At 60.1% G+C, this 47,484-nt stretch carries 44 protein-coding genes and 1 other RNA gene (1 of these 45 only partly in view); 25 read left to right on the plus strand and 20 right to left on the minus strand.

The annotated features are described in order from the left end of the window. Positions 1-227, minus strand: the beginning of a protein-coding gene (locus AC07XF_RS12440) for a DedA family protein (RefSeq protein WP_495026711.1). 406 nt of this gene lie to the left of the window's left edge; the window shows 227 of its 633 coding nt (coding positions 1-227); its start codon is at positions 225-227; the stop codon falls past the left edge of the window. Between the two features lie 207 nt (positions 228-434). Between AC07XF_RS12440 and hemB the strand changes: the two genes are divergently transcribed. Continuing rightward, positions 435-1,448, plus strand: a complete 1,014-nt coding sequence (gene hemB / locus AC07XF_RS12445; RefSeq protein ID WP_007982864.1) for a porphobilinogen synthase — start codon at positions 435-437, stop codon at positions 1,446-1,448. 18 nt (positions 1,449-1,466) lie between these two features. After that, a complete protein-coding gene (gene ppk1 / locus AC07XF_RS12450) occupies positions 1,467-3,689 on the plus strand; it encodes a polyphosphate kinase 1 (RefSeq protein ID WP_495026712.1) in 2,223 nt (740 codons plus the stop codon). A 146-nt stretch (positions 3,690-3,835) separates the two neighbouring features. Here the strand turns inward: ppk1 and ppx are convergent, their stop codons facing one another. The 5 genes from ppx to AC07XF_RS12475 all read right to left on the minus strand — a co-directional run bounded on the left by ppx (position 3,836) and on the right by AC07XF_RS12475 (position 8,411). Next, positions 3,836-5,338 carry an exopolyphosphatase gene (gene ppx / locus AC07XF_RS12455; protein ID WP_495026713.1) on the minus strand — a complete coding sequence of 501 codons (1,503 nt, stop codon included), beginning with the start codon at positions 5,336-5,338 and terminating at the stop codon, positions 3,836-3,838. Positions 5,339-5,563: 225 nt separating this feature from the next. Further along, positions 5,564-6,301: an amino acid ABC transporter ATP-binding protein gene (locus tag AC07XF_RS12460; protein WP_495026714.1), complete on the minus strand. Its 738-nt coding sequence runs from the start codon at positions 6,299-6,301 to the stop codon at positions 5,564-5,566. Beyond that, positions 6,288-6,938 (minus strand): amino acid ABC transporter permease, encoded by a 651-nt coding sequence (locus AC07XF_RS12465; protein ID WP_495026715.1) that lies wholly within the window; start codon positions 6,936-6,938, stop codon positions 6,288-6,290. The genes AC07XF_RS12460 and AC07XF_RS12465 overlap by 14 nt, the downstream gene beginning before the upstream one ends. Next, entirely contained in the window at positions 6,935-7,603 is a 669-nt protein-coding gene (locus AC07XF_RS12470; protein WP_495026716.1) for an amino acid ABC transporter permease, read from the minus strand. The genes AC07XF_RS12465 and AC07XF_RS12470 overlap by 4 nt, the downstream gene beginning before the upstream one ends. Positions 7,604-7,625: 22 nt before the next feature. Continuing rightward, positions 7,626-8,411, minus strand: a complete 786-nt coding sequence (locus AC07XF_RS12475; RefSeq protein ID WP_495026717.1) for a transporter substrate-binding domain-containing protein — start codon at positions 8,409-8,411, stop codon at positions 7,626-7,628. A gap of 256 nt (positions 8,412-8,667) precedes the next feature. On the opposite strand from AC07XF_RS12475, the gene AC07XF_RS12480 reads away from it, so the two are divergent. The 6 genes from AC07XF_RS12480 to AC07XF_RS12505 all read left to right on the plus strand — a co-directional run bounded on the left by AC07XF_RS12480 (position 8,668) and on the right by AC07XF_RS12505 (position 14,884). Next, positions 8,668-9,375, plus strand: coding sequence for a FadR/GntR family transcriptional regulator (locus AC07XF_RS12480; protein WP_495026718.1), 708 nt, complete (start codon positions 8,668-8,670; stop codon positions 9,373-9,375). A gap of 120 nt (positions 9,376-9,495) precedes the next feature. Further along, on the plus strand, positions 9,496-9,825 hold the full coding sequence (gene trxA, locus AC07XF_RS12485) for a thioredoxin TrxA (protein WP_003206727.1): 330 nt from the start codon (positions 9,496-9,498) through the stop codon (positions 9,823-9,825). A gap of 247 nt (positions 9,826-10,072) precedes the next feature. Continuing rightward, positions 10,073-11,332 (plus strand): transcription termination factor Rho, encoded by a 1,260-nt coding sequence (gene rho / locus AC07XF_RS12490; protein ID WP_003206716.1) that lies wholly within the window; start codon positions 10,073-10,075, stop codon positions 11,330-11,332. Between the two features lie 141 nt (positions 11,333-11,473). Next, positions 11,474-12,940, plus strand: a complete 1,467-nt coding sequence (ubiD, locus tag AC07XF_RS12495) for a 4-hydroxy-3-polyprenylbenzoate decarboxylase (RefSeq protein ID WP_495026719.1) — start codon at positions 11,474-11,476, stop codon at positions 12,938-12,940. Beyond that, positions 12,940-13,908: a CDP-6-deoxy-delta-3,4-glucoseen reductase gene (locus AC07XF_RS12500; RefSeq protein WP_495026720.1), complete on the plus strand. Its 969-nt coding sequence runs from the start codon at positions 12,940-12,942 to the stop codon at positions 13,906-13,908. Before ubiD ends, AC07XF_RS12500 begins: the two co-directional genes overlap by 1 nt. A gap of 307 nt (positions 13,909-14,215) precedes the next feature. Next, positions 14,216-14,884: a gamma-glutamylcyclotransferase gene (locus AC07XF_RS12505; protein ID WP_495026721.1), complete on the plus strand. Its 669-nt coding sequence runs from the start codon at positions 14,216-14,218 to the stop codon at positions 14,882-14,884. 56 nt (positions 14,885-14,940) lie between these two features. On the opposite strand, the gene AC07XF_RS12510 is transcribed toward AC07XF_RS12505, so the two are convergent. Then, positions 14,941-15,918, minus strand: a complete 978-nt coding sequence (locus tag AC07XF_RS12510; RefSeq protein WP_495026722.1) for an NADPH:quinone oxidoreductase family protein — start codon at positions 15,916-15,918, stop codon at positions 14,941-14,943. Positions 15,919-16,068: 150 nt separating this feature from the next. Between AC07XF_RS12510 and AC07XF_RS12515 the strand changes: the two genes are divergently transcribed. After that, on the plus strand, positions 16,069-16,476 hold the full coding sequence (locus AC07XF_RS12515; RefSeq protein ID WP_495026723.1) for a flagellar basal body-associated protein FliL: 408 nt from the start codon (positions 16,069-16,071) through the stop codon (positions 16,474-16,476). A gap of 71 nt (positions 16,477-16,547) precedes the next feature. Here AC07XF_RS12515 and AC07XF_RS12520 read toward each other — a convergent pair whose 3' ends face one another. Continuing rightward, complete coding sequence (locus tag AC07XF_RS12520) at positions 16,548-16,997, minus strand: EVE domain-containing protein (protein WP_495026724.1); 450 nt, start codon at positions 16,995-16,997, stop codon at positions 16,548-16,550. A gap of 196 nt (positions 16,998-17,193) precedes the next feature. Here AC07XF_RS12520 and AC07XF_RS12525 point away from each other — a divergent pair, with 196 nt between their 5' ends. Continuing rightward, entirely contained in the window at positions 17,194-17,349 is a 156-nt protein-coding gene (locus tag AC07XF_RS12525; RefSeq protein WP_007982896.1) for a hypothetical protein, read from the plus strand. 35 nt (positions 17,350-17,384) lie between these two features. Here AC07XF_RS12525 and AC07XF_RS12530 read toward each other — a convergent pair whose 3' ends face one another. From AC07XF_RS12530 to AC07XF_RS12545, 4 genes are all read right to left on the minus strand, one after another. Continuing rightward, positions 17,385-17,990 carry a 5-formyltetrahydrofolate cyclo-ligase gene (locus AC07XF_RS12530; protein ID WP_495026725.1) on the minus strand — a complete coding sequence of 202 codons (606 nt, stop codon included), beginning with the start codon at positions 17,988-17,990 and terminating at the stop codon, positions 17,385-17,387. 115 nt (positions 17,991-18,105) lie between these two features. Continuing rightward, positions 18,106-18,284, minus strand: a non-coding RNA gene (ssrS, locus tag AC07XF_RS12535) — 6S RNA. Between the two features lie 30 nt (positions 18,285-18,314). Then, positions 18,315-18,632 (minus strand): cell division protein ZapA, encoded by a 318-nt coding sequence (locus tag AC07XF_RS12540; protein WP_057712821.1) that lies wholly within the window; start codon positions 18,630-18,632, stop codon positions 18,315-18,317. Beyond that, positions 18,629-18,838 (minus strand): TIGR02449 family protein, encoded by a 210-nt coding sequence (locus AC07XF_RS12545; RefSeq protein ID WP_007982902.1) that lies wholly within the window; start codon positions 18,836-18,838, stop codon positions 18,629-18,631. The genes AC07XF_RS12540 and AC07XF_RS12545 overlap by 4 nt, the downstream gene beginning before the upstream one ends. 195 nt (positions 18,839-19,033) lie before the next feature. Between AC07XF_RS12545 and AC07XF_RS12550 the strand changes: the two genes are divergently transcribed. The 8 genes from AC07XF_RS12550 (at position 19,034) to gcvH (ending at position 28,283) form a co-directional block, all read left to right on the plus strand. Next, entirely contained in the window at positions 19,034-19,591 is a 558-nt protein-coding gene (locus tag AC07XF_RS12550; RefSeq protein WP_495026726.1) for a YecA/YgfB family protein, read from the plus strand. Between the two features lie 27 nt (positions 19,592-19,618). After that, positions 19,619-20,953, plus strand: coding sequence for a Xaa-Pro aminopeptidase (gene pepP, locus AC07XF_RS12555; protein WP_495026727.1), 1,335 nt, complete (start codon positions 19,619-19,621; stop codon positions 20,951-20,953). After that, positions 20,950-22,137, plus strand: a complete 1,188-nt coding sequence (gene ubiH, locus AC07XF_RS12560) for a 2-octaprenyl-6-methoxyphenyl hydroxylase (RefSeq protein ID WP_495026728.1) — start codon at positions 20,950-20,952, stop codon at positions 22,135-22,137. Before pepP ends, ubiH begins: the two co-directional genes overlap by 4 nt. 156 nt (positions 22,138-22,293) lie before the next feature. Beyond that, positions 22,294-23,511 carry a 2-octaprenyl-3-methyl-6-methoxy-1,4-benzoquinol hydroxylase gene (locus AC07XF_RS12565; RefSeq protein WP_495026747.1) on the plus strand — a complete coding sequence of 406 codons (1,218 nt, stop codon included), beginning with the start codon at positions 22,294-22,296 and terminating at the stop codon, positions 23,509-23,511. A 237-nt stretch (positions 23,512-23,748) separates the two neighbouring features. Continuing rightward, positions 23,749-24,753, plus strand: coding sequence for an extracellular solute-binding protein (locus AC07XF_RS12570; RefSeq protein ID WP_495026729.1), 1,005 nt, complete (start codon positions 23,749-23,751; stop codon positions 24,751-24,753). Positions 24,754-24,994: 241 nt separating this feature from the next. Beyond that, positions 24,995-26,611: an ABC transporter permease gene (locus tag AC07XF_RS12575; RefSeq protein WP_495026730.1), complete on the plus strand. Its 1,617-nt coding sequence runs from the start codon at positions 24,995-24,997 to the stop codon at positions 26,609-26,611. A gap of 156 nt (positions 26,612-26,767) precedes the next feature. Beyond that, positions 26,768-27,850 carry a glycine cleavage system aminomethyltransferase GcvT gene (gcvT, locus tag AC07XF_RS12580; protein WP_495026731.1) on the plus strand — a complete coding sequence of 361 codons (1,083 nt, stop codon included), beginning with the start codon at positions 26,768-26,770 and terminating at the stop codon, positions 27,848-27,850. Between the two features lie 49 nt (positions 27,851-27,899). Next, the gene (gene gcvH / locus AC07XF_RS12585) at positions 27,900-28,283 is read left to right on the plus strand and encodes a glycine cleavage system protein GcvH (protein ID WP_495026732.1); all 384 of its coding nucleotides are present in this window, start codon (positions 27,900-27,902) and stop codon (positions 28,281-28,283) included. An 84-nt stretch (positions 28,284-28,367) separates the two neighbouring features. On the opposite strand, the gene AC07XF_RS12590 is transcribed toward gcvH, so the two are convergent. After that, a complete protein-coding gene (locus AC07XF_RS12590) occupies positions 28,368-29,507 on the minus strand; it encodes a DegT/DnrJ/EryC1/StrS family aminotransferase (RefSeq protein WP_495026733.1) in 1,140 nt (379 codons plus the stop codon). Positions 29,508-29,661: 154 nt separating this feature from the next. Between AC07XF_RS12590 and gcvP the strand changes: the two genes are divergently transcribed. Beyond that, the gene (gcvP, locus tag AC07XF_RS12595) at positions 29,662-32,535 is read left to right on the plus strand and encodes an aminomethyl-transferring glycine dehydrogenase (protein ID WP_495026734.1); all 2,874 of its coding nucleotides are present in this window, start codon (positions 29,662-29,664) and stop codon (positions 32,533-32,535) included. Between the two features lie 194 nt (positions 32,536-32,729). On the opposite strand, the gene AC07XF_RS12600 is transcribed toward gcvP, so the two are convergent. The 5 genes from AC07XF_RS12600 to AC07XF_RS12620 all read right to left on the minus strand — a co-directional run bounded on the left by AC07XF_RS12600 (position 32,730) and on the right by AC07XF_RS12620 (position 36,786). Beyond that, complete coding sequence (locus AC07XF_RS12600) at positions 32,730-33,047, minus strand: DUF2388 domain-containing protein (protein ID WP_495026735.1); 318 nt, start codon at positions 33,045-33,047, stop codon at positions 32,730-32,732. 68 nt (positions 33,048-33,115) lie between these two features. Continuing rightward, positions 33,116-33,565, minus strand: coding sequence for an NfeD family protein (locus tag AC07XF_RS12605; RefSeq protein WP_495026736.1), 450 nt, complete (start codon positions 33,563-33,565; stop codon positions 33,116-33,118). An 8-nt stretch (positions 33,566-33,573) separates the two neighbouring features. Then, complete coding sequence (locus tag AC07XF_RS12610; RefSeq protein WP_495026737.1) at positions 33,574-34,494, minus strand: SPFH domain-containing protein; 921 nt, start codon at positions 34,492-34,494, stop codon at positions 33,574-33,576. A 78-nt stretch (positions 34,495-34,572) separates the two neighbouring features. Then, positions 34,573-36,357: a type IV pilus assembly ATPase TfpB gene (gene tfpB / locus AC07XF_RS12615; protein WP_495026738.1), complete on the minus strand. Its 1,785-nt coding sequence runs from the start codon at positions 36,355-36,357 to the stop codon at positions 34,573-34,575. Between the two features lie 90 nt (positions 36,358-36,447). Then, complete coding sequence (locus AC07XF_RS12620) at positions 36,448-36,786, minus strand: ACT-like domain-containing protein (protein ID WP_495026739.1); 339 nt, start codon at positions 36,784-36,786, stop codon at positions 36,448-36,450. Positions 36,787-36,912: 126 nt separating this feature from the next. Here AC07XF_RS12620 and AC07XF_RS12625 point away from each other — a divergent pair, with 126 nt between their 5' ends. Further along, entirely contained in the window at positions 36,913-37,377 is a 465-nt protein-coding gene (locus AC07XF_RS12625; RefSeq protein WP_495026740.1) for an Lrp/AsnC family transcriptional regulator, read from the plus strand. A gap of 97 nt (positions 37,378-37,474) precedes the next feature. Here AC07XF_RS12625 and AC07XF_RS12630 read toward each other — a convergent pair whose 3' ends face one another. Continuing rightward, complete coding sequence (locus AC07XF_RS12630; protein WP_310056006.1) at positions 37,475-38,842, minus strand: CYTH domain-containing protein; 1,368 nt, start codon at positions 38,840-38,842, stop codon at positions 37,475-37,477. Positions 38,843-38,999: 157 nt separating this feature from the next. Between AC07XF_RS12630 and argE the strand changes: the two genes are divergently transcribed. Together argE and argA are read left to right on the plus strand one after the other, a co-directional pair. After that, positions 39,000-40,163 (plus strand): acetylornithine deacetylase, encoded by a 1,164-nt coding sequence (gene argE, locus AC07XF_RS12635; protein WP_495026741.1) that lies wholly within the window; start codon positions 39,000-39,002, stop codon positions 40,161-40,163. A 261-nt stretch (positions 40,164-40,424) separates the two neighbouring features. Then, the gene (gene argA, locus AC07XF_RS12640) at positions 40,425-41,723 is read left to right on the plus strand and encodes an amino-acid N-acetyltransferase (protein WP_495026742.1); all 1,299 of its coding nucleotides are present in this window, start codon (positions 40,425-40,427) and stop codon (positions 41,721-41,723) included. Between the two features lie 128 nt (positions 41,724-41,851). Here argA and tauA read toward each other — a convergent pair whose 3' ends face one another. Continuing rightward, positions 41,852-42,841, minus strand: coding sequence for a taurine ABC transporter substrate-binding protein (gene tauA, locus AC07XF_RS12645; protein ID WP_495026743.1), 990 nt, complete (start codon positions 42,839-42,841; stop codon positions 41,852-41,854). A gap of 364 nt (positions 42,842-43,205) precedes the next feature. On the opposite strand from tauA, the gene AC07XF_RS12650 reads away from it, so the two are divergent. The 3 genes from AC07XF_RS12650 (at position 43,206) to AC07XF_RS12660 (ending at position 47,397) form a co-directional block, all read left to right on the plus strand. Then, a complete protein-coding gene (locus tag AC07XF_RS12650) occupies positions 43,206-44,546 on the plus strand; it encodes an OprD family outer membrane porin (RefSeq protein ID WP_495026744.1) in 1,341 nt (446 codons plus the stop codon). Positions 44,547-45,126: 580 nt separating this feature from the next. Then, the gene (locus AC07XF_RS12655) at positions 45,127-46,467 is read left to right on the plus strand and encodes an OprD family porin (RefSeq protein ID WP_495026745.1); all 1,341 of its coding nucleotides are present in this window, start codon (positions 45,127-45,129) and stop codon (positions 46,465-46,467) included. Positions 46,468-46,758: 291 nt separating this feature from the next. Further along, on the plus strand, positions 46,759-47,397 hold the full coding sequence (locus AC07XF_RS12660) for a peroxiredoxin (protein WP_007993146.1): 639 nt from the start codon (positions 46,759-46,761) through the stop codon (positions 47,395-47,397). The last annotated feature ends 87 nt before the right edge of the window (positions 47,398-47,484 follow it).

The following is a 47,484-nucleotide window of genomic DNA, read 5'->3' on the forward strand; positions in this document are numbered from 1 at the left end:
CAACGGGGTTTGCGCGCCAGCAGTTTGCGGCCGTGTTTGCGTCCCAGGAAATACCACAGCTGGTCGCCGGCATAACTGCCGAAGAAGGCCACGACCACCACCAGGTTGATGTCCATGTATCCACGGAACGCGAGGAAGCCCGCGAGTACCAGAATGGTTTCGCCTTCGAAGAACGTGCCTAGAAAGAGGGCAAAGTAGCCGAAGTCATGCAGAAATTGTTGGAGCATTGTCTGGGTGCTGGCGAAATGAACGCGCAGCCTAACCCTTCGGGCACATTCAGGAAAGTGTCCAAATGTGTCTCGACGTGAACATTTCCTACAAGGACAATGGAATGCGGCTACCTGTCGCAGCGTGCACATAACTGTAATACGTTCGTCATAATGGCCGCTTATAACTGTCACGCTCGCCCGTAAGCGCGGGCTCAGGAGTCTGCCGTGAGCTTTACCCCCGCCAACCGTTTGTTCCCCGCAACCCGCCTGCGCCGCAACCGTCGTGACGACTTCTCGCGTCGTCTGGTCCGTGAAAACGTCCTGACCGTCGATGACCTGATCCTGCCGGTATTCGTGCTGGATGGTGAAAACCGTCGCGAAGCGGTGGCCTCGATGCCGGGCGTCGAACGCCTGACCATTGATCTGTTGCTGGAAGAGGCGGCCAAGTGGGTCGAGCTGGGGATTCCGGCGCTGGCGCTGTTCCCGGTGACGCCAGCGGAACTCAAGTCGCTGGACGCCGCCGAAGCGTGGAACCCGCAAGGTATTGCCCAGCGCGCGACCCGCGCATTGCGTGCGCAATTCCCTGAGCTGGGCGTGATCACCGACGTCGCCCTGGACCCGTTCACTACCCACGGCCAGGACGGCATTCTTGATGAAGAAGGCTACGTGCAGAACGACATCACTGTCGACGCACTGGTCAGGCAAGCCCTGTCCCACGCCGAGGCCGGCGCTCAGGTCGTGGCGCCATCGGACATGATGGATGGTCGCATTCAGGCGATCCGCGAAGCCCTCGAAGTGGCCGGTCACGTCAATGTGCGGATCATGGCCTACTCGGCGAAGTACGCCAGCGCCTATTACGGCCCGTTCCGCGATGCAGTCGGCTCGGCGCTGAACCTGGGCAAGGCCAACAAGGCCTCCTATCAGATGGACCCGGCCAACAGCAATGAAGCCCTGCACGAAGTGGCGGCGGACTTGTCAGAAGGTGCAGACATGGTCATGGTCAAGCCAGGCATGCCGTACCTGGATATCCTGTGCCGGGTAAAAGAAGAGTTCAAAGTGCCGACTTTTGTTTATCAAGTCAGCGGCGAATACGCCATGCACATGGCGGCGATCCAGAATGGCTGGTTGAGCGAAGGGGTTATCCTCGAGTCGCTGACCGCTTTCAAACGTGCAGGCGCCGATGGCATCCTGACGTACTTTGCCGTTCGTGCCGCTCAATTGTTACGAGAGCAAAAATAGCCCTCCCAGGAACATTCGATGAATACCGAAGTGCTCACTGAAGTTGCCGTAAAAGACGCTCAACCTGTGGTGGAGCAAGTCGACGAGACCCCGCCAGAGCTGGAGCCGGCTCCGCCTGCGGCGGTCGTCGAAACCGCTGCGCCAGTGCCGGCGGTGGCCATTCCCGGCCTCGATGACAGCAGCCTGTACATCCATCGCGAGCTCTCGCAACTGCAGTTCAACATCCGCGTGCTGGAGCAGGCGCTGGATGAGTCCTATCCGTTGCTGGAGCGGCTGAAGTTTCTGCTGATCTTCTCCAGCAACCTGGACGAGTTCTTCGAGATTCGCGTCGCCGGCCTCAAGAAGCAGATCACCTTCGCCCGTGAACAGGCCGGCGCCGATGGCCTGCAACCGCACCAGGCCCTGGCCCGCATCAGCGAACTGGTCCACGGTCACGTCGATCGCCAGTACGCGATCCTCAACGACATTCTGTTGCCGGAACTGGAAAAACATCAGGTCCGTTTCATCCGTCGCCGCTACTGGACGACCAAGCTCAAAACCTGGGTCCGCCGTTATTTCCGTGACGAGATCGCGCCGATCATCACCCCGATCGGCCTCGACCCGACGCACCCGTTCCCGTTGCTGGTGAACAAGAGCCTGAACTTCATCGTCGAACTCGAAGGCATCGATGCGTTCGGTCGCGATTCCGGTCTGGCGATCATTCCGGCACCGCGCCTGCTGCCGCGGGTGATCAAGGTTCCGGAAGAGGTCGGTGGCCCAGGTGACAACTACGTGTTCCTGTCGTCGATGATCCACGCTCACGCCGATGACTTGTTCCAGGGCATGAAGGTCAAGGGCTGCTACCAATTCCGCCTGACCCGTAACGCCGACCTGGCGCTGGATTCCGAGGACGTCGAAGACCTGGCCCGCGCCTTGCGCGGCGAATTGTTCTCCCGTCGTTACGGTGACGCGGTACGTCTTGAAGTCGCCGATACGTGCCCGAAACACCTGTCCGACTACCTGCTCAAGCAGTTCAACCTGAGCGAGAGCGAGTTGTATCAGGTCAACGGTCCGGTGAACCTGACGCGGCTGTTCAGCATCACCGGCCTGGACAGCCAGCGCGAGCTGCAATACCTGCCGTTCACCCCGCAGATCCCGAAACTGCTGCAGAACAGCGAGAACATTTTCAGCGTGATCAGCAAGCAGGACATCCTGCTGCTGCACCCGTTCGAGTCGTTCACCCCGGTGGTCGACCTGCTGCGCCAGGCCGCCAAGGATCCACATGTGCTGGCGGTGCGCCAGACCCTGTACCGTTCCGGCGCCAACTCGGAAATCGTCGATGCGCTGGTGGATGCAGCGCGTAACGGCAAGGAAGTCACGGCGGTGATCGAACTGCGTGCGCGGTTCGACGAAGAATCCAACCTGCAACTGGCCAGCCGACTGCAAGCGGCCGGTGCGGTGGTGATTTATGGTGTGGTCGGCTTCAAGACCCACGCCAAGATGATGCTGATCCTGCGTCGCGAGGCGGGTGAAATCGTACGTTACGCGCACCTCGGTACGGGTAACTATCACGCCGGCAACGCCCGCCTGTACACCGACTACAGCCTGCTGACCTCCGACGATGCCTTGTGCGAAGACGTTGGCAAACTGTTCAGTCAGTTGATCGGCATGGGTAAGACGTTGCGCATGAAGAAGTTGCTGCACGCACCGTTTACCCTGAAAAAGGGCATGCTCGACATGATTGCCCGCGAAACCCAGTTCGCCCTCGACGGCAAACCGGCGCACATCATCGCCAAGTTCAACTCGCTGACCGATCCGAAGATCATCCGCGCGCTGTACAAGGCCAGCCAGTCGGGCGTGCGCATCGACCTTGTGGTGCGTGGCATGTGCTGCCTGCGGCCTGGCATTGCCGGGGTCTCGCATAACATCCACGTGCGTTCGATCATCGGCCGCTTCCTGGAACACACCCGGGTCTTCTACTTCCTCAACGGTGGCGACGAGCAAATGTTCCTCTCCAGTGCCGACTGGATGGAACGCAACCTCGACAAGCGCGTCGAGACTTGCTTCCCGGTGGAAGGCAAGAAGCTGATCATGCGGGTCAAGAAAGAGCTGGAGTTGTATCTCACCGATAACACCCACAGCTGGAGCCTGCAGTCGGACGGCCGTTACATCCGTAACACACCGACCGGCAACCAGAACCCGCGCAGCGCCCAGGCGACATTGCTGGAGCGTTTGGGCAGTCCGATCCTGGCTGTCCGGTAACGCGGAACCTGTGGGAGCGGGCTTGCTCGCGAAGGCGGCCGAACAGCCAACATTGATGTTGGATGTGATGACCTCTTCGCGAGCAAGCCCGCTCCCACATGGGTTGTGAACAAAAAAAGGCCTTCCGAAGAAGGCCTTTTTCAATTTCAGCGAACGCTCAGCACAATGTCGACCCGGGTCAGCCATTGCGCTTCAATTTCAAAGTCGGCCTGGGTCAGCTGGTTTTCATCCAGCCAGTTTTCCGGGAACACCACTTCCAGGCAGTTGCCACTGGCGTTCAGTTCCACCTGAGGCATTTGCTGGGTGCCACGGATGTGGTGGAACAGGATCGCAAAGCGCAGCAGCACGCACAGGCGAATCAGCTTGGTGCCGTCGTCACCGAACTCGGCGAACTTGTCCTTGGGAATGTTGCGTCGGTGGCCGCGTACCAGCAGCGCGAGCATCAACTGGTCTTCGCGGGAGAACCCGGCGAGGTCCGAGTGCTCGATCAGGTAAGCGCCGTGCTTGTGGTACTGGTAGTGAGCGATGTCCAGGCCCACTTCATGGACCTTGGCTGCCCAGCCGAGCAGTTCGCGCCAGACGCCGTCTTCCAGATCCCAGTCCTCGGCCACCTGATCGAACGCATGCAGCGCCTTGCGCTCGACCCGTGCCGCCTGTTCCTGATCGACGTGGTAGCGCTCCATCAGCGAAGTGAGGGTACGTTCGCGCACGTCTTCGTGATGATGGCGGCCCAACAGGTCATAGAGCACGCCTTCGCGCAGGGCGCCTTCGCAGTGATCCATGCGTTGCAGTTCGAGGGAGTCGAAGATCGCTTCGAGAATCGCCAGGCCGGCCGGGAAAATCGCCCGGCGATCCGGCTTGATACCTTCGAAATCGATTTTCTCGACGTCGCCCATCTTGATCAGTTTGCGCTTGAGCCAGGCCAGACCCTCGGCATTGACCTCGCCCGAGCCTTGACCGCCGGCCTTCAGCGCCAGGCCGATGGCACGGATGGTGCCCGAGGAACCGATGGCTTCATCCCAGGTCAGGCGGTGCAGGGCGTGCTCGATGCTCATGATCTCCAGCCGCGCCGCGGTGTACGCCTGGGCGTAACGGGCCGGGGTGATCTTGCCGTCCTTGAAATAGCGCTGGGTGTAGCTGACGCAACCCATCTGCAGGCTTTCACGCAGCAGTGGTTCGAAGCGCTGGCCAATGATGAATTCGGTACTGCCGCCGCCGATGTCGGCCACCAGGCGCTTGCCCGGGGTGTCGGCGAGGGTGTGGGAGACGCCGAGGTAGATCAGGCGCGCTTCTTCACGACCGGAAATGACTTCCACCGGGTGGCCGAGAATTTCTTCGGCGCGATGGATGAATTCGGCGCGGTTGCGGGCTTCACGCAAGGCGTTGGTGCCGACAATGCGAACGGCGCCGGTGGGCATACCGCTGATCAGTTGGGCGAAGCGCTTGAGGCAATCGAGCCCGCGCTGCATGGATTCTTCGTTGAGGTGGCGCTCTTCGTCGATGCCGGCGGCCAGCTGAACCTTCTCCCCGAGACGCTCGAGAATTCGGATCTCGCCGTTCTGGGCCTTGGCCACGACCATGTGAAAGCTGTTGGAGCCCAGGTCGATTGCGGCGATCAGGGACAGATTCTTGGCTTGGGATTGCGGCATGGTCAGGGGATCTCGGTCGATTACCTCGACATCGTGCCACGATCAAAGGCTGCCGCCAACGCGTAGGAGCTGCCGAAGGCTGCGATCTTCTGCCGCGGAAAGTTTTGTGGTGCTACGGATGGCCTCTTCGCGAGCAAGCCCGCTCCCACATTAACCAGTAACAACACGGTCAACTGTGGGAGCGGGCTTGCTCGCGAAGAGGGCCTTCCAGTCAACAAAAATCTATCAACCCGCCACTTCAACCGTCCCGATGAAATTCGCCAGCTCCGCCGTCTGCGGAATGGCGAACAACACTTTCGGATCGCCTGTTTCATGCACCTTGCCCTGGTGCATGAACACCAGTTTGTCCCCAACCTCCCGGGCGAAGCGCATTTCGTGGGTGACCATGATCAGTGTCATACCTTCCCTGGCCAGTTGCCGGACCACGCTCAGCACTTCATTGACCAGTTCCGGGTCCAGGGCCGAGGTGATTTCATCGCACAGCAACACTTTCGGCGACATCGCCAGGGCGCGGGCAATCGCCACCCGCTGTTGCTGGCCGCCGGACAGTCGATCCGGAAAGGCATCAAACTTTTCACCCAGCCCGACCCGTTCCAGCATCTGTCGCGCCAGTTCGGCGGCCTTGGCTTTCGGTACTTTTTGCACCACCTGTGGCGCGAGCATGACGTTCTCGCCGACGGTCAGGTGCGGGAACAGATTGAACTGTTGGAACACCATGCCGACTTTCTGCCGCAGACTGCGCAGGTCGGCGCGGGCGGCGTCGAGGTATTCGCCGTCGACCTCGATCACACCGTCGTTGATCGACTCCAGGCCATTGAGGGTGCGCAGCAAGGTCGATTTGCCCGAGCCGCTGCGCCCGATGATTGCGACCACCTGGCCTTCCTCGACGCTCAGGTCGATGCCTTTGAGCACATGGTGATCGCCGTAGTATTTATGCAGGGCGGAAATTCTAAGCAGAGGCATGCAGTCTCCTTTCCAGATAGCGCGCACTGAGGGACAGGGGGTAGCAGAGGAGGAAATAGCCGAGGGCGACGAGGCCGTAGACCATGAAGGGTTCGAAGGTTGCATTGGCGAGCATGCCGCCGGTTTTGGTCAGTTCGGTGAAGCCGATGATCGAGGTGACGGCGGTGCCTTTGACCACTTGCACCGAGAAGCCCACGGTCGGTGCCACGGCTATGCGCAACGCCTGGGGCAGGATCACATGGCGCAGTTGCTCCAGCGGATTCAGCGCCAGGCTCGACGAGGCTTCCCACTGGCCGTGGGGGATAGACTCGACGCAACCGCGCCAGATCTCCGCCAGGTAAGCGCTGGTGAACAATGTCAGCGCAATCGCCGCCGCCATCCACGGTGAAATCTCCACACCGGCCAGGGCCACGCCGAAAAACACCAGGAACAGCTGCATCAACAGCGGCGTGCCCTGGAACAGTTCGATGTAGGTACGGGCGAAGCTGCGCGGCAGGGATTTATCCGAGATGCGCATGACCATGATCAGCAAGCCAATGACGCCTCCGCCGATAAACGCCACCAGCGACAGCGCCAGCGTCCATTGCAGTCCGGTGAGCAGGTTGCGCACGATGTCCCAGAAGGTGAAATCACTCATCGGCTGCTCCTTGCGATGAATCGCTGGCCGATCCAGTTCAGCAACTGGCGGATCAGCAGTGCCATGCACAGGTACAGCAGCGTGGTCAGGGCGTAGGTTTCAAAGGCGCGGAAGTTACGCGATTGAATGAAATTGGCGGCGAAGCTCAGCTCCTCGGTGGCGATCTGCGAACACACCGCCGAGCCGAGCATGACGATGATGATCTGACTGCTCAGGGCCGGCCAGACTTTGCCCAGTGCCGGCAGCAGAACGACATGGCGGAATGCTTCGAGGCGGGTCATCGCCAGTGCCGCCGCGGCTTCCAGCTGACCCCGGGGAGTCGCCTGGATGCCGGCGCGGATGATCTCGGTCGAATAGGCGCCGAGGTTGATCACCATCGCCAGCACCGCTGCCTGCCATTCGGAGATCTGCACGCCCAGTGACGGCAAGCCGAAGAAGATGAAAAATAGCTGCACCAGAAATGGCGTGTTGCGGATCAACTCGACGTAGACCGCGAAAATCCCCGCGAAAGGCCGGATGTTCCACGCCCGCACCAGCGCCCCGACGATGCCCAGCCCCACGCCGAGCACAGCGCCGATGGCGGTCAGCTCAAGAGTGAACAACGCACCGCGCAGCAACAGATCGGTGTTGTTCACCACCGGCAAGAAATCGAACTGATAAGCCATAAAACGTCTCCTGCGCGCCGAATCAGAGATCGGCCGGCAACGGCTCTTTCAGCCAGGTCAGGGCGTTCTTTTCCAGCGCACCGTCGCTCCTGGCGGTCACGAGGATCTGGTTGACCTTGTCCAGCAGCGCCGGCTCGTTCTTGTTAACGCCGACGTAGACCGGCGAGTCCTTGAGCTTCACTTTCAGCGCCGGCACGCGTTTCGGGCTCTTCTCGCTGATCGCGACCATTACCACATTGCCGCTGGCGATCAGGTCGACTTGCCCGGCCAGGTACGCGGCGATGGTCGAGTTGTTGTCTTCGAAACGCTTGATGGTCACGCCTTCGGGGGCGACCTTGGTCAGCTCGATGTCTTCGATGGCGCCACGGGTGACGCTGATGGTTTTGCCCTTGAGATCGTCCAGACCTTTGATGTCGGCGTCTGGCGGACCGAACACGGCGAGGTAGAACGGCGCGTAGGCGCGGGAGAAGTCGATGACTTTTTCGCGCTCCGGGTTCTTGCCGAGGCTGGAAATCACCAGGTCGACCTTGCCGGTGGTCAGGAACGGAATGCGGTTGGTGCTGTTGACCGGGGTCAGTTCGAGCTTGACCTTGAGCTGGTCGGCCAGCAGTTTGGCGGTGTCAATGTCGAGGCCACGGGGCTTCATATCCGGCCCGACTGAGCCGAAGGGCGGGAAGTCCTGGGGCACGGCAACCTTGAGGACGCCGCGTTTGATCACATCTTCCAGGCCGTCGGCGTGGGCGGGTGCCTGGGTCAGCATCAGGCTGGCAAACAGGGCAGCGAGGAGGGCGCGGTAACGCTGGGTCATGGCAAATCTCCGAATCGGCAAGAGGTGATTTCTGCGGATCGACAGAGCATGGGCCATGCCAACATGGGGTTTTGAGGGCGCCAGAGCGCGGTTTTACTGGTGTCGCACGGTCTTACTGGTCTGAACAGTCAGGTTGCATTTCGCACCTCGATAGCGCAGCCAGGAAAATCACCGAACCCCCATGGGGCACGACTTGCCGGGCGTCGCGAATAGCTTTACAACTGAGCGCACATTGGCCTGGTTCGTCTGGAAAACCATGAATTCGATCTCCCGCGCCGTACCTGAAGTGGCGCTGCAAGCCATCCGCAAACTGATTACCGAGCAGGGCTTCGGGCCAGGGGATGCCTTGCCCTCGCAACGGGACCTGGCGGTACAACTGGGCGTAAGCCGGGCCTCTTTGCGCGAGGCGTTGTCATCCCTGAGTGCGCTGGGCGTCATCAACATCCAGCCGGGCAAAGGCGTGTTCGTGCAGGCGCCGGTGGAACTGCCGCGAGGCGAGGCTGCGCCGGGCTGGCCGTTCGCGGCACAGGCTTCGCCGCTGGATATCTTCCAGTTGCGCTATGCACTGGAAGGTTTTGCTGCGGGGTTGGCGGCCGTAACCTTGAGCACCGAGGAACTCGATGTGCTGGAAGACAATGTCGCCGCCATGCGCAACGAACTGAAGTCCGGCGACTTCGAAGCCGCGGCCCGCCTGGATTTCGAATTCCACCGCCGCATCCTGCTGGCCAGCGGCAATCAGGCGATGCTGAGCATCCTGACCGCCAGCGCCGACATCTTCCTGGAGAGCCAGAAGCTACCGTTCATCCGGGTCGAGCGGGCCATGGAAACCTGGCAGGAACACCGCAAAATCCTTCGTGCGCTGGCTCGCCGAGCGTCTGGCGCCGCGCAAAAGGCCATGCAAGAGCACGTACGCAATGCGGCGTTGCGCACCGGAATCGCGTTCATCGCTCCCGTCACTTCATGACCTGAGCTATACCCAAACTCATGAATCACCATAGCGAGACTCAATCATCTGCACCTTCCTGAACGAGGGAAGGGCAGCTATGATGGGCCACGTTTTTTTGCTTACAACCTGGAGAACTCCATGAGCAGCGATCTTATCAAACACGTTAGCGACGCTAGCTTCGAGGCCGACGTACTCAAGGCCGAAGGCGCTGTACTGGTCGACTACTGGGCTGAATGGTGCGGCCCTTGCAAAATGATCGCTCCGGTTCTGGACGAAATTGCCGAGACTTACAAAGGCAAGCTGACCGTTGCCAAGCTGAACATCGACGAAAACCAGGAAACCCCGGCCAAGCACGGCGTGCGCGGTATCCCGACTTTGATGCTGTTCAAGAACGGCAACGTTGAAGCGACCAAGGTCGGCGCGCTGTCGAAGTCGCAACTGGCTGCTTTCCTCGACGCCAACATCTAAGCGTCGCTGCAAAGTGTCCTGAAAAAGCCTCGCAAATAGCGGGGCTTTTTGCGTATTCAGGGCTAGACGCTCCCAAACTCAGGTGTTACATTCGGCCCCGCACTGGTTTCTCCATTGCCCCCTGCTAGCCGTCGCCGACGCACTCCTTTTCGAATAAGTACGCGATCCTGTCGCCTTCTCTGCGGCGCGGCCTCATTAAGCCAAAAGCTTAATTTCCCCCCTCCATAAATGATTACGTCATTCCTATATGAATCTGACTGAACTCAAGCAAAAGCCGATTACCGAACTGCTCGAATTGGCCGAACAGATGGGCATAGAAAATATGGCCCGTTCGCGCAAGCAGGACGTGATTTTCTCCCTGCTCAAGAAGCACGCGAAAAGCGGTGAGGAAATCTCCGGTGATGGCGTGCTGGAGATTCTCCAGGACGGCTTCGGCTTCCTGCGCTCCGCTGACGCTTCCTATCTCGCCGGTCCAGACGATATCTACGTCTCGCCGAGCCAGATCCGTCGTTTCAACTTGCGCACCGGTGACACCATCGTTGGCAAGATCCGCCCTCCAAAGGAAGGCGAGCGTTATTTCGCGCTGCTCAAGGTCGACACGATCAACTTCGACCGTCCGGAAAACGCGAAAAACAAGATTCTCTTCGAGAACCTGACCCCGCTGTTCCCGACTGTGCGCATGAAGATGGAAGCCGGTAACGGTTCCACCGAAGACTTGACCGGTCGTGTCATCGACCTGTGCGCCCCGATCGGCAAAGGCCAGCGCGGTCTGATCGTTGCACCGCCGAAAGCCGGCAAGACGATCATGCTGCAGAACATTGCCGCGAACATCGCGCGCAACAACCCTGAAGTTCATCTGATCGTGCTGCTGATCGACGAACGTCCGGAAGAAGTAACCGAAATGCAGCGCACCGTGCGCGGCGAAGTGGTTGCCTCGACGTTCGACGAGCCGCCAACCCGCCACGTGCAGGTTGCCGAAATGGTCATCGAGAAGGCCAAGCGTCTGGTCGAACACAAGAAGGACGTGGTGATCCTGCTCGACTCCATCACCCGTCTGGCCCGTGCCTACAACACCGTGATCCCGAGCTCCGGCAAGGTACTGACCGGTGGTGTCGATGCTCACGCCCTGGAGAAACCGAAGCGTTTCTTCGGCGCCGCGCGAAACATCGAAGAAGGCGGCTCGCTGACCATCATCGCCACCGCGCTGGTTGAAACCGGCTCGAAGATGGACGAAGTGATCTACGAGGAATTCAAAGGCACCGGCAACATGGAACTGCCGCTGGATCGTCGTATCGCTGAAAAGCGTGTCTTCCCGGCCATCAACATCAACCGTTCCGGCACCCGCCGCGAAGAGTTGCTGACCGCCGACGACGAGCTGCAGCGCATGTGGATTCTGCGCAAGCTGCTGCACCCGATGGACGAAGTGGCTGCCATCGAGTTCCTGGTCGACAAGCTGAAAACGACCAAGACCAACGATGAGTTCTTCCTGTCGATGAAACGCAAGTAAGTCGAGCAGGCACAAAAAGCCGGGGAAACCCGGCTTTTTGCTATCCGATTTTTGATCAGGTGGCAGTTCGTGGTTCTGAACCGAAGGGTTCGGCGCTAAACTGCCTGCCCCCGAACGCCACGGCCAAAACGAGGCTCACGCATGCAGTATCGCGACTTGCGCGACTTTATCAGCGGCCTGGAACAGCGCGGTGAACTCAAGCGCATCCAGGTTCCGGTGTCCCCAGTGCTGGAAATGACCGAGGTTTGCGATCGCACCTTGCGCGCCAAAGGCCCGGCCCTGCTTTTCGAAAAGCCCACGGGTTTTGACATTCCGGTGCTCGGCAACCTGTTCGGTACGCCTGAGCGCGTAGCACTGGGCATGGGCGCGGAAGCGGTCAGCGAGCTGCGCGAGATTGGCAAATTGCTGGCGTTCCTCAAGGAACCCGAGCCGCCGAAGGGTCTGAAAGATGCCTGGTCCAAGCTGCCGATCTTCCGCAAGATCATTTCGATGGCGCCCAAGGTCGTCAAGGACGCCGTGTGCCAGGAAGTGGTCATCGAGGGCGACGACGTCGACCTGGCCATGCTGCCGGTACAGACCTGCTGGCCTGGCGACGTCGGTCCGCTGATCACCTGGGGCCTGACCGTCACCAAAGGCCCGAACAAAGATCGCCAGAACCTCGGTATCTATCGTCAGCAAGTGATCGGCCGCAACAAGGTCATCATGCGCTGGCTGAGCCATCGCGGCGGCGCGCTGGATTTCCGCGAATGGTGCGAGAAGCATCCTGGCCAGCCGTTCCCGGTATCAGTCGCGCTGGGCGCTGACCCGGCGACCATCCTCGGTGCCGTGACTCCGGTGCCCGACAGCCTTTCCGAATACGCCTTCGCCGGCCTGTTGCGCGGTAATCGCACCGAACTGGTGAAGTGCCGCGGCAACGATCTGCAAGTGCCGGCCACCGCCGAAATCATCCTTGAAGGCGTGATCCATCCGGGCGAGATGGCCGATGAAGGCCCGTACGGTGACCACACCGGTTACTACAATGAAGTCGACAGCTTCCCGGTATTCACCGTCGAGCGCATCACCCACCGGATCAAACCGATTTACCACAGCACCTACACCGGTCGTCCACCGGATGAGCCGGCGATCCTCGGCGTGGCGTTGAACGAAGTGTTCGTGCCGATCCTGCAGAAGCAGTTCCCGGAGATCACCGATTTCTACCTGCCGCCCGAAGGTTGCTCGTACCGCATGGCCATCGTGACCATGAAAAAGTCGTACCCGGGCCACGCCAAGCGGGTAATGCTGGGTGTCTGGTCGTTTTTGCGACAGTTCATGTACACCAAGTTCGTTATCGTCACCGACGACGATATCAACGCCCGGGACTGGAACGACGTGATCTGGGCCATCACCACGCGCATGGACCCCAAGCGCGACACGGTGATGATCGACAACACGCCGATCGACTACCTGGATTTCGCTTCGCCGGTGTCCGGCCTGGGTTCGAAAATGGGCCTCGATGCCACGCATAAATGGCCGGGCGAAACCACCCGCGAGTGGGGGCGGGTCATCGTCAAGGACGATGCCGTGACCCAGCGGATCGATGCCATCTGGAATCAGTTAGGAATAGATTGATGCGTGTAACCTTGCAGCCCTCCGGAGCAGTGCTTGAGATATTGCCCGGCGAGCGGATTCTCGATGGCGCACGGCGTTTGGGCTACGAATGCCCGCAAAGCTGCCGCAATGGCAATTGCCACGTGTGCGCGGCGCTGCTGGTAGAAGGCCGGGTCGAGCAGGCCGGCAATGTGCGTGACCATGGCGAGTTCTACACTTGCATAGCGGAGCCGCTGGAAGACTGCATCGTGCTGTGGGATGGCGTGCTCGCGCTGGGAGAACTGCCGGTGCGCAGCTTGTCGTGTCAGGTCATTGAGTGCAAGGACGTGGGCGGCGACACCTGGCGCGTGCGTCTGCGGGCTCCGGCCGGCAAACCGCCGCGCTACCACGCCGGTCAGTACCTGATGATCGAACGTGAGAACGGCGAAAAATCCGCATTCTCCCTCGCCTCGGCACCGCATGCGGGGCGCGACCTGGAAATCCACGTACTGGCGCGCGAATCCAGTGCGCTGAGCCTGATCGAACAGCTCCGGCGCAACAGCATGGTGCGGGTCGAGTTGCCGTTTGGCGATACCCACCTGGAAGAGTTGCCGGACGGTCCACTCGTGCTGATCGCCGCCGGCACCGGCATGGGCCAGATCCACGGCCTGATCGAGCATTGCCGGGCCTCGGGCTTCAAGCATCCGGTGCATTTGTATTGGGGCGTGCGTCGTCCAGAAGACTTTTATCAAGTCGAGCATTGGAACGAATGGCTGAAATTGCCCAACCTGTTCCTGCACAAGGTCGTCAGCGACCAATGCGGCTGGGAAGGGCGCTGCGGCATGTTGCATGAAGCGGTCTGTGAGGATTTCCCGGACCTCAAGCCGCTGCACGTTTATGCCAGTGGTTCTCCGGCCATGGTCTACGGCACGCTGGATGCGCTGGTGGAAGCGGGGATGGACGCCCATCAGATGCGCGCCGACGTATTTGCTTACGCACCTAGATCCTGATGCTGCCCCCCCTGTAGGAGCGAGCTTGCTCGCGATGGACTCAAGAACACTGCGGGTAGCCTGACCTCCCGCGTAATCGTTAACGACCATCGCGAGCAAGCTCGCTCCTACAGGTATATAACTCTCTATATAGCCTATCGGTATTTATAAAAACTTATAAATGCCGGTAGGTTATATTCCATTCAGGCAATTAATTGAGAGCCATGCCATGGCATTTAAATTGCCTTAAAACTTATGTGCCTTATTGTTACAGCGGTGCGTTCTATTAAGTAATTCTTCACCCGCGGGGAGCTGAACGCTATTCGCCATGAGCGCCATCGAATCTGCTTTTTTGAACCTGGCTTACCCTCCGCGGCTCGATCTGGGGCCGCAGCTCACACACGAACAATTGCTCAGTTCGATGCAGTCGACCATGGCCCGTCACAAGGGTGGGCCGGTGTGGCTGTTTGCCTACGGGTCGCTGATCTGGCGGCCTGAATGCACGGCGGTCGAGCGGGTTCGCGGCCGGGTGCATGGCTACCATCGCGGGTTGTATCTGTGGTCCCACGAGCATCGTGGCACGCCGGAAATGCCCGGCCTGGTGTTTGGCCTGGATCGAGGTGGTTCTTGCAGCGGTTTCGCCTATCGCTTGCCCGAAGAGCAACTCGATGCCTCGCTGTACGCACTTTGGCAGCGCGAGATGCCGTTCCCTTCCTACCGTCCGCACTGGCTCAATTGCCGTCTCGAAGATGGCAGCCAGGTACAGGCCCTGGGCTTTGTGCTGGAGCGGCACCTGCCCAGTTATGCCGGCAACCTGCCGGACCACGTACTGAGCCATGTGTTCGAAAACGCCTGCGGACGCTACGGCACCACGCGTGATTATGTCGAGCAGACCGCGCACGCCCTGCGTAGCCACGCCATGCCAGACCGGAATCTGGAGGCGCGGCTCAAGCGCTGCAAATCAAAGTCCGACCAGGCAACTGCTTCACGGCCCTGACAGGCGACTTGGTTTGTGCCGCAGTGTTATTCATCTGAGCTGAAATCTCTCTCGGCTCAGCGAACCTGCACCACCACTTTCCCGACCGCTTTACGCTGGCCAAGATCATTGATGGCTTGCGCCGCATTGCTCAATGGATACACCTGCGACACCAGCGGCTTCAGCTTGCCTTCAGCGAACCAGCCAAACAATTGCTGGAAGTTCGTCGTGTTGTCCTGCGGCTGGCGTTGGGCAAACGCCCCCCAGAACACGCCGAGTACTGCGGCGCCCTTGAGTAGCGCGAGGTTTACCGGCAGTTCGGGGATGCGGCCGCTGGCGAAGCCGACCACCAGCAGACGGCCATTCCAGGCAATGGCGCGGATGGCCTGGTCGAACAGGTCGCCGCCCACCGGGTCGTAGATTACGTCGGCGCCCTGGCCGTCGGTCAGGCGTTTGATTTCGTCCTTGAGGCTGGTTTCGCTGTAGTTGATCAGTTCATCGGCACCGGCGGCCTTGGCCACGGCGAGTTTCTCTGCGCTGCTGGCCGCGGCGATGACCCGGGCACCCATGGCCTTGCCGATTTCCACCGCGGCCAGGCCGACACCGCCGGAGGCGCCGAGGACCAGCAGGGTTTCACCCGGTTGCAGGTTGCCACGCTGCTTGAGGGCGTGCATCGAGGTGCCGTAGGTCATGCTGAAAGCGGCGGCGGTGTTGAAGTCCATGGATGGCGGAATTGGCAACACGTTGTAGCCCGGCACGGCGACCTGCTCGGCAAAACTGCCCCAACCGGTCAGGGCCATGACCCGGTCACCGACTTTCAAGTGTCCGACTTTCTCGCCCACGGCACTGACCACGCCGGCCGCTTCGCCACCTGGAGAAAACGGGAAGGGCGGCTTGAACTGGTATTTGCCCTCGATGATCAACGTGTCGGGGAAATTCACCCCGGCGGCGTGCACCTCCAGCAGGATTTCATTCTTCTTCGCGACAGGACTGGCGACGTCTTCCAGCACCAGCGATTCGGCAGGGCCGAAGGCTTTGCACAGCACGGCTTTCATCAGGGCTATTCCTTTGGGAGTGATGGCCGATAAGTGTAGGTGTGTGGGTCGATGGGTCAACGAGCATGCCCGACCCTGATAGTCAGCCATAAGCTTGTGCTTGTGTGGCGGGTCGTTATGCTAGGCCGCAAACCGGATAAGGAGCGAATTGTGAAAGCGTGGATCATGTTGTTGCTGGCCCTGTCTCTGCCTGTGGCAGCGGTGGCCGAAGAAGCCAAAGAAGATACAGCTCCGAAGGTCAGCTACATCACCCTGAGCCCGCCGTTCGTGGGTAATTACGGGTTGGATGGCACGCCGAAACTCAAGGTCTACAAGGCCGATGTGGCGTTGCGGGTGACCGGTGACGAGGCTGCCAAGGCGGTGAAGGCCAATGAGCCGTTGATTCGCAATCAACTGGTCGCACTGTTCGCCCAGCAGACCACCGAGACGATGAACAACGTCGAGGCCAAGGAAAAGCTGCGTCAGGAAGCCCTGAAACAGACCCAGCAGGTGATGAACGATGAAACCGGCAAACCGGTGATTGAGGATTTGTTGTTTAACAACCTGATTATCCAGTAATGCTGGATCCTGTAGGAGCTGGCTTGCCAGCGATAGCGCCCTCACGAACGCCATCGCCAGCAAGCCGGCTCCTACAAAAGTGCCCGGACCGTTGCCCACTGCTCCGGCGTCACCGGCATCACCGAAAGCCGCGAGCCTTTCTGCACCAGCGGCATCTCGGCCAGCGAAGCCTGCTGCTTCAGGTAATCCAGCTTCAGCACCCGGGCAAACGTCTCGACATGCGCGACATCGATCGCGCTCCAGGCGTTTTTGTCCGCAGTTGCCTTCGGGTCGTAGTAATGGCTTTCCGGCTCCAGTGCCGTCGGGTCCGGATACGCGGCTTCGACAATCTTGCCGATGCCGGCGATGCCCGGCTCCGGGCAGCTGGAATGATAGAAAAAGAACTCATCCCCCACGGCCATGGCCCGCAGGAAATTGCGTGCCTGATAGTTGCGAACCCCGTCCCAGCGCGCTTTGCCGAGCTTTTCCAGCCCCTTGATCGAGAGCTCGTCGGGCTCGGATTTCATCAGCCAATAGGCCATGTCTTTTGCTCCTTGCGTGGTGATTGAGCAGCTTGTCGGCGATTTTATGACAAACCGACAGTCGGTTGACGTCAGCATTTGCGCCGCAGTTCACGTTGTCGCAAAATGCCGGCCTTTAAAGCTTGACGCTGCTGCACGGCCAACAAAACGGAAACCGCTGCTGTCATCGTGTTGATATGCCTTTGGGGGGCAATCGATGAAACGCAAACCGGATTTACTATGGATTCTGGTCATTTTATTTGGCCTTGGCGTCGTAACCACTGGCTACGCCCAAAGCCTGTGGGCCAACAAGACCGATGCGCCGGTCGAGCTCGCGCAATTGCAGCAACAGTCGACAGCCTTCAAGCGCTGATCCTGTTGTCTCCGCGCCGCTGATTGAAGTGGCGCCTAGCCGGCGTAATACCAGGCCTTGTCCGTCACCGTTCCTTGCAGCGGCACATCCCAGCTCGCTTGAGCCAATCGCTCCACTTTCTGACATTCATGGGCCAGCCCCAACAACGTCGGCTTGCGCCAGTCGTTTCGTCGCGCCAGATAGGCCAGGCTCCGATCGTAGAAACCACCCCCCATCCCCAGGCGCCCGCCAACATCGTCAAAACCCACCAATGGCAACAGCACCAGATCCAGCGCCCAAATCTTGCGCTGCCGTGCGATGTTTGCCCGTGGTTCAAGAATACGGAAGCGGTTGGGTTTGAGTTTCTCCCCGGGACGGATGCGCTGGAACACCATTTTGGTTCGCGGCCAGGCACTCAGCACCGGTAGATAGGTGGCCTTGCCCCGGCGCTGTGCGGCACGCAGCAACAAGCGCGGATCGATTTCACCGTCGGTCGGCAGGTAGAGCGAGATGTGTCTGGCGCGGCGGAACAGCGGTTGCTGGGCCAATTGCCTATACAGCCCGCGAGCAGCCCGGCGCTGCTGACTGGGTGTCAGTGCGCGGCGGGCCTTGCGCAGCATGCGTCGAAGTTGCGGGCGGGGAAGCAGCGCAGGTTCGGTCATGGATTCGGGCTTCGCTGGTCAGGTACATGAAGCGTAACTGTAAAAAGCGGATCTATAAAAAGCGGATCTATAAAAACGCCGATGCCGGTATTTAAACCGGCATCGGACTGGAATCAGGCTCCCCGAATGTGTCGCTGTCGACTTAGCCCTTGAACCCGAAAGTTCAAGGTGGAAGATGCAGTAAGCTTTAAGGCTTTCCGTCTAGCGGACATGCACACCAGCTCAACGTGCAACTTCCAGGGTATAGCAAATCGGCTCAGGGACATCGCCAACTGGCAAACACCCCAGGGAGTGAAGGCAGTATACCGCAAGCGGTGACGCGAATCAGCCTTTGGTGACGTCCGGATCAGTGGCGAGCGCCAGATCGACGCGATCGAGCAGGTCGCGCACCTGTTCGCGGGTCGAGCCGCTGGCCTGGATATCCGGGCGCTCTTCCTTGTGCAGCAGGTCATGGGTGATGTTCAGCGCAGCCATCACGGCGATGCGGTCGGCGCCAATGACTTTGCCGCTGCTGCGGATCTCGCGCATCTTGCCGTCCAGATAACGGGCGGCGCTGATCAGGTTGCTGCGCTCTTCCTGAGGGCAGATGATCGAATACTCTTTGTCGAGGATCTGCACGGTGACGCTATTGCTTGAACTCATGAGTCTTGCTCCAGGGCCTTGAGGCGCGAAATCATCGATTCGACCTTACGCCGGGCGATTTCGTTTTTTTCAATGAGGTGCGCGCGTTCCTCGCGCCAGGTCTTTTCCTGAGCTAGTAAGAGTCCGTTTTGACTCTTAAGTTGCTCGACTCGGGTAATCAGCAGTTCGAGTCTGGCCATCAGCGCTTGCAGATCGGTGTCTTCCATTGTGTTCACTGTCTGATGGGGGGGCGGACTGTAGGAGCGAGCTTGCTCGCGATGAACCCGAGAACGCCGCGGAGTGTCAGGGACCCAGTGTTATCGTTAGCGACCATCGCGAGCAAGCTCGCTCCTACAGGGGTAGTCGATGTAGGATACAAGGCCTTCATTCTAGACATAGCGCCGTCTGGCGCCTAGCTGCCCATGACCATTCAGAATTCCCCGTACCAAGCCTTCGCCACCCTGCTGACTTCCAGCGGTCACAACGTCTCGCCTGCCGAACTGCACGGCCTGTTGCTCGGTCGCAGCTGCGCCGGCGCCGGTTTCGATGCCGAAGGCTGGCTGATCGACGCCGCCGAACTGCTCGAAAGCGAGCCACAGGACAATGTTCGCAGCGCCCTGATCGGCCTGCAAGAGATGGTAAAAGGCGAGCTCACCGGCGATGACGTGACCGTCGTTCTGCTGCTGCCGACTGACGAAGCTCCACTCACCGAGCGTGCGATTGCGCTGGGCCAATGGTGCCAGGGCTTCCTTAGCGGTTTCGGCCTGAATTGCCGCGATAGCAGTACCCTGAGCACTGAGGCCACCGAAGTGCTGCAGGACCTGGCGGCCATTTCCCAGGTGCAAGACGCGCTGGAAGAGTCCGACGACGGTGAAAACGACTACATGGAAGTCATGGAGTACCTGCGCGTCGCACCGCTGCTGCTGTTCTCCGAGACCAAAAAAGACGTGCCGGCCGCCGCCAAACCGTCGCTGCACTAATCGTTTGCCAGGGAACGCCATCTGCCCATGATCCACATCCCGAAATCGGAATACAGCCGTCGCCGCAAGGCCCTGATGGCGCAGATGGAACCCAACAGCATCGCCATCCTGCCCGCCGCCGCGGTGGCCATTCGTAACCGCGACGTCGAGCACGTTTACCGTCAGGACAGCGACTTCCAGTACCTCAGCGGTTTTCCCGAGCCTCAGGCGGTGTTGGTGTTGATACCGGGGCGGGTGCATGGCGAATACATTCTGTTCTGCCGTGAACGCAACGCCGAGCGCGAGTTGTGGGATGGCTTGCGTGCGGGGCAGGAAGGCGCGATCCGCGATTTCGGTGCCGACGACGCGTTTCCGATCACCGATATCGACGACATCCTGCCGGGCTTGATCGAAGGCCGTGACCGGGTGTACTCGGCCATGGGCAGCAATCCCGAATTCGACCGCCACCTGATGGACTGGATCAACGTGATCCGCTCCAAGGCCAACCTCGGTGCCCAGCCGCCGAACGAATTCGTTGCCCTGGATCATCTGCTTCACGACATGCGCCTGTATAAATCGGCGGCAGAAGTGAAAGTGATGCGCGAGGCAGCGCGGATTTCCGCCCAGGCACACGTGCGGGCGATGCAAGCCTGTCGCGCCGGGTTGCACGAATTCAGCCTGGAAGCCGAGCTCGATTACGAGTTCCGCAAGGGTGGGGCGAAGATGCCGGCCTACGGGTCGATCGTCGCGGCGGGTCGCAACAGCTGCATCCTGCATTACCAGCAGAATGACGCGGCGCTCAAGGACGGTGACCTGGTGTTGATCGACGCCGGTTGCGAGATCGACTGCTACGCCAGCGATATCACCCGGACCTTTCCGGTCAGCGGCAAGTATTCAGCGGAACAGAAGGCGATTTACGAATTGGTGCTGGCATCCCAGGAAGCCGCCTTTGCCGAAATCGCCCCGAACAAAAACTGGAACCAGGCGCACGAAGCGACGGTCCGGGTCATAACGACCGGTCTGGTCAAGCTCGGGCTGCTCCAGGGCGACGTTGACGAACTGATCACCAGCGAAGCCTACAAAGCGTTTTACATGCACCGCGCCGGTCACTGGCTGGGCATGGATGTGCATGACGTCGGCGAGTACAAGGTCGGCGGCGAGTGGCGCGTGCTGGAGGTCGGCATGGCGCTGACCGTGGAGCCGGGGATTTACATCGCCCCGGACAACCAGAACGTGGCGAAGAAATGGCGCGGCATTGGCGTGCGCATCGAGGACGACGTAGTGGTCACCAAAACCGGCTGTGAAATATTGACGGGTGGCGTGCCGAAAACCGTCGCCGAGATCGAGGCCCTGATGGCCGCCGCGCGGACACAAGCAGCATGAGTCGAGTCAATCTGGCAATCATCGGTGGCGGCCTCGTGGGTGCAAGCCTGGCGCTGGCCTTGCAGGCCGGAGCCAAGGCTCGAGGCTGGAAGATCGTATTGATCGAGCCGTTCGCCCCTGGCGACACCTGGCAACCGAGTTACGATGCCCGCTCTTCGGCGTTGTCCTTTGGCTCGCGGCAGATTTATCAACGGCTAGGCATCTGGCAGGAAGTCTCCCGCCGCGCCGAGCCGATCAAGCAGATTCATGTTTCCGACCGTGGGCGCTTCTCCACCGCCCGATTGTCGGCGATGGAAGAGGGTGTTCCTGCGTTGGGTTATGTCGTTGAAAACGCTTGGCTCGGCCAATGCCTGTGGCAAGGCCTGGACAAGGACGTGATCAGTTGGCGCTGCCCGGCGGAAGTCACCCGTATGGAGCCGCTGACCGATGGCTATCGCCTGACCCTCAATGATGAAACCACCCTGGAATGCGACCTCGCGGTACTCGCCGATGGCGGTCGTTCCGGCCTGCGTGAGCAACTGGGGATCGGCATCCGCAAGCGTCCGTACAACCAGAGCGCGCTGATCGCCAACATCACCCCAAGTGAATCTCACAACGGCATGGCCTTCGAACGGTTCACCGACGAAGGCCCGATGGCGCTGCTGCCGCTGCCGGAGAACCGCTGTGCGCTGGTCTGGACCCGCCTGGGCATGGACGCGCAACGCCTGGCGGCCCTCGATGAGCGCAGCTTCCTCAGCGAGTTGCAGGGTGTGTTCGGTTATCGCCTCGGCACCTTGAAACAGGTGGGTGCACGGCATCTGTATCCGCTGATGCTGGTCGAGGCCGAAGAACAGGTACGTCCGCATCTGGCGGTCCTTGGCAACGCGGCACACAGCCTGCATCCGATCGCGGGCCAAGGGTTCAACCTGTCCCTGCGCGATGCCCAGGCCCTGGCCGATGCCTTGCTCGCCAGCGAAAAGCCCTTGGGCGACTTCGCTACGTTGCAAGCCTACCGCGAACGCCAGCGTCTCGATCAAAACCTCACCGTGGGCTTCTCCGATCAGGTCACGCGCCTGTTCGGCAGTACCCAGCCGCTGGTGTCCCTGGGGCGCAACATCGGCTTGCTCGGGCTCGATCTGTTGCCACCGGCCAAACGCTGGTTTGCCCGGCAGGCGATGGGGCTGGGGACGCGACCGGATGCGTAACCGGTTGATCCGCCGGTTCGGCAAGGCGCGATTGATAAAAATACCTGCGGCAATTGCAGGTCGACATTCATGACGGCGCCGGCCACCTTGGCGCGGGTCGGGAAAACCCTTTACGTGCGGCTCAAGCCGCAAGAGAGACAGGCTTAAAGCATGGAAATGCGTGCAGATCTGCTGATTGTCGGGGCCGGAATGGTCGGCAGCGCCCTGGCGCTGGCGTTGCAGGACAGCGGGCTGGAAGTCCTGCTGCTGGACGGCAGCCCCATGAGTGTCAAACCCTTCAACGCTCAGGCCGCGTTTGAACCGCGCGTGAGCGCCTTGTCGGCTGCCAGCCAGCGGATTCTCGAACGCCTCGGCGTCTGGGATGGCATCACCAGGCGGCGCAGCAGCCCCTACACCGACATGCAGGTCTGGGATGGCAGCGGCACCGGGCAAATCCACTTCTCGGCGGCCAGCGTGCATGCCGAAGTGCTGGGGCATATCGTCGAGAACCGCGTGGTCCAGGATGCCTTGCTTGACCGCTTGCACGACTGCGACCTGGGAATGCTGGCCAATGCGCGGCTTGAACAGATGCGCCGCTCCGGTGATGACTGGCTGCTGACCCTGGCCGATGGCCGAACCTTGCGTGCACCGCTGGTGATCGCGGCGGATGGCGCCAACTCGGCGGTGCGACGCCTGGCCGGGGTCGCCACCCGCGAATGGGATTATCTGCACCATGCCATCGTCACCAGCGTGCGTTGTGCCAAACCGCATCAGATGACGGCCTGGCAACGCTTTACCGACAATGGTCCGTTGGCGTTTCTGCCACTTGAGCGCGACGGACAACAGGATTGGTGTTCGATCGTCTGGTCAACCACGCCCGGCGAAGCCGAACGTCTCATGGCGATGGATGAACAAGGCTTCTGCAAGGAGCTGGAGCGGGCCTTTGAAGGTCGGCTCGGCGAAGTGCTGAGCGCCGACCCGCGCCTGTGTGTGCCCCTGCGCCAGCGGCATGCCAAACGATATGTGGCTGAAGGTCTGGCATTGATCGGCGACGCCGCCCACACCATTCACCCGTTGGCCGGGCAGGGTGTGAATCTCGGATTCCTGGATGCCGCCGTACTGGCCGAAGTGTTGCTGCAAGCGGCAACCCGTGGCGAACGCCTGGCCGATGTGAAAGTCCTCAGCCGTTACGAGCGTCGGCGCATGCCCCACAACCTGGCGTTGATGGCGGCGATGGAAGGCTTCGAGCGGTTATTCCAGGCGGATCCGTTGCCGGTGCGCTGGTTGCGTAACACCGGGTTGAAAATGGTCGAGAAAATGCCCGAGGCCAAGGCGTTGTTCGTGCGTGAAGCGCTGGGGCTGACCGGGGAATTGCCGGCACTCGCCAAGCCCTGATTTCTGCATGAGGCTACTGGCCTCTTCGCGGGCAAGCCCGCTCCCACAGTAGCTTCGGTGTTAATGCATTACTGATGATCCCTGTAGGAGCGGGCTTGCCCGCGAAGGCGTCAGCACAAGCACCAAAAACTCCAGGCGGCGCAACATCTGGTAACTCCTCCGCGAACGGGTTCGATTGAGAAGCTAAATGTGAGTCCTTATCATTTGCCCTCATTTTTCAATCGAGAGACCGCTCCCATGTTGGCACCGAAGCGTCTACTGACTGCACTGGCCCTGACCCTGATCGGCAGCACCGCCGCCCAGGCTGCTGACGAGGTGGTGGTCTACTCCTCGCGTATCGACGAACTGATCAAGCCAGTATTCGATGCCTACACCGCCAGGACCGGCGTGAAGGTGAAGTTCATCACCGACAAGGAAGCGCCACTGATGCAGCGGCTCAAGGCCGAGGGCGCGAATACGCCGGCCGACCTGCTGCTCACCGTCGATGCCGGCAACCTCTGGCAAGCCGAGCAGATGGGCATCCTCCAGCCATTCACCTCGAAAACCATCGACGCCAACATTCCGCTGCAATACCGGGCAGCCTCTCATGCCTGGACCGGCCTGAGCCTGCGGGCGCGGACCATCGCCTACTCCACTGATCGGGTGAAGCCAGGTGAGTTGACCACCTACGAAGCGCTGGCCGACAAGCAGTGGGAAGGCCGCCTGTGCCTGCGCACGGCAAAGAAGGTCTATAACCAGTCCCTGACCGCGACCATGATCGAAGTGCACGGCGCCGACAAGACCGAGGAAATCCTCAAGGGCTGGGTCAAGAACCTGTCCACTGACGTGTTCTCCGACGACACCGCAGTGCTGGAAGCGATCAATGCCGGCCAGTGCGACGTCGGTATCGTCAACACCTACTACTACGGCCGCCTGCACAAGCAGAAGCCAGACCTGCCGGTGAAATTGTTCTGGCCGAACCAGGCTGACCGTGGTGTACACGTCAACCTGTCGGGTATCGGCCTGACCCAACACGCGCCGCACCCGGAAGCGGCCAAGGCCCTTGTCGAGTGGATGACCACGCCTGAAGCGCAGAAAATCTTTGCCGACGTGAACCAGGAGTTCCCGGCCAACCCGACGGTAGCGCCTTCTGAGGAAGTGGCGGCCTGGGGCAAATTCATTGCCGATACCTTGCCGGTGGAAATTGCCGGCAAGCGCCAGGCGGAAGCGATCCGCATGATGGACAGGGCTGGCTGGAACTGAGTCAGCCGTTTTGCTGCGCCCCGCCTATGCGGGGCGTTTTGTTTGTGCGCCCCGCGTGTTGATCCTGTAGGAGCTGGCTTGCCAGCGAAGGCGTTCTTGAGCAGTGCACCGATCATTCGGCCGCCTTCGCTGGCAAGCCAGCTCCTACAAAATATGCACTCCCCAGTATTTGTTGGGTGCCACAACCTCTAAAAAGGGGAGTGCGCAGTTGTGTCTACCCCATCCGTAAGAGAGCTTTTCCTTGGCCCACCCCGCCCAACGCCGCTGGTATCCAGTCGTCTTCGCCATCGCTGCGCTGGTCCTGTTGCCCCTGAGTGTCCTGCTGCTTTCCTGGCAAACCATCGACGCTCAAATCTGGTCCCACCTGTGGGGTACGCAGATGCCACGCCTGCTGGGCAACACGCTGACGCTGGTACTCGGTGTCGGTGTGGGCGTCACCCTGCTGGGGGTCAGCCTCGCCTGGTTGACCAGCCTCTGTGATTTCCCCGGCAGGCGCTGGCTGGACTGGGCATTGATGCTGCCCTTCGCGATTCCAGCTTATGTGCTGGCGTTCGTGTTTGTCGGCCTGCTGGATTTCGCCGGGCCTGTGCAAACCCTGCTGCGCGAGTGGTTCGGTAGTGGTCTGCGACTGCCGCGCGTGCGCTCCACGGGCGGGGTGATTCTGGTGCTGGTGCTGGTTTTCTATCCCTATGTGTACCTGTTGGCCCGAACGGCCTTTCTTGCCCAGGGCAAAGGCCTGATGGAAGCGGCGCGGGTCCTTGGCCAATCGCCCTGGCAAGCGTTCTGGCGGGTAGCGCTGCCCATGGCGCGGCCAGCCATTGGTGCGGGCGTGGCATTGGCGCTGATGGAAACCCTGGCAGATTTCGGCGCTGTGTCGGTGTTCAACTTCGATACCTTCACCACGGCCATCTACAAGACCTGGTACGGTTTTTTCAGCCTGTCCTCCGCCGCGCAACTGGCCAGCCTGTTGCTGCTGGTGGTGATACTCGTGCTGTACGGCGAACGGCGTGCTCGCGGGGCCAACCGGGCGAGCAACGAGCGACCACGGGTCAAGGCGCTGTATCACCTGCGAGGCGTCAAGGCGCTGGCAGCCATGACATGGTGCGGGCTGGTGTTTGCCTGCGCCTTTGTCATTCCAATGCTGCAACTGATGGCGTGGTTCTGGCAGCGTGGGCGCTTCGATCTCGACGAGCGTTACGCCGGGCTGATCGCCCATACCTTGTACCTGGGGGCGATGGCGGCGTTGATCACCGTCAGCGTCGCCTTGTTACTGGCGTTTGCCCGACGACTGGCGCCCACCCGTGTCATTCGTTCCGGGGTCAGTCTGGCCAACCTGGGTTACGCCTTGCCGGGCTCGGTACTGGCGGTGTCGATCATGCTGGCGTTCAGTTACCTGGATCGTGAACTGGTCATCCCGCTCTCGAGCTGGCTCGGAGGCGCGGGCAAACCGCTACTGCTCGGTAGTCTGGCGGCGTTGTTGCTGGCGTATCTGGTGCGCTTCATTGCGGTGGCCTACGGGCCACTGGAAAACAGTCTGGCGCGTATACGGCCATCTTTGCCCGAAGCGGCACGTAGCCTGGGCGTCAGTGGGCCACGACTGTTTTTCAAAGTGTATCTACCATTGTTGTTGCCCGGCACCTTGAGCGCTGCGCTGCTGGTGTTTGTCGACGTGCTCAAGGAAATGCCCGCGACCCTGCTGATGCGCCCGTTTGGCTGGGACACACTGGCGGTGCGGATCTTTGAAATGACCAGCGAAGGCGAATGGGCGAGGGCGTCTTTGCCGGCATTGACCCTGGTGCTGGTCGGGCTGTTGCCGGTCATCGGATTGATCCGGCGCTCGGCACATCGAAACAGCTAGGTGTCAGTCCTACACCTTGCGGCTACAATGCGCGGCATTCGGTGCGGTCCGTCTGACAGACCAGGTGGCTGAAATCGGCTAAAGGCCCTTTGTTTCAAGGCATTCAGTCCGTGCAGCGCTTGTCCGCACCTTCGCCACGCCCGGAAGGAGAAACCCATGGGACAGCGTACGCCTCTGTATGACCTTCATCTCGCACTCGGCGCGAAGATGGTCGATTTTGGCGGTTGGGACATGCCTCTGCATTATGGATCGCAGGTCGAGGAACACCACCAGGTGCGCCGCGATTGCGGTGTCTTTGATGTGTCCCACATGACCGTAATCGACGTCTGTGGCTCCCAGGCCAAAGCCTGGCTTCAGCATTTGCTGGCCAATGACGTCGAACGCCTGCACAGCCCTGGCCGTGCGTTGTACAGCGCCATGCTCAACGAGCAGGGCGGGATCGTCGACGACATGATCGTCTACCGCCTCGATGAGGGTTATCGGCTGGTGGTCAATGCCTCCACCCGCGATCAGGACATGGCCTGGATGCAAGCCCGTCTCGACGGTTTCGACGTGCAACTCAGCGAGCGGTCCGAGTTGGCGATGCTGGCTATCCAGGGCCCTCAGGCCCGGCAAAAAATTGCCGAACTGGTCACCCAGTCCCGCAGCAACCTGATCCAGCTCCTCAAGCCTTTCGAAGGCTTGCCCGACGGTGACTGGTTCATCGCGCGCACCGGTTATACCGGCGAAGACGGCCTGGAAATCATTCTGCCGGCCGATCAGGCGCCAGGCTTTTTCAACGATCTGGTCGGTGCCGGGATTTCTCCCATCGGCCTTGGCGCGCGGGATACCTTGCGGGTCGAAGCCGGTATGAATCTTTACGGTCAGGACATCCAGCAGGATATTTCACCGTTGGCCTCTAATATGGCCTGGAGCATTGCCTGGGAACCTGCCACCCGGCAGTTCATCGGGCGCAAGGCGCTGGAGACCGAGAAGGCGGCCGGCGTACAGCACAAACTGGTCGGTCTGGTCCTTGAGGAGCGCGGGGTTTTGCGCGCTCATCAGGTGGTCCGCATCGCCGATGTTGGCGAAGGGGAGATCACCAGTGGTAGTTTCTCTCCTACGCTAAGCAAGTCGATTGCACTGGCGCGCGTGCCGATGGCAACTGCCGACCGCGCTGAAGTGGAAATCCGTGGCAAGTGGTACCCGGTTAGGGTGGTCAAACCGACCTTCGTACGCCACGGCAAAACCTTGATCTAATCTTTTCTGGCGGGAATGCCCGCCGACTATTTTCCTGAGGACACAGAACATGAGCGATATCCCTGCCGACCTGCGTTTTGCCGAAAGTCACGAATGGGCACGTCTGGAAGCCGATGGCACCGTCACCGTGGGCATCAGCGATCACGCGCAGGAAGCGCTGGGTGATGTGGTGTTTGTTGAGCTGACTGAAGTCGGCAACGTTTTTGCTGCCGGTGATCAATCGGGTGTCGTTGAATCGGTTAAAGCCGCTTCCGACATTTATGCACCGATCAGCGGTGAAGTGATTGCGGTCAATGAAGCGCTGAGCGGTGAGCCTGAGCTGCTCAACTCCGATCCGTACGGCGCATGGATCTTCAAACTCAAGCCAAGCAACACCGCCGATCTGGAAAAACTGCTGGATGCCGCCGGCTACAAGACTGCCATCGGCGAGTAATCCTCGCCCCTGTAGGAGCCAGCTTGCTGGCGATGGCGTCCTCGAAATCGCCATCGCCGGCAAGCCGGCTCCTACAAGGGTTGTTCAAGGTTTCAGAACCGCTTTCACGGCCGCCACCGAACGCTCGACATCTGCTTTGCTCATCGCCGTGAACATCGGCAGCGAGACAATCAGCCGACCGACCCGTTCAGCGACCGGGAACATGCCCTCCTTGAAACCGCGTTCGCGGTAAAGGCTCAACAGGTGAATCGGCGGGTAGTGATAACCGATCCCGACACCCAGTGCCTGCATCTGCTCCATGAAAGTCGCCCGCGCCGGTTTGCCATCCGTGCGTTCCGGTAATACCAGCTGGAACAAGTGCCAGTTGCTTTGGGTGAAATCCGCCGGAGGCAGTTGCGCCCCGTACTGCGCTTCGAAATCCTCGCCAAAGCAGGCGAAATAATGCCGGGCGAGGTCACGGCGATGAGCGGTGATGGTTTCGATATGAGCAAATTGCCCAAGGCCAATGGCCGCCGCGACGTCGGTCATGTTGAATTTGCCACCCAGCACGTCGACGTCCAGGCCATCGAAGCCGTTGCGGGTAACGCCCTGCAGCCGGTATTTCTCCGCCAGTCGTACTTCTTCGGGCGTATTCAGCACCAGGCAACCGCCCTCGGATGAGGTAACGTTTTTATTCGCCTGGAAACTGAAGGACACGAAATCCCCCGTCGAACCAATGCGCTGGCCGTTCCAGCTGGAGCCCAATGCCTGGGCCGCATCTTCGACAATCCGCAGGTTGTGCTTCTTCGCCAGTGCGTACAGACGCGTCATGTCCACGGGCAATCCGGCGAGGTACACCGGAATGATGGCCTTGGTGCGCGGAGTGATCGCCGCTTCCAGTTGATCCAGATCGATATTGCGCGTCACCGGGTCGATGTCGGCGAACACCGGGGTGGCGCCGACTTCCAGGATGACGTTGGCGGTGGCCACCCAGGAAATCGGCGTGGTGATCACTTCGTCGCCCGGCCCGACCCCGGCAATACGCAAGGCAATTTCCATGGTGCAGGTGCCGGAATTGAAGGTGCGCACCGGGCGCCCGCCAAAATACTCCGAGAGTTGCGCTTCGAAGGCCTGGACCTTTGGGCCGCTGGTAATCCAGCCCGAGCGCAATACGTCGCCGACGGCGGCGATCGTGGCTTCATCGATGGTGGGTTTGGAAAACGGCAGGAAAGGCAGTTGGCTCATAGATACAGTCACCCGATCAGCGGACATTAGGTTGGCGCCGGACATGATGATCCGGATTGGTCGACTGCGCCACGTCATCCACGCGGATATCGACTGCTATGCTGGTTTGACCGTGTTGCATCGACGCTGAGCGCCAGTCAAGAGAGAGCCCGTCATGTCCCAGTTGCCGTCCCTGAGCCAGTTACGCGATCCCAATGCCTTTCTTCGCCGCCACCTCGGACCCGATGCCGCCGAGCAACAGGCGATGCTCGACAGCCTCGGCCTCGGCAGCCGGGTCGAATTGATCGAGCAAACCGTGCCACCGGGCATTCGCCTCAACCGGGCGCTGGACCTGCCCCCGGCACTCGATGAAGAGGCCGCGCTGGCCAAGCTGCGTGGTTATGCCGAGCAGAACCAGGTCTGGACCAGCCTGATCGGCATGGGCTACCACGGCACCCTCACACCGGCCGTCATTTTGCGTAACGTGCTGGAAAATCCCGGTTGGTACACCGCGTACACACCCTATCAACCGGAGATCGCCCAAGGGCGGCTCGAAGCGCTGCTGAACTTCCAGCAATTGACCATCGACCTGACCGGCCTGGAACTTGCCAATGCCTCGCTGCTCGATGAAGCCACCGCCGCGGCGGAAGCCATGGCCCTGGCCAAGCGGGTCGCCAAGTCCAAAAGCAACCTGTTCTTTGTCGATGAAAACTGCCACCCGCAAACCATTTCCGTGGTGCAGACCCGCGCTGAAGGTTTCGGCTTCGAGCTGATCGTCGACGCTGTGGATAACCTGAAGCAGCACCAGGTGTTCGGCGCACTGCTGCAGTACCCCGACACCCACGGCGAAATCCACGACCTGCGGCCGTTGATCGATCACCTGCACGCGCAACAGGCCCTGGCCTGTGTCGCCACGGATTTGCTGAGTCTGCTGTTGCTGACCCCGCCGGGTGAACTGGGCGCTGATGTGGTGTTCGGCTCGTCCCAGCGATTTGGCGTGCCCATGGGCTACGGCGGGCCTCACGCGGCATTTTTTGCCAGCCGCGATGAATACAAGCGAGCGATTCCCGGGCGGATCATCGGTGTTTCGAAAGACGCGCGGGGCAACACCGCCCTGCGCATGGCCCTGCAAACCCGCGAGCAACACATCCGCCGGGAGAAGGCTAACTCCAACATCTGCACGGCCCAGGTGCTGCTGGCCAATATCGCCAGTTTCTATGCGGTCTACCACGGCCCGGAAGGGCTCAAGCGGATCGCCCAGCGGGTTCATCGGCTGACCTGCATCCTTGCCGCCGGGCTTGAGCGCAACGGTATCACCCGGGTCAACCGGCACTTCTTCGACACCCTGACCCTGGAAGTCGGTGGAACCCAGACCGCCATCATCGAAAGTGCCCGGGCCGCACAGGTCAACCTGCGCATTCTCGGACGCGGCCAACTGGGCTTGAGCCTCGACGAAGCCTGCGACGAAACTACCGTGGCGAAGCTGTTCGATGTGTTTCTGGGGGCCGATCACGGGCTCAGCATCGAGGATTTGGATGCCGAAGTCTTGCCTGGCGGAATTCCCGAAGGGCTGGCGCGAACATCGCCTTATCTGCGCCATCCCGTGTTCAGCGCCCATCACAGCGAAACCGAGATGCTGCGCTACCTCAAGCAACTGGAAAACAAGGACCTGGCGCTCAATCAATCGATGATCCCGCTTGGCTCCTGCACAATGAAGCTCAACGCCACCAGCGAGATGATCCCGATTACCTGGCCCCAGTTCGCCAACCTGCACCCGTTCGTACCCAAGGAACAGGCCGCCGGTTATGGGCTGATGATCGAAGAACTTGAGCGCTGGTTGTGCGCGATTACCGGTTTCGACGCGATCTGTATGCAACCCAATTCCGGTGCCCAGGGCGAGTACGCCGGATTGCTGGCGATCCGCAAATACCATGAGAGCCGGCAACAGGGCGGCCGCGATATTTGCCTGATTCCTTCGTCGGCTCACGGCACCAATCCCGCGTCGGCGCAAATGGCCGGGATGCGTGTGGTGATCGTCGAGTGTGACGAGGCGGGAAACGTCGACCTGGATGACCTCAAGGAAAAAGCCGCGCAGGCCGCCGACAAACTCGCCTGCCTGATGGCGACATACCCTTCGACCCACGGGGTGTATGAGGAAGGCATCAGCGAAATCTGTGAAGTGATCCACCAGCACGGCGGCCAGGTGTACATGGATGGCGCCAACCTCAACGCCCAGGTCGGGCTGGCGCGGCCGGCCGATATTGGCGCCGATGTCTCGCACATGAACCTGCACAAGACCTTCTGCATTCCCCATGGTGGCGGTGGTCCGGGCATGGGGCCGATCGGGGTACGGGCGCATCTGGCACCGTTCGTGGCCAACCATCCGGTGGTGCCGATTGACGGGCCGGATCCGCAAAATGGCGCCGTCAGCGCGGCGCCCTGGGGTAGCGCAAGTATTTTGCCGATCAGCTGGATGTACATCGCGATGATGGGGCCGCAACTGGCGGACGCCAGCGAAGTGGCGATCCTCTCTGCGAATTACCTGGCGCGGCATTTGTCCGGCGCCTTCCCGGTGCTCTATACCGGGCGCAACGAGCGGGTGGCGCACGAATGCATCCTCGACCTGCGACCGCTCAAGGCGTTGACCGGCATTACCGAGGAGGACGTGGCCAAGCGCCTGATGGACTACGGCTTCCATGCCCCGACCATGTCGTTTCCCGTGCCGGGGACGCTGATGGTCGAACCGACCGAAAGTGAATCGAAGGCGGAACTGGACCGGTTCATCGGGGCGATGCTGAGTATCCGCGCGGAAATCAACGAGGTGCAAAACGGTAATTGGCCGGCTGAAGAAAACCCGTTGAAAGGTGCGCCGCATACGTTGGCCGATATCACCGGCGTGTGGGAGCGGCCGTACAGCATCGTGCAAGCGGTCACGCCGGACGCGCACACCAAGGCTCACAAATACTGGCCGGTGGTGAACCGGGTGGACAATGTGTACGGGGACCGGAACCTGTTTTGTGCGTGTGTGCCGGTCGACGACTACCGCTGACCTCCCAGGCAGCGCATAACCCATGTGGGAGCGGGCTTGCTCGCGAAGGCGTCGAGTCAGCCAGATTTATGCTGAATGACACACCGCTTTCGCGAGCAAGCCCGCTCCCACAGAGGGTTCAGTGAACATGGGATTTGTGTCCGCGGGGCAAAAAAATGCCGCTCAAGTGAGCGGCATTTTGGCGTTCGCGATTGTTATTCCGAAGCCACTGCATTCTTCGCCAGGATTGCATTCGCCAGTTCCATGTCCGTGGCTTGCAGGCCCGGGTTGTCGGCGCGGACTTTCTGCATGGCCGCTTCCAGGTACGGACCGCGGATACTGCCGTCACTGGCGACGAAGCTGCTGGCGTCGTCCTGGGCGGCAACGATCAGCTTGTGATCTCGGGACGTCAGATAGCTCGAACCGGTGGTTGCGCCGGACGTAAGAATGTTACGCCAAAAAGTATCGGCCATCGCCGAACCGACAGGCAAAGACAACAGGGCGACGGTAGCGACAGCAAGTTTGAAACGCATGAAAGGGTGACTCCACTGGGTTAACTACGCGGTTGGATTGCCAACCCCCAATCGAGTTCCATGACCGCCTATTCAGCGGCTTCGACCAGCAGGATCGCGCCTTGTTGGCCGACCACCCGCACGCGGCTGCCAATGACGGCGTCCGGTCCGCGGGCCATCCACACGCCGTCGGCCACCTTGATTTTGCCGCGACCGTCGACAATCGCTTCATGCACCACGAAGGTTTTGCCGATCAGATCCTGGCCGCGCAGATTCAGGTGTGGCTGATCGCTCGGACGCGTTGCCGTGCGCTGACGCCGCCACCAGTACAACGCGGTGGCAATCGCCAGCAGGCCAAACAACAGAAACTGCCACTCCCAGGACAGGTCTGGCTGGAGGAAGGTCAGGACACCCACGGCTGCCGCCGCCATGCCGATCCACAACAGATAGCCACCGGCGCCGAACACTTCAAGAATCAACAGCACCGTGCCCAGCGCCAACCAGTCCCAGAACGAAAGATGCTGAAAAAATGCCCACATGGCGCGCCTCAGGCTTTCTTGTTATCGAAAGTGGCCTTGACGATTTCGCCAATGCCGCCCACCGCGCCGATCATCGAGCTGGCCTCCAGCGGCATCAGGATCACTTTGCTGTTGTTGGCCGAAGCCAAGTTGCCCAGCGCATCGATGTATTTCTGCGCCACGAAGTAATTGACCGCTTGCACGTTGCCACTGGCGATGGCTTCGGACACCACTTTGGTGGCCTGGGCTTCTGCCGCGGCTTGCCGCTCGCGGGCTTCGGCTTCCAGGAAGGCGGCCTGGCGACTGCCCTCGGCTTCGAGGATCTGCGCCTGCTTCTTGCCTTCGGCGGTCAGGATCGCCGCGGCGCGCAGGCCTTCGGCCTCGAGGATCTGTGCACGTTTGATCCGTTCGGCTTTCATCTGCCCCGACATCGCCGCCATCAGGTCGGCGGGTGGGCTGATGTCCTTGATCTCGATCCGGGTGATCTTGATGCCCCACGGCGCGGTGGCTTCATCGACGGTACGCAGCAGTTTTTCGTTGATCCCGTCACGCTGGCTGAGCATGGCGTCGAGTTCCATCGAGCCGAGTACCGTACGGATGTTGGTTTGCAGCAGGTTGCGGATGGCATGCTCGAGGTTGTTGACCTCGTAGGCAGCCTGGGCCGTGTTGACCACCTGGAAGAAACACACGGCGTCGATTTGCACCGTGGCGTTGTCGGCGGTGATGACTTCCTGCGGCGGAATATCCAGCACGCTTTCCATCACATTCATCTTGCGCCCGATGCGGTCCATGACCGGAATGATGACGTTCAGTCCAGGCTTGAGCGTGTTGGTGTAGCGCCCGAAACGCTCGACGGTCCATTCGAAGCCCTGGGGCACGACCTTGAAACCCATGAACAGAATGGCGACCACCAAGCCGACAAAAAGCAAAAGCACGCTACCGATCTGCATAACGATTCCTTGTTGATGTGTGGATCTTTGGAGTTGCATTCGCTGGAGTGTAGCGGTGCCGGATAAAAACAGCCGGGCTCAGTTCTGCTCGCTCTGGGGTGTCACTCGCAGAACCTCCTCGATGGTCGTCAGCCCGGCGGCGACTTTTTGCGCCCCGGACAGCCGCAGGCTGCGCATGCCTTCCTTGAATGCCTGACGCCGCACGGCCAGCAGATCGGTGTCGGGACTGATCAACGCTTTGATGCCATCGCTCAGTTGCATGATTTCGTAGACTCCGGCGCGACCGTGATAACCGGTGTCGCGGCATTCCAGGCAACCCATGGCGCGCTGGGCATTGCCCGGCAAGGGTGCTTGCCAGGGTCGGGTCAGGGTTTGCCAGTCGTCTTCGCCCAGCGTCAGCGGCGCCTTGCAGTGCGGGCACAGGGTTCGCACCAGGCGCTGGGCCATGACGCCGAGCAACGTGGCCTTGATCAGGTAGTGCGGCACGCCGAGCTCCAGCAGGCGACTGATGGCGCTGGGCGCATCGTTGGTGTGCAGGGTCGACAGCACCAGGTGCCCGGTGAGCGCAGCCTGGATCGCCATCTCCGCGGTTTCGAGGTCGCGGATCTCGCCGATCATGATGATGTCCGGGTCCTGCCGCATCAGCGCGCGCACGCCGGCGGCGAAGGTCAGGTCGATGTTGTGCTGGACCTGCATCTGGTTGAACGCCGGCTCGACCATTTCAATCGGGTCTTCGATGGTGCAGAGGTTGACCTCCGGCGTCGCCAGTTTTTTCAGGGTGGTGTAGAGGGTGGTGGTCTTGCCCGAACCCGTCGGCCCGGTGACGAGGATGATGCCGTGGGGCTGGCGGGTCATGTCTTGCCAGCGGCGCAGGTCGTCGACGGAAAACCCGAGCTGGTCGAAGTCCTTGAGCAGGACTTCCGGGTCGAAGATCCGCATGACCATTTTTTCGCCGAAGGCTGTTGGCAGTGTCGACAAACGCAATTCGACTTCACCGCCGTCCGGGGTCTTGGTTTTCACCCGGCCGTCCTGGGGTTTGCGTTTTTCCGCGACGTTCATGCGCCCCAGGGTCTTCAGGCGGCTGACGATGGCCATGGTGACCTGAGGCGGGAATTGATAGACGTTGTGCAGCACGCCGTCGATGCGAAAGCGCACTGTGCCTTGCTCGCGCCGGGGTTCGATGTGGATGTCGCTGGCGCGTTGCTGGAACGCGTACTGGAACAACCAGTCGACGATGTTGACGATGTGTGCGTCGTTGGCGTCCGGCTCCTGGTCGCTGGCGCCGAGGTTGAGCAACTGTTCGAAATTGCCGAGGGTACTGACCTGCGGGTCGGCGCTGTTCGCCCCGGTGACCGACTTGGCCAGGCGGAAGAATTCGACGCTGAAGCGCTGGATGTCCACCGGGTTGGCCACCACACGCTTGACCGGCAACTTGAGCACATGGGTCAGGTCGGCCTCCCAGCCGCTGACATAGGGCTGGGCGCTGGCCACGGTCACCGCATCGCGGTCGATCGATACCGCGAGGATTTTGTGGCGCTGGGCGAAGGCATAGGACATCAGTGGTGTCACGGCCGCGACGTTGATTTTCAGCGGATCGATGCGCAGGTAAGGCTGGCCGGCCTGCCGGGACAGCCACAGGGTCAGGCTTTCGAGGTCGAGCTGTTTGCCGGGACGGCTGAGATCGTCCAGCTGTTGACTGGCGATGAACTCCAGCGGATGCATCTGGCCATGGGCGGCGTTGCGGCGCCGGGCATTGAGCGCGTGTTCGGCCGAATCCTGGCTGAGAAAGCCCTGGGCGACCAGTTCGCGCAGCACATCATTGAGATCCAGCCAGCGGTCCTGAAGGGCGAGTTGTGCGGACATGCGGGCTCCTATTGAACGACAGTCCGCAAAGGATAGCCGTGGCCCGGCTGACTGTTGGGCCACTACCCGACGAAGCCGTTTCGGGATTTTTCAGCCCGCCGCTTGAGCCGCTTCGGCCCACGCAGAATCAGCTTCTTGCAGCTCCACAGAGCAGACGCTGATCAGGTTACGAAGTTTTTCCGCAATCACTTGCGCGCGGTGCCAGCTCAAACCGTCGATGACGATCTCGAGGGTCAGCCAGTCTTCATGGCGTTGCACGTTGACCTGTTCCGGCGTGAGCAATTGCAAGGCGAACAGATTGAGGGCGCGACACAGCAGGTCCGGTTCTGCCTCGGCCAGCATTTGATAGCGAACCCGGCAGTGGGCGTTGCTGACGTTCCAGACATCGGCGCGGGTGGACGGGGTGTTCACGGCTTCAAGATACGGCATGCTCTGGCTCCAAAATCACTGGAGAAATGTTTACATCCTGTGCCGGGTATTTCTTCTCTATGATTGGCAAAATTGCAGAAATGTAGAATTAATCAATTCACTTGTAGATCGATCAAGGGTTTTTTTATGCAGAGCGAACTGGACAACTACGACCGCAAGATCCTCGCCTTGCTGCAAGAGGACGCTTCGCTCTCCAGCGCACAGATCGCCGAGCAGGTGGGCCTTTCGCAATCGCCATGCTGGCGGCGGATTCAGCGGATGAAAGAGGAGGGCATCATTCGCGGCCAGGTGACCTTGCTCGACCGCAAGAAAATCGGCCTGAACACGCAGATCTTCGCGGAGGTGAAACTCAATGCCCACGGGCGTTCGAACTTCACCGAATTCACCGAGGCGATCCGCGGATTTCCGGAAGTGCTGGAGTGTTATGTGCTGATGGGGGCGGTGGATTTCTTGCTGCGGATTGTCACGGCGGACATCGAGGCCTATGAGCGTTTCTTCTTCGAGAAACTGTCGATGGTGCCGGGGATTCAGGAGGTCAATTCGATTGTGGCGTTGTCGGAGATCAAGTCGACTACCAGTTTGCCGGTCTGATGTTTTGTGGTGAATGTGCGGGCCTCTTCGCGAGCAAGCCCGCTCCTACAGGTTTCGGTGATTCTCTGTAGGAGCTGGCTTGCCAGCGAAGGCGGTATTACAGGCGCAGCAACATTTTCCAGGCACGGTTCTGATACACCGCAATCGCCTGCTGCTTGCGCGCATCCAGGACTTCGTCGGTGATCGATTCGTTGGCCAGTTGCGCCAGTTTGTTCAGTTCGCCGTACAGGCGATCCATTTCCGGGATCTCCAGCACGTTGCGCGCATGGTGCAGCCAGACCTGGATGCGTTCGATGCGTGGCAATTGCTCGGCCAGGTCTTCCGGCTGTTGCTGATAACGCTGCAATTGCAGCGAAGTGGCTTCTTCGCCCAGCAAGCGCGGCAACCAGCTGCCCAGTTGCGCAGCACCCTGGCGATTGCCACGGGTGTTGCGGTCGGCAGCCCAGGTGCGGGCCAGCAACCAGCGCGAAGTGGTCAGGGAGAACAGGCCCCAGCGCGGGTCTTCGAGTTCTTCGAGGAACTGCTCAGGTGCGGCTTTGCGCACGTCCTCATCTTCCAGGCCGGCCTGGACCAGCGGGCGCCAGTCTTCCAGCAAGGCATCGAGGGCGACACGCAGATCGTGGGTCGACTGACGCGGAGCGGCCTGGCCGAGGCTGCTGATCAGCGCGCGCATTTCCGCGAGGTTTTCGACCCAGTCCTGCAACAGGCGCCAGTGACCGTTGAAGCGATACTGTTCGGCCAGACGCTGGCTGCTGCCCAGCAAATGCCAGCTCAGCGCGGCGAACGCGTCGTCCAGCGGCGTTTCGGCAGTGATCTGCGGCGCCGGCAGGCTCAACGAATAGCTGTGGGCGTCGTACAGGCGATAACCACGCTCGGCCTTGCTGATGTCACACGGCATCAGGGCCAGTTTCTCGGCCAGCTCGGCGGCCAGTTCCAGCAATGCGGCCGGCTCGCCTTCGCGCAGTTCCAGTTCCAGCTCACAGATTTCTTCTTTCTGTTTGCCGACCACGACGTGACCCAGGTCCAGCGCGGCTTCGATGACCACTTTGGTCTTGCCGCGACCCCAGGCGATTTCCGCGCGTTCGCGGACGAAGTCGGTGGTGAAGATCGGCTTCAGGGTTTTCTTGTCAAGTGTGGCCAGTTCCTCGGGCCAGCATTCGCCGTCGAGTTTCTTCAGGTCGAGCTTGGCTTTGGGCAGGTTCCAGTCGTATTCGTTACGTACCGACAAACCGGCGACGCTCTGGCCACGGGTCTTGAGGGTCTGAATCACTTCGTCGCCATCCTTGCGCAGGCGCAGGGCGACTTTGGCCTGGGCCAGGTCGCGCTCGGGCGTGTCGAAGTACTGGTTCATCAACTCACGGCGTTCCCAGCCACTTTTGTTGCGTTTTTTCAGTAACGGGTGCTCGCGCAGGGCGGCGAGGGTTTCGCGGCTGACGCGGAGTTTGATTTCGGTTTCTTTCTGCATGGCCGGAAAATCCAGGATCGGGAGCGCAGCCGGGGGAATGTGTGGCTGCCAAGGTCGTGCAGTGTACAGGACTCAAGGTTAGTCCGCGCCGCGACGGTTTATTCCTGTCATCGGTTGGTTCTATGATGGACTTCAATTCGGGAGCCGGGAGTCAGCGATGCCATTGCCGTCGATGAAAGAACAATTCGCTGCGCTGATCGCCGCACCGTCCGTCAGTTGTACCCAGCCCAGTCTCGATCAAACCAACCGCCCGGTGATCGACCTGCTGGCGACGTGGCTCGGTGAGCTGGGTTTTACCTGCGAGATCCAGCAGGTCAGCCCCGGCAAGTTCAACCTGCTGGCCAGTTTTGGTTCCGGTCCCGGTGGCCTGGTGCTCGCCGGGCACAGCGACACCGTACCGTTCGACGGTGCGTTGTGGCAGACCGATCCGCTGAAACTGACCGAAGTCGACGGACGTTGGATCGGTCTGGGCAGTTGCGACATGAAGGGCTTTTTCGCCCTGGCCATCGAAGCGGTCAAACCGCTGCTCGATCAACCGTTCAAACAGCCGTTGCTGATTCTTGCCACGTGTGACGAAGAAAGTTCGATGTCCGGCGCCCGCGCGCTGGCCGAAGCGGGGCGGCCGTTGGGTCGCGCGGCGGTGATCGGCGAGCCGACCGGGCTCAAGCCGATCCGCATGCACAAAGGCATCATGATGGAGCGCATCGACATCCTCGGTCAGAGCGGTCACTCCTCCGACCCGCGCCTGGGCCACAGCGCCCTGGAAGCGATGCACGATGCCATCGGTGAACTGCGCGGCCTGCGCTTGTTGTGGCAGCGAGAATTCCGCAATCCACAGTTTGGCGTGCCGACCCCGACGATGAATTTCGGCTGTATCCATGGCGGCGACAACCCTAACCGTATCTGCGGCCAGTGTTCGCTGGAATTCGATTTGCGGCCGTTGCCCGGCATGGACCCCAAGGCCTTGCGTGCCGAGATCCTGCAGAAGCTCAACCCGATTGCCGAGCGGCATCAGGTCAAGATCGACTACGCACCGCTGTTCCCGGAAGTGCCGCCCTTTGAGCAGGCCGAGGATGCGGAACTGGTGCGGCTCGCCGAAAAGCTTACCGGCCATAGCGCCGAAGCAGTGGCGTTCGGCACCGAAGCGCCTTATCTTCAGCGCCTTGGCTGTGAAACGCTGGTGCTTGGCCCGGGTGATATCGCCTGCGCTCACCAGCCGGGGGAATACCTCGAAATGTCACGTTTGCAGCCTACGGTGCATCTATTAAGGCAACTGATCGAACACTATTGCCTGACACCGACCCAAACCGCGGCCCTGTAGGAGCGAGCTTGCTCGCGATGAACGCAAGGGCCACGCGTCCATTCAGAAAGGTCGCGTAATCGTTGAAGTCCATCGCGAGCAAGCTCGCTCCTACAGGGGCTGTGATTTGACTGACAAGCCGTATAAATTGCCGGTACTCAAACCCGTATTCATGAGGAGAGCGCGCGTGTCGCCAAGCCTGTTCCGACGATAACCATCAGCCCGCTGTGCGTTTTCAGTTTCGCCCTTTTTTCGGCTGCTATTTATTACAGGCCCAGGTTCATGCCCGAATACGTCAATTGGCTTCGTCACGCTTCGCCTTACATCAACGCCCACCGCGATTGCACCTTTGTCGTCATGCTGCCCGGCGACGGTGTTGAACACCCGAACTTCGGCAATATCGTCCACGACCTGGTGCTGTTGCACAGCCTGGGCGTGCGTCTGGTGCTGGTTCACGGTTCCCGGCCGCAAATCGAAACGCGCCTCGCGGCGCGTGGCCTGACCCCGCATTACCACCATGGCATGCGCATCACCGATGCCGCGACCCTGGAGTGCGTGATCGACGCGGTCGGCCAGCTGCGCATTGCTATTGAGGCTCGCCTGTCGATGGACATGGCCTCGTCGCCTATGCAGGGCTCACGCTTGCGGGTGGCCAGCGGCAACCTGGTGACGGCGCGGCCGATCGGCGTGCTTGAAGGCGTCGATTATCACCACACCGGCGAAGTGCGCCGGGTCGACCGTAAGGGTATCAACCGTCTGCTGGACGAGCGCTCCATCGTGCTGCTGTCGCCGCTGGGCTACTCGCCGACCGGGGAGATTTTCAACCTGGCCTGCGAAGACGTCGCCACTCGTGCGGCCATTGACCTGGGTGCGGACAAACTGTTGCTGTTCGGCGCTGACCTGGGCCTGATAGATGAACACGGGCGCCTGGTGCGCGAACTGCGTCCGCAGCAAGTGCCGGCGCATCTGCAACGGTTGGGCAGCAACTATCAGGCAGAATTGCTGGATGCCGCGGCCGAAGCTTGCCGTGGCGGCGTGGCCCGCAGCCATATCGTCAGCTACGCCGAAGACGGCGCACTGTTGACCGAGCTGTTCACCCGCGACGGTGGCGGTACGCTGGTGGCGCAGGAGCAGTTCGAAGTGGTGCGTGAAGCGGCCATTGAGGACGTCGGTGGTTTGCTGGACCTGATCAGTCCGCTGGAAGAACAGGGCATCCTGGTGCGCCGTTCCCGCGAGGTGCTGGAGCGCGAAATCGAGCAGTTCAGCGTGGTTGAACGCGAAGGCATGATCATCGCCTGTGCGGCGCTGTATCAGATTGCCGATTCGGAGGCGGGTGAGCTGGCGTGCCTGGCGGTGAATCCGGAGTACCGCCATGGCGGTCGCGGTGATGAGCTGCTGGAGCGCATTGAAACCCGCGCACGGGCTCAGGGGTTGAAAACCTTGTTCGTCCTCACCACCCGCACCGCGCACTGGTTCCGCGAACGTGGCTTCGAACCCAGCAGCGTTGATCGACTGCCGTCGGCGCGGGCGTCGCTTTACAACTATCAGCGTAATTCGAAGATCTTCGAAAAAGCCCTGTGATCAGGATGCGGTCCCTGTAGGAGCGAGCTCGCTCGCGAAAATCGTGAACGATAACGCGTAAAACCAGATGCCCCGTGGCGTCCTTGGGTTTTTCGCGAGCAAGCTCGCTCCTACAGAGGTCGGTGGTGTTACTCGGTGACAAACCTCGCGCTGACATACGGCGAGTAATCCGGCAGCACCGTCTCGACCTTCCCTTGCTCCTTCAAGAATTTCGCCGTTTCGCCAATGGCCTTGGCCGTGCCGCCGTCCAGCAGCGCAGTGCTCTGTTGCGCCTTGGCATCCGGGAATGCGGAACCGGCCAACAGCTCCGGTACATCCGCGGCGTTGGCACCGGTCAGTTTGGCGATTTTCTGGACGGGTAGCGAATCAGCGGTCCATTGGTCTTTATGAGCGGCATAGTCGGCGAATGAATCCAGGGTGACCCTGGCGAACTTTGCCACGACCTCCGGATGTTTTTCGGCGTAATCCTTGCGCGCCACCCAGACCTCAAAGGTTGGCGCCCCCCATTGGCTCACTTGCGCGGCATCGGTCAAGGTCTTGCCGCTCTTGCGGATTTCTCCCAGGGCGGGCGACCAGACAAACGCGCCATCAATATCACCACGTTTCCAGGCTGCCGCGATTTCCGCTGGCTGCAGGTTCACCACTTTGACTTTCGAGCTGTCCAGGCCCCAGTGCTTCAACGCGCCAAGCAGGCTGTAGTGGGAGGTTGAAACGAATGGCGTGGCGATGGTCTTTCCGATCAGATCTTGCGGATTTTCGATGCCGCTGCCGTTGCGCACCACCAGCGCTTCGGCGGCATTGATCTGGGCCGAGACGATGAACGCGACAATCGGCAGGTTGCGCGAGGCGGCAGCGGCCAGCGGACTGGAGCCGAGATTGCCGATTTGCACATCGCCGGAGGCAATCGCCGTGACCACTTCCGGGCCGCTGTTGAAGCGTCGCCAGTCGATGGGCTGGCCGATGGTTTTTTCATAAAGGCCATCGGCCTGAGGGACTTTGCTGGGGTCAATGCCGGTTTGATAGCCGACGGTGAGGTTCGCTGCATGAGCGGTGAAAGAAAATACGAACGATACACAAACTGTAACAATTGATCCGGATAGTGCGCGTTTAGTCGTCATGGGGCTGCCTTTCGGTAAAGGATTTGTTTCCGAATTGCGTCAGAAACTAATCGATCTAAAAAAGCAAAAACAAATACCGATTAGGAATTAGCTTGTAAGAAAAACCCTCTATTCTGGGGTAGTTGGGGAGTCGGGAGCTAAATTCCTAAACGGTATTAGAAAAGAATCGGGTAATTCTTTTCAGGTTCATGACGAATTCATGACCCTGCAGGGACCAAAAAACCGGGGGTTAGACTATGGTCGTAGACACACATGGTTACGATTGACTTGTGGGTCACGCTCTGGCGCTAATCGCGCATCTTAGGATTTCGGGCGTCGACTCGAGACCAGGAACACAAGAATTAGAATCGAGAGGAGCTTCACAATGAACAAGTCCACCTTGGCTTTGGCCGTGGCCGTTGGGGTTTTGGCGCAGCAGGCAGGCGCCGCAGGTTTCCTGGAAGACAGCAAGGCGTCCATCAGCTCTCGCACCATGTATTACGACGCCGACATGCGGGAGGGTGCGAGCACTCCTGCCAACCGTCAGCGCGAAACCGCTGAAGGTCTGAAGTTCGACTACCTGTCCGGTTTCACCCAGGGTACCGTAGGTTTTGGTATCGACGCCCAGGCTCTGGTGGGTATCCACCTGGATGGCGGCAAGGGGCATCACCCGACCGGTAACAGCAACTCATTCTTCCCTAGCGATGGCAATGAGGCGGCCGACGAGTGGAGCCGTCTGGACGGCAACGTCAAGGCTCGCTTCTCGAAGACGGAAGCCCACCTGGGTGGCGCTCTGGCACCTAACCTGCCGATCCTGATCGCGAACGACAGCCGTCTGCTGCCGCAGACCTTTGAAGGTGGCACCATCACCTCCAAAGAAATCGACAACGTGACCTTTAACTTTGGCCAGCTGGAGCACGCGTCGGGTCGTGCCTCCTCGAACTCCACTGGCCTGTCTGTGGCTGGCGCTACTCAGGACAGCAACAAATTCCTCTACGGCGGTGCTGACTGGAAGGTCACCAAAGACCTCTTGCTGCAGTACTACTATGCGAACCTGGAAGACTTCTACAAGCAGAACTTCCTCGGCCTGGTGCACGTCTACCCGATCGCGGCCAATCAGTCGTTCAAGACCGATATCCGTTATTTCGACAGCAGCTCAGACGGCAAGAACGGCGACCCCGGCTTCCAATTCAACAACAACAATGGCTTTGCCAAAGAAAAGGGCGTGGTCGATAACAAGACCTGGAGCGCCATGTTCACCTATACCCTGGGTGGCAACGCATTCCTGCTCGGGCATCAGCGTGTCAGCGATGACGGCGGCTTCGTTTTCTTGAACCAAGGCAACCTTGTCGACAGCAACGGTAATCCTGAAGGTGCCGGCGGCGCGAGCTTCTACTCGTTTACCGACGCCACAGTTGGCAGCTTTATCCGTGCCGGTGAAAACACCACGTTCGGTCAGTACTCCTATGACTTCGCCTCCCTGGGCGTGCCAGGCTTGAAAGCTTCGATTGCTTACTTGAATGGCCAGGACATCAAGGCTACCAACGGTGTTGGTAAAGACCTGAGTGAGCACGAGACCGACGCGCGTATTGATTACGTGATTCAAACGGGTGCACTGAAAGGGTTTGGTACGACGCTGCGTCACGGTACCTACCGTGGCAACACCAGCACCCTTGACCAAGACCAGACCCGTCTGATCTTCAACTACACCTACAGCTTCATGTAATAGCCGTAAGAAAAAGCCCCGTCGGTTGGCGTAATGCTGTTCAGTTAAGCGAGAATGATCCACTGTAGGAGCGAGCTTGCTCGCGATGGTCGTTAACGATGCCGCGTGTTTATTGACTAAACGCGGGGCTCTTGAGTCCATCGCGAGCAAGCTCGCTCCTACAGAATCCTTAACTGAACAGCATTACCGCCGGTTGGCGGGGTTTTTTTTCGTGTCGAGTTTTATATTCCATAAACAAAGATGCTATTTCTTTTTTATTCTTTTTAGTTTTTAGCCATCCCGCTTAAAGTGCGCCTGTCCGACACTCTTCCCTGAGCTCGGATTTGGCAATTTCGTCCCTCGACAATTGATCAGGTTCAGGAATTGGCCTTGCCGCCGATACCTCGGATCTGTCGTGGGAAGTCATATTCCATGCCGATATTAAAAAACACTAAAAAATTCTTTTTGGCTTTAAGGCCATGTATCCTGCGGCCCGCCAAACGACCGGCTTAGACGGTTTGCCGCGAATTTATGCGTTTAGGATCCCGGGCATTAGATCCAGGACCAGGAACACAAGAATTAGAAACGAGAGGAGCGAAACATGAACAAGTCCACCTTGGCCATCGCTGTGGCCGTAGGGGTTTTGACCCAGCAGGCAAGCGCCGCGGGTTTCATCGAAGACAGCAAGGCAACATTGGGGCTGCGCAACTTCTACATCAATACCGATAACCGTGACGGTGCCGGTGCCAACAAAAACGAAGAATGGGGCCAGGGCTTCGATCTGCGTTTCATCTCCGGGTACACCCAAGGCACCGTCGGCTTCGGTATCGACGCCATCGGTCTGCTGGGCGTCAAGCTGGATTCGGGCGGCGGCACCAACGGCGCCACGGCGACCTCTTACGGCGGCACGGTTTTCCCGAGCAAATCCAACGGCGAGGCGGTTGATAATTTCTCCAGCCTGGGCCTGACTGCCAAGGCCAAGGTTTCCCAGACCGAACTGAAGCTGGGCACCCTGCAGCCGAAAAACCCGGTGATTGTGACCAACGACGGCCGCCTGCTGCCGCAAACCTGGCAGGGTGGCCAGATCACTTCCGCCGAGATCAAGGACCTGTCGCTGGTCGGTGGTCAGATCGAAGCCGTTAAAGGCCGTAACTCCAGCAACAACGAGCAGATGTCGATTTCCGGTGCGAACACTCGCGGCACCAAGTTCCGCGACAGCAACAAGTTCATCTACGCCGGTGGTGACTACAAAATCACCAAGGACCTGACGGCCCAGTACTACTACGGCAACCTGGAAGAGTTCTACAAGCAACACTTCCTGGGTCTGGTGCACAACTGGGCAATCGGCCCGGGCGTGTTGAAGTCGGATTTCCGTTATTTCAACAGCTCTGATGATGGTGCCAACGGTCACGACCCTCTGTTCTTCACCACCGGCAACTACAACGCGCCAAACGGTAAAGGCAAGGTCGACAACAACCTGTACAGCGGCCTGTTCCTGTATTCGGTTGCCGGTCATACCTTCGGTGGCGGCTACCAGGTCAGCAACGGCAGCAGCGACTTCCCCTGGCTGAACCAGGGTGACGGTTCGTCGAACTACACCATCACCGATTCGCAAATCCAGAAGTTCGGCCGTGCTGGCGAGAAAACCTGGCAAGCACGCTACGCGTTCGACTTCGCCAAGGTCGGCGTACCTGGCCTGACCGCGGGTCTGGTATACCTGCACGGCGATAACATCGATACCGTTAACGCCAAGGGTGGCGAGGCGGCCAATGGTGCTTCCGAGTGGGAGCGCGATCTGAGCGTGGCTTACGTCGTTCAGGAAGGCCCGCTGAAAAACCTGGGTCTGACGTGGAAAAACGCTACCTGGCGCACCGACCTGCCGAACACCCGTTCGCAGGACGAAAACCGCGTGATCCTCAGTTACTCGATCCCGCTGTTGTAATAGCGCTCGCGTAACCGAGACAAAAAAGCCCCGCCCGGTATTGCACCGGGCGGGGCTTTTGCATTTCCAAGACGGGTTCACCCCCGTAATCCCGCCTTGAATTTCCCTCTTTGCAGCAACTCAAGGCCTTCTCGAACCTTGGGGACGATGTTCGGCGGGTTGTGCATGCGCGTCCAGTGAATAGATCTTTAATATTTCTTTATGATCTAAATAAATCGATATTTATTCTTTTTAATAGATAAAAAACGCAGGCACAGTTGACCCCATCAAGCACTCACAAGGAGCAGCACCATGGGTCTCAGACTTGGCGATATCGCCCCCGATTTCGAACAGAACTCCAGCGCCGGCATCATCCGTTTCCATCAGTGGCTGGGCGATAGCTGGGGTGTGCTGTTTTCCCATCCGGCGGATTTCACACCGGTATGCACCACTGAATTGGGCTTCACCGCCAGGCTCAAGGATGAGTTCGCCCAGCGTGGAGTCAAGGCCATCGCGTTGTCGGTGGACCCGGTGGAGTCGCACCACAAGTGGATCGAGGACATCAATGAAACCCAGGACACCGTGGTCAACTTTCCGATCCTGGATGACGCCGACCGCAAGGTCTCGGACCTCTACGACCTGATCCATCCCAACGCCAACGACACCCTGACCGTGCGCTCGCTGTTTGTGATCGACCCGAACAAAAAGGTCCGGCTGACGATTACCTACCCGGCGAGCACCGGCCGCAACTTCCATGAAATCCTGCGAGTGATCGACTCGCTGCAACTCACCGACAACTACAAGGTGGCCACACCGGCCAATTGGCAGGACGGTGATGAAGTGGTGATCGTGCCGTCGCTCAAGGATGAGGATGAAATCAAACAGCGCTTCCCCAAGGGCTATCGGGCGGTCAAGCCTTACTTGCGCCTGACGCCGCAGCCTAATCGGTGAATCATCAATATTTGCGGTGTGGCTGATGCCGCTTTCGCGAGCAAGCCCGCTCCCACCCCCCTGTGGGAGCGGGCTTGCTCGCGAAAG

The organism is Pseudomonas sp. GW821-FHT01C01, from assembly GCF_059422645.1.

Excerpts from the sequence above, each read along its gene's own strand:
- AC07XF_RS12505 (WP_495026721.1), top strand. The coding sequence starts at position 14,216 with ATGAGCGCCATCGAATCTGCTTTTTTGAACCTGGCTTACCCTCCGCGG.
- AC07XF_RS12475 (WP_495026717.1), bottom strand. The coding sequence starts at position 8,411 with ATGACCCAGCGTTACCGCGCCCTCCTCGCTGCCCTGTTTGCCAGCCTG.
- argA (WP_495026742.1), top strand. The coding sequence starts at position 40,425 with ATGCCCGAATACGTCAATTGGCTTCGTCACGCTTCGCCTTACATCAAC.
- gcvP (WP_495026734.1), top strand. The coding sequence starts at position 29,662 with ATGTCCCAGTTGCCGTCCCTGAGCCAGTTACGCGATCCCAATGCCTTT.
- AC07XF_RS12650 (WP_495026744.1), top strand. The coding sequence starts at position 43,206 with ATGAACAAGTCCACCTTGGCTTTGGCCGTGGCCGTTGGGGTTTTGGCG.
- AC07XF_RS12620 (WP_495026739.1), bottom strand. The coding sequence starts at position 36,786 with ATGCCGTATCTTGAAGCCGTGAACACCCCGTCCACCCGCGCCGATGTC.
- tfpB (WP_495026738.1), bottom strand. The coding sequence starts at position 36,357 with ATGTCCGCACAACTCGCCCTTCAGGACCGCTGGCTGGATCTCAATGAT.
- AC07XF_RS12530 (WP_495026725.1), bottom strand. The coding sequence starts at position 17,990 with ATGACCGAACCTGCGCTGCTTCCCCGCCCGCAACTTCGACGCATGCTG.
- AC07XF_RS12630 (WP_310056006.1), bottom strand. The coding sequence starts at position 38,842 with ATGCAGAAAGAAACCGAAATCAAACTCCGCGTCAGCCGCGAAACCCTC.
- AC07XF_RS12525 (WP_007982896.1), top strand. The coding sequence starts at position 17,194 with ATGAAACGCAAACCGGATTTACTATGGATTCTGGTCATTTTATTTGGC.
- AC07XF_RS12655 (WP_495026745.1), top strand. The coding sequence starts at position 45,127 with ATGAACAAGTCCACCTTGGCCATCGCTGTGGCCGTAGGGGTTTTGACC.
- AC07XF_RS12590 (WP_495026733.1), bottom strand. The coding sequence starts at position 29,507 with ATGAGCCAACTGCCTTTCCTGCCGTTTTCCAAACCCACCATCGATGAA.
- gcvT (WP_495026731.1), top strand. The coding sequence starts at position 26,768 with ATGGGACAGCGTACGCCTCTGTATGACCTTCATCTCGCACTCGGCGCG.
- AC07XF_RS12520 (WP_495026724.1), bottom strand. The coding sequence starts at position 16,997 with ATGGCCTATTGGCTGATGAAATCCGAGCCCGACGAGCTCTCGATCAAG.
- AC07XF_RS12500 (WP_495026720.1), top strand. The coding sequence starts at position 12,940 with ATGCGTGTAACCTTGCAGCCCTCCGGAGCAGTGCTTGAGATATTGCCC.
- AC07XF_RS12510 (WP_495026722.1), bottom strand. The coding sequence starts at position 15,918 with ATGAAAGCCGTGCTGTGCAAAGCCTTCGGCCCTGCCGAATCGCTGGTG.
- ubiH (WP_495026728.1), top strand. The coding sequence starts at position 20,950 with ATGAGTCGAGTCAATCTGGCAATCATCGGTGGCGGCCTCGTGGGTGCA.
- rho (WP_003206716.1), top strand. The coding sequence starts at position 10,073 with ATGAATCTGACTGAACTCAAGCAAAAGCCGATTACCGAACTGCTCGAA.
- gcvH (WP_495026732.1), top strand. The coding sequence starts at position 27,900 with ATGAGCGATATCCCTGCCGACCTGCGTTTTGCCGAAAGTCACGAATGG.
- AC07XF_RS12605 (WP_495026736.1), bottom strand. The coding sequence starts at position 33,565 with ATGTGGGCATTTTTTCAGCATCTTTCGTTCTGGGACTGGTTGGCGCTG.
- tauA (WP_495026743.1), bottom strand. The coding sequence starts at position 42,841 with ATGACGACTAAACGCGCACTATCCGGATCAATTGTTACAGTTTGTGTA.
- ppx (WP_495026713.1), bottom strand. The coding sequence starts at position 5,338 with ATGCCGCAATCCCAAGCCAAGAATCTGTCCCTGATCGCCGCAATCGAC.
- AC07XF_RS12600 (WP_495026735.1), bottom strand. The coding sequence starts at position 33,047 with ATGCGTTTCAAACTTGCTGTCGCTACCGTCGCCCTGTTGTCTTTGCCT.
- trxA (WP_003206727.1), top strand. The coding sequence starts at position 9,496 with ATGAGCAGCGATCTTATCAAACACGTTAGCGACGCTAGCTTCGAGGCC.
- AC07XF_RS12550 (WP_495026726.1), top strand. The coding sequence starts at position 19,034 with ATGACCATTCAGAATTCCCCGTACCAAGCCTTCGCCACCCTGCTGACT.
- AC07XF_RS12480 (WP_495026718.1), top strand. The coding sequence starts at position 8,668 with ATGAATTCGATCTCCCGCGCCGTACCTGAAGTGGCGCTGCAAGCCATC.
- ppk1 (WP_495026712.1), top strand. The coding sequence starts at position 1,467 with ATGAATACCGAAGTGCTCACTGAAGTTGCCGTAAAAGACGCTCAACCT.
- pepP (WP_495026727.1), top strand. The coding sequence starts at position 19,619 with ATGATCCACATCCCGAAATCGGAATACAGCCGTCGCCGCAAGGCCCTG.
- AC07XF_RS12545 (WP_007982902.1), bottom strand. The coding sequence starts at position 18,838 with ATGGAAGACACCGATCTGCAAGCGCTGATGGCCAGACTCGAACTGCTG.
- AC07XF_RS12460 (WP_495026714.1), bottom strand. The coding sequence starts at position 6,301 with ATGCCTCTGCTTAGAATTTCCGCCCTGCATAAATACTACGGCGATCAC.
- argE (WP_495026741.1), top strand. The coding sequence starts at position 39,000 with ATGCCATTGCCGTCGATGAAAGAACAATTCGCTGCGCTGATCGCCGCA.
- AC07XF_RS12570 (WP_495026729.1), top strand. The coding sequence starts at position 23,749 with ATGTTGGCACCGAAGCGTCTACTGACTGCACTGGCCCTGACCCTGATC.
- AC07XF_RS12625 (WP_495026740.1), top strand. The coding sequence starts at position 36,913 with ATGCAGAGCGAACTGGACAACTACGACCGCAAGATCCTCGCCTTGCTG.
- AC07XF_RS12660 (WP_007993146.1), top strand. The coding sequence starts at position 46,759 with ATGGGTCTCAGACTTGGCGATATCGCCCCCGATTTCGAACAGAACTCC.
- AC07XF_RS12470 (WP_495026716.1), bottom strand. The coding sequence starts at position 7,603 with ATGGCTTATCAGTTCGATTTCTTGCCGGTGGTGAACAACACCGATCTG.
- AC07XF_RS12540 (WP_057712821.1), bottom strand. The coding sequence starts at position 18,632 with ATGAGTTCAAGCAATAGCGTCACCGTGCAGATCCTCGACAAAGAGTAT.
- AC07XF_RS12565 (WP_495026747.1), top strand. The coding sequence starts at position 22,294 with ATGCGTGCAGATCTGCTGATTGTCGGGGCCGGAATGGTCGGCAGCGCC.
- AC07XF_RS12465 (WP_495026715.1), bottom strand. The coding sequence starts at position 6,938 with ATGAGTGATTTCACCTTCTGGGACATCGTGCGCAACCTGCTCACCGGA.
- ubiD (WP_495026719.1), top strand. The coding sequence starts at position 11,474 with ATGCAGTATCGCGACTTGCGCGACTTTATCAGCGGCCTGGAACAGCGC.
- AC07XF_RS12610 (WP_495026737.1), bottom strand. The coding sequence starts at position 34,494 with ATGCAGATCGGTAGCGTGCTTTTGCTTTTTGTCGGCTTGGTGGTCGCC.